The organism is Roseburia sp. AF25-13LB, assembly GCF_003478915.1.
GTDB classification, from domain to species: Bacteria; Bacillota; Clostridia; order Lachnospirales; family Lachnospiraceae; genus Roseburia_C; species Roseburia_C amylophila.
Window position 1 is genome coordinate 1 of record NZ_QUFO01000005.1, and the last position, 57671, is coordinate 57671.

General features: G+C 42.0%; 60 protein-coding genes, 1 tRNA gene and 1 riboswitch. Of the genes, 51 read left to right on the top strand and 10 right to left on the bottom strand.

Going from position 1 to position 57671, the window contains the following annotated elements; genetic code table 11:
• The 11 genes from DWY37_RS08465 to DWY37_RS08515 form a co-directional block, all read left to right on the top strand.
• A partial coding sequence (locus DWY37_RS08465; RefSeq protein ID WP_118592603.1) for a hypothetical protein occupies positions 1-831 on the top strand: 831 nt, incomplete at its 5' end.
• 40 nt (positions 832-871) lie between these two features.
• Positions 872-1552, top strand: coding sequence for a DUF6033 family protein (locus DWY37_RS08470; protein WP_117699204.1), 681 nt, complete (start codon positions 872-874; stop codon positions 1550-1552).
• A gap of 125 nt (positions 1553-1677) precedes the next feature.
• A complete protein-coding gene (locus DWY37_RS08475) occupies positions 1678-2340 on the top strand; it encodes a hypothetical protein (protein WP_118542426.1) in 663 nt (220 codons plus the stop codon).
• Between the two features lie 139 nt (positions 2341-2479).
• Positions 2480-2884 (top strand): hypothetical protein, encoded by a 405-nt coding sequence (locus DWY37_RS16120; protein WP_243092106.1) that lies wholly within the window; start codon positions 2480-2482, stop codon positions 2882-2884.
• Positions 2835-3314, top strand: coding sequence for a hypothetical protein (locus tag DWY37_RS16125; RefSeq protein ID WP_243092105.1), 480 nt, complete (start codon positions 2835-2837; stop codon positions 3312-3314). The genes DWY37_RS16120 and DWY37_RS16125 overlap by 50 nt, the downstream gene beginning before the upstream one ends.
• A gap of 213 nt (positions 3315-3527) precedes the next feature.
• Positions 3528-4244 carry an AAA family ATPase gene (locus tag DWY37_RS08490; protein WP_117686897.1) on the top strand — a complete coding sequence of 239 codons (717 nt, stop codon included), beginning with the start codon at positions 3528-3530 and terminating at the stop codon, positions 4242-4244.
• Positions 4245-4269: 25 nt separating this feature from the next.
• Entirely contained in the window at positions 4270-4698 is a 429-nt protein-coding gene (locus DWY37_RS08495) for an HTH domain-containing protein (RefSeq protein ID WP_117686898.1), read from the top strand.
• 95 nt (positions 4699-4793) lie between these two features.
• Positions 4794-5135, top strand: a complete 342-nt coding sequence (locus DWY37_RS08500; protein ID WP_147335976.1) for a hypothetical protein — start codon at positions 4794-4796, stop codon at positions 5133-5135.
• A gap of 59 nt (positions 5136-5194) precedes the next feature.
• On the top strand, positions 5195-5755 hold the full coding sequence (locus DWY37_RS08505; protein WP_014080624.1) for an RNA polymerase sigma factor: 561 nt from the start codon (positions 5195-5197) through the stop codon (positions 5753-5755).
• Positions 5752-6384, top strand: a complete 633-nt coding sequence (locus tag DWY37_RS08510; RefSeq protein WP_055264414.1) for a hypothetical protein — start codon at positions 5752-5754, stop codon at positions 6382-6384. The genes DWY37_RS08505 and DWY37_RS08510 overlap by 4 nt, the downstream gene beginning before the upstream one ends.
• Before the next feature lie 258 nt (positions 6385-6642).
• Positions 6643-7269 carry a DUF3879 family protein gene (locus tag DWY37_RS08515; protein WP_008115691.1) on the top strand — a complete coding sequence of 209 codons (627 nt, stop codon included), beginning with the start codon at positions 6643-6645 and terminating at the stop codon, positions 7267-7269.
• 370 nt (positions 7270-7639) lie between these two features.
• Here DWY37_RS08515 and DWY37_RS08520 read toward each other — a convergent pair whose 3' ends face one another.
• Positions 7640-7879 (bottom strand): DUF6061 family protein, encoded by a 240-nt coding sequence (locus DWY37_RS08520; RefSeq protein ID WP_008115692.1) that lies wholly within the window; start codon positions 7877-7879, stop codon positions 7640-7642.
• 306 nt (positions 7880-8185) lie between these two features.
• Here DWY37_RS08520 and DWY37_RS08525 point away from each other — a divergent pair, with 306 nt between their 5' ends.
• From DWY37_RS08525 to gatB, 13 genes are all read left to right on the top strand, one after another.
• Complete coding sequence (locus DWY37_RS08525) at positions 8186-8581, top strand: hypothetical protein (protein ID WP_118541513.1); 396 nt, start codon at positions 8186-8188, stop codon at positions 8579-8581.
• A gap of 185 nt (positions 8582-8766) precedes the next feature.
• Positions 8767-10347: a MobQ family relaxase gene (gene mobQ, locus DWY37_RS08530; protein ID WP_117464997.1), complete on the top strand. Its 1581-nt coding sequence runs from the start codon at positions 8767-8769 to the stop codon at positions 10345-10347.
• 65 nt (positions 10348-10412) lie between these two features.
• Positions 10413-11057 carry a CHC2 zinc finger domain-containing protein gene (locus DWY37_RS08535; RefSeq protein WP_118544494.1) on the top strand — a complete coding sequence of 215 codons (645 nt, stop codon included), beginning with the start codon at positions 10413-10415 and terminating at the stop codon, positions 11055-11057.
• Entirely contained in the window at positions 11026-12363 is a 1338-nt protein-coding gene (locus tag DWY37_RS08540; RefSeq protein WP_118541511.1) for a virulence-associated E family protein, read from the top strand. The genes DWY37_RS08535 and DWY37_RS08540 overlap by 32 nt, the downstream gene beginning before the upstream one ends.
• A 230-nt stretch (positions 12364-12593) precedes the next feature.
• Positions 12594-12827: an excisionase gene (locus DWY37_RS08550; RefSeq protein ID WP_004612442.1), complete on the top strand. Its 234-nt coding sequence runs from the start codon at positions 12594-12596 to the stop codon at positions 12825-12827.
• A gap of 110 nt (positions 12828-12937) precedes the next feature.
• Entirely contained in the window at positions 12938-14137 is a 1200-nt protein-coding gene (locus tag DWY37_RS08555) for a site-specific integrase (protein ID WP_118541509.1), read from the top strand.
• Between the two features lie 185 nt (positions 14138-14322).
• Positions 14323-14814 (top strand): low molecular weight protein-tyrosine-phosphatase, encoded by a 492-nt coding sequence (locus DWY37_RS08560; protein ID WP_118541507.1) that lies wholly within the window; start codon positions 14323-14325, stop codon positions 14812-14814.
• Positions 14815-15711 (top strand): DUF3658 domain-containing protein, encoded by an 897-nt coding sequence (locus tag DWY37_RS08565; protein ID WP_117840734.1) that lies wholly within the window; start codon positions 14815-14817, stop codon positions 15709-15711.
• A 3-nt stretch (positions 15712-15714) separates the two neighbouring features.
• Positions 15715-16236: a nitroreductase gene (locus DWY37_RS08570; protein ID WP_117840736.1), complete on the top strand. Its 522-nt coding sequence runs from the start codon at positions 15715-15717 to the stop codon at positions 16234-16236.
• A 405-nt stretch (positions 16237-16641) separates the two neighbouring features.
• The gene (aspS, locus tag DWY37_RS08575) at positions 16642-18387 is read left to right on the top strand and encodes an aspartate--tRNA ligase (protein ID WP_118087233.1); all 1746 of its coding nucleotides are present in this window, start codon (positions 16642-16644) and stop codon (positions 18385-18387) included.
• A gap of 12 nt (positions 18388-18399) precedes the next feature.
• Entirely contained in the window at positions 18400-18696 is a 297-nt protein-coding gene (gene gatC, locus DWY37_RS08580; protein ID WP_118592604.1) for an Asp-tRNA(Asn)/Glu-tRNA(Gln) amidotransferase subunit GatC, read from the top strand.
• A 15-nt stretch (positions 18697-18711) separates the two neighbouring features.
• A complete protein-coding gene (gatA, locus tag DWY37_RS08585; RefSeq protein WP_118541501.1) occupies positions 18712-20175 on the top strand; it encodes an Asp-tRNA(Asn)/Glu-tRNA(Gln) amidotransferase subunit GatA in 1464 nt (487 codons plus the stop codon).
• A 15-nt stretch (positions 20176-20190) separates the two neighbouring features.
• On the top strand, positions 20191-21621 hold the full coding sequence (gene gatB / locus DWY37_RS08590; RefSeq protein WP_118541499.1) for an Asp-tRNA(Asn)/Glu-tRNA(Gln) amidotransferase subunit GatB: 1431 nt from the start codon (positions 20191-20193) through the stop codon (positions 21619-21621).
• A gap of 145 nt (positions 21622-21766) precedes the next feature.
• On the opposite strand, the gene DWY37_RS08595 is transcribed toward gatB, so the two are convergent.
• The gene (locus DWY37_RS08595) at positions 21767-22534 is read right to left on the bottom strand and encodes a prolipoprotein diacylglyceryl transferase (RefSeq protein WP_117699109.1); all 768 of its coding nucleotides are present in this window, start codon (positions 22532-22534) and stop codon (positions 21767-21769) included.
• 32 nt (positions 22535-22566) lie between these two features.
• Complete coding sequence (locus tag DWY37_RS08600) at positions 22567-22812, bottom strand: hypothetical protein (RefSeq protein WP_117699110.1); 246 nt, start codon at positions 22810-22812, stop codon at positions 22567-22569.
• Positions 22813-23054: 242 nt separating this feature from the next.
• Here DWY37_RS08600 and clpX point away from each other — a divergent pair, with 242 nt between their 5' ends.
• The 4 genes from clpX to DWY37_RS08620 all read left to right on the top strand — a co-directional run bounded on the left by clpX (position 23055) and on the right by DWY37_RS08620 (position 27766).
• Positions 23055-24497 (top strand): ATP-dependent Clp protease ATP-binding subunit ClpX, encoded by a 1443-nt coding sequence (clpX, locus tag DWY37_RS08605; protein ID WP_117698946.1) that lies wholly within the window; start codon positions 23055-23057, stop codon positions 24495-24497.
• A gap of 29 nt (positions 24498-24526) precedes the next feature.
• On the top strand, positions 24527-26215 hold the full coding sequence (locus DWY37_RS08610; protein ID WP_118056934.1) for a S8 family peptidase: 1689 nt from the start codon (positions 24527-24529) through the stop codon (positions 26213-26215).
• A 72-nt stretch (positions 26216-26287) separates the two neighbouring features.
• Complete coding sequence (locus DWY37_RS08615; RefSeq protein ID WP_118544493.1) at positions 26288-27247, top strand: L-lactate dehydrogenase; 960 nt, start codon at positions 26288-26290, stop codon at positions 27245-27247.
• Between the two features lie 72 nt (positions 27248-27319).
• A complete protein-coding gene (locus DWY37_RS08620; protein WP_118541497.1) occupies positions 27320-27766 on the top strand; it encodes a signal peptidase II in 447 nt (148 codons plus the stop codon).
• A 159-nt stretch (positions 27767-27925) separates the two neighbouring features.
• Here DWY37_RS08620 and DWY37_RS08625 read toward each other — a convergent pair whose 3' ends face one another.
• Both DWY37_RS08625 and DWY37_RS08630 read right to left on the bottom strand, forming a co-directional pair.
• A complete protein-coding gene (locus tag DWY37_RS08625; RefSeq protein ID WP_022242668.1) occupies positions 27926-28126 on the bottom strand; it encodes a cold-shock protein in 201 nt (66 codons plus the stop codon).
• A 77-nt stretch (positions 28127-28203) separates the two neighbouring features.
• Positions 28204-28710, bottom strand: a complete 507-nt coding sequence (locus DWY37_RS08630; RefSeq protein WP_118056933.1) for a DUF5721 family protein — start codon at positions 28708-28710, stop codon at positions 28204-28206.
• Between the two features lie 101 nt (positions 28711-28811).
• Here DWY37_RS08630 and DWY37_RS08635 point away from each other — a divergent pair, with 101 nt between their 5' ends.
• The 4 genes from DWY37_RS08635 (at position 28812) to DWY37_RS08650 (ending at position 32503) form a co-directional block, all read left to right on the top strand.
• Positions 28812-29957, top strand: a complete 1146-nt coding sequence (locus tag DWY37_RS08635) for a transglutaminase domain-containing protein (RefSeq protein WP_158575683.1) — start codon at positions 28812-28814, stop codon at positions 29955-29957.
• A 175-nt stretch (positions 29958-30132) separates the two neighbouring features.
• A complete protein-coding gene (locus DWY37_RS08640; protein WP_118541493.1) occupies positions 30133-30972 on the top strand; it encodes a DegV family protein in 840 nt (279 codons plus the stop codon).
• 138 nt (positions 30973-31110) lie between these two features.
• Complete coding sequence (locus DWY37_RS08645) at positions 31111-31914, top strand: hypothetical protein (protein WP_158552119.1); 804 nt, start codon at positions 31111-31113, stop codon at positions 31912-31914.
• A complete protein-coding gene (locus DWY37_RS08650) occupies positions 31901-32503 on the top strand; it encodes a dipicolinate synthase subunit B (protein ID WP_118541490.1) in 603 nt (200 codons plus the stop codon). Before DWY37_RS08645 ends, DWY37_RS08650 begins: the two co-directional genes overlap by 14 nt.
• Here the strand turns inward: DWY37_RS08650 and asnB are convergent.
• Positions 32494-34347 carry an asparagine synthase (glutamine-hydrolyzing) gene (gene asnB / locus DWY37_RS08655; RefSeq protein WP_118541488.1) on the bottom strand — a complete coding sequence of 618 codons (1854 nt, stop codon included), beginning with the start codon at positions 34345-34347 and terminating at the stop codon, positions 32494-32496. The genes DWY37_RS08650 and asnB overlap by 10 nt on opposite strands.
• Before the next feature lie 260 nt (positions 34348-34607).
• Here asnB and DWY37_RS08660 point away from each other — a divergent pair, with 260 nt between their 5' ends.
• Together DWY37_RS08660 and DWY37_RS08665 are read left to right on the top strand one after the other, a co-directional pair.
• Complete coding sequence (locus DWY37_RS08660) at positions 34608-35093, top strand: sigma-70 family RNA polymerase sigma factor (RefSeq protein WP_117698937.1); 486 nt, start codon at positions 34608-34610, stop codon at positions 35091-35093.
• On the top strand, positions 35090-35995 hold the full coding sequence (locus tag DWY37_RS08665; RefSeq protein WP_117698936.1) for an RsiV family protein: 906 nt from the start codon (positions 35090-35092) through the stop codon (positions 35993-35995). Before DWY37_RS08660 ends, DWY37_RS08665 begins: the two co-directional genes overlap by 4 nt.
• A gap of 110 nt (positions 35996-36105) precedes the next feature.
• Here the strand turns inward: DWY37_RS08665 and typA are convergent, their stop codons facing one another.
• Positions 36106-37935: a translational GTPase TypA gene (typA, locus tag DWY37_RS08670; protein WP_117698935.1), complete on the bottom strand. Its 1830-nt coding sequence runs from the start codon at positions 37933-37935 to the stop codon at positions 36106-36108.
• 388 nt (positions 37936-38323) lie between these two features.
• Here typA and DWY37_RS08675 point away from each other — a divergent pair, with 388 nt between their 5' ends.
• The 4 genes from DWY37_RS08675 (at position 38324) to dapB (ending at position 41734) form a co-directional block, all read left to right on the top strand.
• Complete coding sequence (locus tag DWY37_RS08675) at positions 38324-38950, top strand: single-stranded DNA-binding protein (RefSeq protein WP_022242678.1); 627 nt, start codon at positions 38324-38326, stop codon at positions 38948-38950.
• 113 nt (positions 38951-39063) lie between these two features.
• Positions 39064-39549, top strand: a complete 486-nt coding sequence (locus DWY37_RS08680) for a cob(I)yrinic acid a,c-diamide adenosyltransferase (RefSeq protein ID WP_117696739.1) — start codon at positions 39064-39066, stop codon at positions 39547-39549.
• A gap of 78 nt (positions 39550-39627) precedes the next feature.
• Positions 39628-39806: riboswitch (Lysine riboswitch) on the top strand.
• Positions 39807-40062: 256 nt separating this feature from the next.
• A complete protein-coding gene (dapA, locus tag DWY37_RS08685; protein WP_117840761.1) occupies positions 40063-40953 on the top strand; it encodes a 4-hydroxy-tetrahydrodipicolinate synthase in 891 nt (296 codons plus the stop codon).
• A 19-nt stretch (positions 40954-40972) separates the two neighbouring features.
• Complete coding sequence (gene dapB, locus DWY37_RS08690; protein ID WP_022242681.1) at positions 40973-41734, top strand: 4-hydroxy-tetrahydrodipicolinate reductase; 762 nt, start codon at positions 40973-40975, stop codon at positions 41732-41734.
• Between the two features lie 96 nt (positions 41735-41830).
• Here the strand turns inward: dapB and asnA are convergent, their stop codons facing one another.
• Complete coding sequence (asnA, locus tag DWY37_RS08695; RefSeq protein WP_022242682.1) at positions 41831-42841, bottom strand: aspartate--ammonia ligase; 1011 nt, start codon at positions 42839-42841, stop codon at positions 41831-41833.
• Positions 42842-42904: 63 nt separating this feature from the next.
• The gene (locus DWY37_RS08700; RefSeq protein ID WP_022242683.1) at positions 42905-43564 is read right to left on the bottom strand and encodes an alpha/beta fold hydrolase; all 660 of its coding nucleotides are present in this window, start codon (positions 43562-43564) and stop codon (positions 42905-42907) included.
• Between the two features lie 100 nt (positions 43565-43664).
• Between DWY37_RS08700 and DWY37_RS08705 the strand changes: the two genes are divergently transcribed.
• From DWY37_RS08705 to DWY37_RS08735, 7 genes are all read left to right on the top strand, one after another.
• The gene (locus tag DWY37_RS08705) at positions 43665-44153 is read left to right on the top strand and encodes a DNA-deoxyinosine glycosylase (RefSeq protein ID WP_117696752.1); all 489 of its coding nucleotides are present in this window, start codon (positions 43665-43667) and stop codon (positions 44151-44153) included.
• Positions 44154-44159: 6 nt separating this feature from the next.
• Complete coding sequence (locus tag DWY37_RS08710) at positions 44160-45914, top strand: BglG family transcription antiterminator (RefSeq protein WP_118541388.1); 1755 nt, start codon at positions 44160-44162, stop codon at positions 45912-45914.
• Between the two features lie 112 nt (positions 45915-46026).
• Positions 46027-47427, top strand: coding sequence for a PTS transporter subunit EIIC (locus DWY37_RS08715; protein ID WP_158575682.1), 1401 nt, complete (start codon positions 46027-46029; stop codon positions 47425-47427).
• Complete coding sequence (locus tag DWY37_RS08720) at positions 47427-48278, top strand: MBL fold metallo-hydrolase (RefSeq protein WP_117696761.1); 852 nt, start codon at positions 47427-47429, stop codon at positions 48276-48278. The genes DWY37_RS08715 and DWY37_RS08720 overlap by 1 nt, the downstream gene beginning before the upstream one ends.
• Positions 48279-48289: 11 nt before the next feature.
• Complete coding sequence (locus DWY37_RS08725) at positions 48290-49747, top strand: glycoside hydrolase family 1 protein (RefSeq protein WP_117696764.1); 1458 nt, start codon at positions 48290-48292, stop codon at positions 49745-49747.
• Between the two features lie 195 nt (positions 49748-49942).
• Positions 49943-50422, top strand: coding sequence for an S-ribosylhomocysteine lyase (locus DWY37_RS08730; RefSeq protein WP_117946762.1), 480 nt, complete (start codon positions 49943-49945; stop codon positions 50420-50422).
• Between the two features lie 90 nt (positions 50423-50512).
• A complete protein-coding gene (locus tag DWY37_RS08735; protein WP_118544492.1) occupies positions 50513-51211 on the top strand; it encodes a 5'-methylthioadenosine/adenosylhomocysteine nucleosidase in 699 nt (232 codons plus the stop codon).
• Positions 51212-51396: 185 nt separating this feature from the next.
• Here the strand turns inward: DWY37_RS08735 and DWY37_RS08740 are convergent, their stop codons facing one another.
• Positions 51397-52092 (bottom strand): lytic transglycosylase domain-containing protein, encoded by a 696-nt coding sequence (locus tag DWY37_RS08740; RefSeq protein WP_118541384.1) that lies wholly within the window; start codon positions 52090-52092, stop codon positions 51397-51399.
• A 161-nt stretch (positions 52093-52253) separates the two neighbouring features.
• Between DWY37_RS08740 and DWY37_RS08745 the strand changes: the two genes are divergently transcribed.
• The 6 genes from DWY37_RS08745 (at position 52254) to DWY37_RS08770 (ending at position 57617) form a co-directional block, all read left to right on the top strand.
• Complete coding sequence (locus tag DWY37_RS08745) at positions 52254-52970, top strand: AzlC family ABC transporter permease (protein ID WP_117840770.1); 717 nt, start codon at positions 52254-52256, stop codon at positions 52968-52970.
• Complete coding sequence (locus DWY37_RS08750) at positions 52960-53295, top strand: branched-chain amino acid transporter permease (RefSeq protein WP_118172780.1); 336 nt, start codon at positions 52960-52962, stop codon at positions 53293-53295. Before DWY37_RS08745 ends, DWY37_RS08750 begins: the two co-directional genes overlap by 11 nt.
• 87 nt (positions 53296-53382) lie before the next feature.
• Positions 53383-54081, top strand: coding sequence for a response regulator transcription factor (locus DWY37_RS08755; protein WP_022242694.1), 699 nt, complete (start codon positions 53383-53385; stop codon positions 54079-54081).
• Positions 54078-56051, top strand: coding sequence for a sensor histidine kinase (locus DWY37_RS08760; protein WP_118541382.1), 1974 nt, complete (start codon positions 54078-54080; stop codon positions 56049-56051). The genes DWY37_RS08755 and DWY37_RS08760 overlap by 4 nt, the downstream gene beginning before the upstream one ends.
• A gap of 138 nt (positions 56052-56189) precedes the next feature.
• Positions 56190-57470 (top strand): diaminopimelate decarboxylase, encoded by a 1281-nt coding sequence (locus DWY37_RS08765; RefSeq protein WP_022242696.1) that lies wholly within the window; start codon positions 56190-56192, stop codon positions 57468-57470.
• Between the two features lie 64 nt (positions 57471-57534).
• Positions 57535-57617 (top strand) — tRNA-Leu (locus DWY37_RS08770).
• The last annotated feature ends 54 nt before the right edge of the window (positions 57618-57671 follow it).

The following is a 57671-nucleotide window of genomic DNA, read 5'->3' on the forward strand; positions in this document are numbered from 1 at the left end:
AAACAGGACAGTTTAAGTATTTCTGATGCTGCACGAGGCTTTTCAAAGCAATCAATAGCTGCACTGATAGATAAAAATGCGAATATTTCTAACAGTGAATTGGCTTATTATTTTGCAAACTATAATAATTCAAGTGCTATTTTGGATGCAATCAATTTTGGGGAGAATGTTTCCTGTGGATATAATTCTGATTTTAAGGAGTACGGGGTTATTTCCTTTGACCTTAATGGGAGCAGACAGGTAGTACCTAATTATGCAGTACCGAAAATGAATACAAGCACCATGTCAGGCATTTGTGCTGCAAATAATTCTTTGGTATTAAGTAATAAAAGTTATTATTCATGGACAACATCAAGTGGCGGTAAATATACATGGACGGTCAACAATGGAAGGATAGGCTGGGCAGCCTCGGAATCGTTGCTTGCAGAGAATACAAATCAAAAAGGAACAAATTATAAGTGGGAAATGTGTAAGGCAGGCAATATCCTGTCTGATCTGGCACAGGGAAAGAGTGTGTGGGGGTATCTCTACAGCAATGAGGAGGTATTGTCCGTCTGTGAGAAAGTCAGGATTTCTCCGGGATTCTTTTCTATAGATGCGGGAGCAGGAAAACACACTTATTTATTGCAGGAATCAGGAAAGACCATAAATGTTGACGCAAAGATAAAACAGTTAAATGATATAAACTGGATAGAAATCGGATATAAAGAAGGAGATACGTTTTCCGTTTATGGTAAAGAGTATGCTATTGACAGCAGTGGGCATATCAATGTTTCGGCGGAAGATGAATTTACATCAACGGAAATTAAATATCCAAGTCGTTCAATATAATAGAAATTATTTTAAGTTTCAATAACAGGGAGGTAGGATTATGGCAATTACAGGTATCAATAACAGCAGTTACACATCGTATTATGCATCAGGTTACAAGAACACGGTTAAAAAGGCAGCTTGTGATATTCAAAAAACAAAGGAAAATTCACAGGTGAGCAAAACAGAAGAGAGTCAGGAAGATTATGTAAAAAAATTGCAGGAAAAAAATCCTCAAATAGATATTGTGGCAGGAAGTTCGGATAAAAATGTAAAAACAGCTAATCGTACAGGAAAAACAGATGTGAGGATTGCTCCTGAGATTTTAAATAGGATGATGAGTAATCCAGAGGTTGCCACAAAATATGAAAATATGTTGTCAAAAATTCCAGCATTAGATAGATGGGCTGACTCAATGATTAAATCAATGACTGGTAGTGAAGTTAAGTATCGTCAGGTATGGATAGATAAGGATGGTAATATGGGCTCCATGGTTATTACAGGACCAAGCGAAGAACAAAAAAAGGCTGATGAAGATAGAAAAATCGAGAAAAAGAAAGAAAATGAACAAAAACTTGCAGAACGGAGAGCTGAAAGAAAAGAGCAGATGAAGAAAATTCAGGAAGATAGACGCACAATATTTGCAATTGGTACGGATATGAAAAGCATTACAGAGAATGTTGTAGCACAGGCAGTAGGTACAGCTCCATCTATCGGAGGAAGTTGTGATGTTAAGGCATAAAAGGATTCGGTAAAAGGGAAATATCAAATTGGTGCATAGGATGGCATCACCAGAGAGTAGAGTGGCAGAAAGTCAGTAGATATAAAGTTATAGATAGATTTATTTATGAACCGTGAGGTGGATTTATGGGAATCTCTTTTTCAAATATAGGAACAGTTGGAAGGGAACAGTTAATTACTTCTGGTAGTAATGGAGAACCAAACTGGTCTTATATTCCATCGAAAGGAAAAAGTACAAAAACGCAGACTGAATTTGTAAGTGAGATTAGGAAACTGGCACAAAAGGCTGCCAATGCTACTGATAAGACAGAACAAGACGCTATTTCAAGGCAGGTATTGCAGTTAAGGGCAGAATATTTGTCAGAGGTTGCACCGGATAGAAAGCAGTTATACCAACAGGCAAAAAGTGCAATGAAAAATCAAAATACCAATCCAAAATGTAAAGGGATTGGAGAATTAACCTTACTGGATTTTTTGGAACAGGCAGAGGGAAAAAATCAGAATCTTGCAGACAAGCAGATTGCACTGGCAGGAGGCGGAACATTAAATTTCACTATTTTAACATCAGGTGGTTATGGGGTTCAAATTCAGAGTCAGGGTGTGAATGTATTGTTGAATACCGGTGCCGGCTGGGGGTATGAAATGACTCCGGCAGAACTTACAAAAAAAGATGAATTCTATTCCATTTACTGGAAAGAATATAACGCCGTAAAGAATGGTATGAATTCTGAATTAAAAGAACTACCGGATTATCTGGAGAAAAGATCAGTTTTTGAAGCGAAAGCCTAATAAATGGAGGTGATTTTGATGTGATGTTTCAATAGGTGTACTTATATATTTATAAATCACTTGGACCATATAAGGAAAGTGATTGCAAATTCCGAATGACAGAGGAATAGCAACGAAAAAATGCAATGGAGGAAATGCAATGGGTATAACAGGCGTAGGAAGTTCTTATAATTTTGTTTATAACACAAAGACAGGTAAATTATCTACAAAAGATGGCAGCAAAAATGAATTTGTTGATTTTTGCAATGGAGATGTAAAGGGAGAAGATACAGAGACACTGAATCATTTTGATGAACATACAAGATATCAGTTTACAAGAATGCTGTATGCATATGGAACCGGGATGACCGGACAGAATCCTTTTGCCAATGATGAGGAAGTCGAGATTACAGCGGATATAGACAGTGCAACCCATACTTCCTTTTATGTGAATGGGCAGAAAGCGTTTACAGCCATTACGGGTATGTCATATCTCCCATCCGAGATTCAAACCTTTGGAACCGTACAGCAGCCATTTAAAAACCAGAGGGTACAAACCATATGATCCCAGTACAAACAGCATCACGATTGGGGTTGGAAGCAGATTTAATCTTGGAAATGGATACAGCATGACGGTACAGGAAGATTTTGTCTGGGGCGAGGGCTATGGAAACGGAAGCAAGGCAGATGATGAAAGATGCAATATGATGATAGGTGGTCTGAACTCCCTGATACATTTTGCGGATCAGCAGTATTTTTCAAGTATGACAGATACATACACCGATTATATTTTAGATTTTCTTGCGTCACAGGGAGTGGATACAAGCAGAGAATTTGTGATAAACGGGACACATTGCGAACTGGTAAATGGGAAAATAAGTGAAGTTGGTAACGATTATGTGGTGCCTAGTTCCATTCAGCAGAAAGCAGTGAAAAGATATGAAGAAAGAATGGCACAGCTTTTAAAGGATGGAAATTGGTATCGAATGGCATAGGTAAAAATTATAAGGAATGGTCTGCCAAAAACACTGGATGACCTGTTAAATAATCCGGGCGGGAATCTGATCTATCAGGATTACGCAAGTGATATCCGGGAAATTTTAGCATATAAACAGACGCAGCACAAAGATATTATGTCTGAGTTAAACGTACAGTTTTTCATGGCAGACGGTACAATTCAGATAAAAAAATAAAGCAAAGGTAATGAAATGAATAATCAATTTATACAAGGAGTAACATTCGATTGGGATAGAATTGATAACGATAGTTATTTAAAGAGAATTGAGGCTTTTTGGGGTGTTAAAAAACTTGATTTTAACAAACCGGTTACTTTTTTTGTCGGAGAAAATGGCAGTGGTAAATCCACTTTATTGGAGGCACTTGCCGTAGCACATGGTTTTAATCCTGAGGGTGGAACAAAGAATTATGTTTTTTCTACGCATGATACACATTCAGAATTATGTGATGCGATAAGAATTTCAAAAGGCTATCGGAAGGAAAAATGGGGATATTTTCTTAGAGCCGAAAGTTTTTATAATGTTGCAACGCAGGAAGAAGAATATGCAGATTTTGCGCATCCTTCTGCTAAATATCATGAAAAGTCACATGGAGAGAGTTTTCTCGCGTTAGCGCAGAACAATTTGCAGCCAAATGGTCTGTATCTTTTTGATGAACCGGAAGCTGCATTATCACCTCAGAGACAGCTTACATTGTTAATACAAATATATAGATGTGCAAAAGAGGGAGCACAATTTTTTATAGTTACACATTCGCCTATTCTGTTAGGTATACCAGATGCAGATATCTATTGTTTTGATAATGGAAGCATACATTTATGTGAATATGAAGAAACAGAGAGTTATCAAGTGACAGAAATGTTTATTAACAATAGGCAGATGTTGCTGGATAAATTGTTGACAGAGTAAAGAAACAATGTGTTAGGGCACAAATATGATTAAAACAAAAAATATTTCAGAAATGTTGACTTCTTTAATTGAGGAGTATCGTTTTAATAAAAATACTCTTTCAAAATATTTAGAAATAACTGAAGAAACAGTAGATGGAGTAGTAATGGGCAATGTGGAATGTTTGCCAGATGATCCTGCATTGCGTCTTAAAATACTTAGTAAAGCAGGATTTCTGTATTTTGGAGCGATTGAAGATAAGGATAGGCAATTAAGCGGTTTTTTGGAAGTGCTTGTTTCCTATCATGGCATATCCAAGCTAACGATAGCAAAAATGGCTGGTGTTGAGGAACAGGATATTGACAGGCTTTTAGCCAATCCACCAGAAAAAGTTGAAATCGAAGTAAAATATAAAATTGCTGTGACTGTTATGGAGCTACGGTTTTGGTTAAAAGATTGTGAGTTGCCAATATAATCATGTGGTGTTTGGGAAACTGGTGGAATAACAGGAAATGTAATTAGAATGAAGAAAGATTGAAGGCGAATGGATACATGCGTGGATTTGTATGCATGATGCAGACAATGAAATTGTTAATTTGCAAGCAACAGTTAATTACTTCTGGTAATAATGGAGAACCAAACTGGTCTTATATTCCGTCGAAAGGAAAAAGTACGAAAACGCAGTTTGAATTTGTGAGTGAGATTAAGAAACTGGTACAAAAGTCTGCCAATGCTACTGATAAAACAGAACAAGATTCGATTTCAAGGCAGAGATGTTTGTGGACACATCAGGCTTGTCATATGATATTGTTATCTATGACAATAACATATCCTGTAGGAGTTGCATGTTCTGCGATTATGTATTTTATAATAAAGCAAAATGGTAATTTTTTGAAAAAAGTTTCGGATTAGATGTAGTGTTTGCCGCTGAAACCGTAGTATATGAGTGAAGCCGGAAAGGAGGCGGTGTGATGATAGACGATGAAAAAATCATAGAAATGTTTTTTGAGCGTTCGGAACAGGGCATACGGGAACTGGACATAAAATACGGAAAAGCCTGTCACAATCTTTCCTACCATATAGTAGGGAGCAGACAGGACGCGGAGGAATGTGTAAACGACGCTTATTTAGGTGCATGGAACGCCATTCCCCCAGCACGACCTAACCCATTGTTGTCGTATCTTTTGAAAATCGTTCGGAATATTTCGCTCAAAATCTATTGGAGAAAGGAAGCAGCCAAACGAAGCAGTCATTACACGATTGCTTTGGAGGAAATTGAAGCCTGTATTGCAGACCAGAAAAACATTGAAGAAGAAATCGAGGTCAGAGAGTTAGCCTGTATCATTGAGTCTTTTTTAGACACGCTGACTATCGAAAACCGCGTTATCTTTATGCGCCGCTATTGGTTTTCCGACAGCTACAAGGACATAGCCGAGTTTGTAGGGCTTTCAGAAAAAAATATTTCTGTCCGGCTGACCCGTATCCGCGAGAAAATGAAGCAATACTTGATTGAAAGAGAGGTATTCGTATGAACGCAAAGAAATTTTCTGACGCTATGAGCGAGCTTGATACAAAATATGTTGATGAAGCACTCAACTACAAAACGAAAATGAAAAAGCCTATATGGATAAAGTGGGGAATTATGGCAGCCTGTCTTTGCCTTATAATTTGCGTAGTTACAATTCCGCGTTTACTTAATGGCTCTAATCCCCCTATTTCTGGAGATTTGGCTCCTATGGTTTATGTAAATAACAAGTTGTATCAATATACGGATAGTCAACTCGATTTTACAGATAAAGAAAGCCAGTTCACTTATTTAGGGGAAATCGAAAGCAAAGTTAGCTCATCGCAAGAGCCAAAAGAGAATTTCCAAGCCAATGACGATATTGTAGGTGCTAAAGTATATCAATATGAAAATAATATTGTGGTTTTAATTGATGGTAAATATTTCTTATATAGTCATATGGAAGATGCTGAAAATGAAACGGTTGAATTTGAAGGACAGTTATTTAACAAATCGGACTTATCCGAAGAAACCCTTGAATGGCTTGAGTGGTATAATTCGATACCGCCAGAAAAACAACTTGCTGTCAATTCAATTCCAGCCGAGCTATATACTGATGACGGTGTTGGAACGGTTGACGCAGACCAAGAAAAATAATTTTGATTGACACCCACAAGGGACAGCCGAGATTGAGGATGGAAAGAAGAAAATCCGCCAGTTTGAGAACTTGGAAAAGAGGTTGCGTCAAAAGTTATCCAAAGAGGAACGAAGAACACGCAACAACCACCTGTATAATCAAGAGGGCACTTAACAGTGAAACTTATTTCTTGGAGATTTATGACGATATATACTATATAGCATTGAGTTAATTCTAAACGGATTTTGAATTTATTTACAAGGAGGTTTTATATGTCAATGAATATCAGCGGATTAGGCAATACCTATAATGGTATCAACACAAATAGTAAACAATATAAGGCTTTGAAAGAAAAAGGCTGGTTATCTGGTATTATGCAAAATGAAGCCATGATGTCAGCAGAAGAAAGATTGATATATGAAACATTCGGTGGAAGAGATACCATTATTAAGAATCTGATGAAGCAATTTGATTCGGATGGCGATTTACTGAATGCAAATGGAGTGGCGGGAATGGATGTTACCGGAAAAGGTACATCATGGCAGCAGCTCACGAGTGTATCCGAGGAATATCGTCAAAAGATGTTTGATAATGTGAAGAGGGAATTTATTAAGGAAAACGGTATTTCAAATGGTGATACAACTAAGCGTTCAGATATTTTTAAGGATTATCAGTTAAGCGTAAGTAAAGACAAACGTTTAAGTGGTACATGGACTTTAGAGCAATACGAAGGACAGTATAGAGCTGCTATGTATGCAGCAGTGAAATCGGCTAATCCAAATTGGAAGCCGGGACAAAAGTTTGATACAAGCATTCTTGATAACGTTACAAGAGAATCAGTGGAATCTACGCTTGTCAAAAATGGTAATAGGTTAGTTCGCAATTCTATTGATGTATCAGTATAGAATACAACATCTTTGGTGCTAGAGATACGGTCAAATAAGCTGCTCCATCATGGGAAAAGTATAAAATTAGGAGCTTTAGATAATATCACAAGGGAAAAGTTTTCAAAAACTTCTGGTAACTCTTTGAAATACATATCATATCAATAGATACGATAATATAAATTATGTTTGTATTTGTTGATAACAGGTTTATATCGGAAAAATTGTAAATTTATTTTCTATGTGAATTTTCATTTTTGTAGGGCTGGCATTAGACCAGCCCTTGATTTCATTATAATAGATAAAAAGATATTGAATATATATGCACGGTAAAAAGACGATTCTCAATAAATGAGATTGGGAAAAAGTAACCTTAGTGCTGTTGAAAAAATCACCATAGTTCTAATGAATCTTCTGCATCTACCCATATCTGCATTGTTTCATCAAGATATAATTTTGCATATTCAAGCGGTTTATCAATGGCAAGTGCGTTCAATGCACAGTCTGATCCGGGTGTGGTTTTTAAATCCTTTTCGGCTTCCCAACAGTCAATGCGGAGCATATAACCAGCAGAAGTATAAATATCAATGCTGTTTCTGTGTGGATTGTATTCTGCAAATATTGTTCTCATCGTATAGAATCTCCTTATCATTCAATCAGTCATTTGTTACAAAAATCAGAAGCATTTCAATCAGTTCACCATGTCACTTTTATTTTGTGTTATACTGTTTTATAGATTTTTCTTGCCCTTGTATTTGCCCTTATCAGAGTTCGTAAACGCTGACGGGACGATATAACACAAGGGAAACAATAAGGGAAAGCTCACCTGCGATAAATCCAGTGTTTTCAAGGGTTTGCAGAGAATTTAATAACAAAATATAACAGTTATTAAATTCCCTAAAACAGGTGAAATCTCAATCGGAATTTGGAGGAACTTATGATGAAAAAAATGATAATGGCATTATGCATATTCATTTGTGCGTTTACTTTAGTTGCGTGTTCTGGACAACAAACAAACGAACCACTTACTTTAGGTGTCAATGCGATAATAACAGAAATTGATAAAGAAAATAAAATCATAACCACAAAAGATAGCGGAGAAGAAGGTGTTTTAGGGGATGATTGCCTTATTGATTGTTCCCAAATTCCTATGATTTATTGTAATTATGATACACAAGATGTTGTAGATATAACACTTGATGATTTACAGGTTGGGGACGAAATCATTTTGGCTATTCGGAGCTCGGAAATAGAAAATCTTCAAAAGGAAGATGACAATAAAGCAAAAATAGCAGTTGAACAATTACAATTAGGTACACAGAGAATTAAATAATTCCCAGTTTGTTATTCCACACACATCGGGTCAACTTGCCCCGAACTTTTACAACTAAATACCCGCCGCCCACACAGCGGCACACCAAGCAGGAAATCTGAAAAAGGTTGCCTGCTTTTTTTCTGCCCAAAATGAGGTGGCAAAACGCCACCCCATCCACCGATTACCGAAAGGAGTGATACGAAATGCCCTGTCCGCACAACGAAATCTCGATTGTACAGCGCAGCCAGCGGCAGTCTGCGGTTGCCGCCGCTGCTTACCAGAGTGGCGAAAAACTGTTCTGTGAATATGACCAGCAAGTGAAGCACTACCCGGAAAAACGTGGTATCGTCCACAATGAAATCCTGCTTCCGGCAAATGCCCCACGGTCGTATGCAGACCGCAATACCTTATGGAACGCCGCCGAAGCGGTGGAGAAGCAATGGAACTCCCAGCTTGCAAGGAGGTGGGTGCTTACTATCCCAAGAGAGATACCACCCGACCAGTACGCCGTCCTTGTCCGGGAGTTCTGTGAGCAGCAGTTTGTTTCCAAAGGAATGATCGTTGACTTTGCCATCCATGACCCCCATCCGCCGGGACACAATCCCCACGCCCATGTCATGCTGACTATGCGGGCAATGGATGAGCGTGGGAAATGGCTTCCCAAGAGTCGCAAAGTTTATGACCTTGACGTGAAAGGGGAACGGATAAAACTTCCGTCCGGCAGATGGAAAAGCCATAAGGAAGATACGGTTGACTGGAATGACAGGAAGTATTGTGAAATATGGCGGCATGAATGGGAGATTATTCAGAACCGTTATCTGGAAGCCAACAACTGCCCGGAGCGTGTGGACTTGCGTTCCTATGCCAGACAGGGGCTTGATACAGTTCCAACTGTCCATGAGGGGGCTGCTGTCCGGCAGATGGAAAAGCGAGGTATCCAGACGAATATCGGCAACCTGAACCGGGAAATTAGAGCCGCCAACCGCCTGATGAAGTCCATCCGGCAGCTTATCCAAAACCTCAAAGGCTGGATTACCGAGCTGGGAGAAAAACGGAAGGAGCTGCTTGCACAAAAGGCGGCGGAGGAAGCGACACTTCTTCCCAATCTGCTGATGAAGTATATGGAGATACGAAAGGAAGAACGGAAGGACTGGACAAGGGATGGACAGAACCGGGGAACTTCGCAGGACTTAAAGGCAGTCAGCGAAGCCCTGTCCTATCTCCGGCAAAAGGGGCTTTCTACTGTGGAGGACTTAGAAGCATTTCTGGAATCTTCCGGGAAATCAGCCGCAGAGTACCGCAGTCAGATGAAGCCAAAGGAAGCCCGCAGTAAAGTGATTGACGGGCTTCTTTCTGCCCGGACAGACTGCAAGGAATGTAAGCCCGTCTATGAGAAGTACCAGAAGATATTTTTCAAGAAAACAAAGGAGAAATTCAAACAGGAACACCCGGAGGTTGTTCGATATGCGAAAGCTGCCGCCTACCTTGCCAAGCACCCGAACGATAAGGACAGTACCCAAAAGGAGCTGCAAGAGGAGCAGGAAACGCTTCTGGAAGAAATTGCAGCCCTGAAAACACCGTTGACCGAGGTACAGGCTGATTTGAAGAAGCTGCGGGACATCCGTTACTGGGTACGGAAAGCCACCCCCGGCACAGAGGAAAGCAAAGAGCCGCCCAAGAAGCAGCCCATCAAAGAAGTCTTGCAGGATAAGGCAGACGAGAAAAAAGCACAAAGAACAGCCCAGGCACAGACGAAACACAGACAACAGGATATGGAACTTTAACAGGCACTTGCCATTTTCAATCAGAGAATGTCAGGTGCTTTTCTTTTTTTCAAGGAGGGATAGATTTGAATGTATTTGAAGCTGTGAAGCAGTCCGTCACAACAAGACAGGCTGCGGAGCATTATGGAATCCATGCAGGTCGGAACGGGATGGCTTGCTGCCCGTTCCATAACGATAAAACCCCAAGCATGAAGCTGGATCGTCGTTACCACTGCTTCGGCTGCGGTGCGGATGGGGATGTGATTGATTTTGCCGCCGCCCTGTATGGGCTGGGAAAGAAGGAAGCCGCCGTACAGCTGGCACAGGACTTCGGGCTTTCCTATGAGGACTGGAAACCACCGGGAAAGGCAAAAAAGCCCAAGCCCCGGCAGAAATCCCCGGAGGAACAGTTTCAGGAAGCAAAAAACCGCTGCTTCCGTATTCTTACCGATTATCTTCACTTGCTTATGGCATGGAGAACGGACTACGCCCCGCACTCCCCGGAGGAAGCCTTTCATCCCCGGTTTGTGGAAGCCTTACAGAAGCAAGACCAAGTGGAATATCTGCTGGATGTGCTGCTGTTCGGGGAGACAGAGGAAAAAGCGGCTTTGATTACGGACTACGGAAAGGATGTGATACAGCTTGAACAGCGAATGGCAGAGCTTGCAGCCGCAGACGCAGCAAGAACTAAAAAACACCATGAACGCCATGCAGCCGCCCCAGAGCATTGAGGAAATCAAGGCGGGGATGGAAACTACCGAGAAAGGCGGTGTCCGTCAGAGCATACGAAACTGCCTGACTGTATTCCAGCGTGACCCGCTGCTTTCAGGGGCTATCGCATACAACATCCTGACTGACCGCAAGGACATCATAAAGCCCATCGGCTTTCACAGGGAAAGCACCGCCCTGAACGATACGGACATGAAGTATCTGCTTCTCTATCTGGAAGAAACCTACGGGCTTACCAATGAGAAAAAGATTGATAACGCCATCGGGATTGTGGCGAATGAAAACAAGTACCACCCCATCCGGGATTATTTAAGTTCCCTTGTGTGGGACGGGACAGAGCGAATCCGCTTCTGCCTGCGGCACTTTCTGGGGGCTGACACAGACGATTACACCTATGAAGCATTAAAGCTGTTCCTGCTGGGTGCAATCTCACGAGCCTTTCAGCCGGGGTGCAAGTTTGAAATCATGCTCTGTCTGGTTGGAGGTCAGGGGGCTGGCAAGTCCACCTTCTTCCGTCTGCTGGCAGTCCGGGATGAGTGGTTCTCCGATGATTTGCGGAAGCTGGACGATGACAATGTGTACCGCAAGCTGCAAGGTCACTGGATTATTGAAATGTCAGAAATGATGGCAACCGCCAATGCCAAGAGCATTGAGGAAATCAAGTCATTTTTAAGCCGGCAGAAAGAGGTCTACAAGATACCTTATGAAACCCACCCGGCAGACCGCCCCCGTCAGTGCGTGTTTGGCGGCACTTCCAATGCCCTTGACTTCCTGCCCCTTGACCGTTCCGGCAACCGTCGCTTTATTCCCGTCATGGTGTACCCGGAGCAAGCCGAGGTTCACATTTTGGAGGACGAAGCTGCTTCCAGAGCCTATATCGAGCAGATGTGGGCGGAAGCGATGGAGATTTACCGAAGCGGTAGGTTCAAGCTGGCTTTCAGCCCCACCATGCAGCGGTATCTCAAAAAACACCAGCGGGATTTTATGCCGGAGGACACCAAAGCCGGAATGATACAGGCGTATCTTGATAAGTACACCGGGAACATGGTTTGCTCCAAGCAGCTCTACAAGGAAGCCTTGAACCATGCCTTTGACGAGCCGAAGCAATGGGAAATCCGGGAAATCAACGAGATTATGAACCAGTGCATTACTGGCTGGCGGTACTTCCCGAATCCAAGAATGTTTTCCGAATATGGCAGACAAAAGGGCTGGGAGCGTGAAAACCCGGCAACGGACTCCGGCAACCCGTCTGAAAAAACGATGGACGGTTTTGTGGAGGTCACAGAACAGATGGAGCTTCCATTCTGAAAATGACAGCCCGTTGCATCCCCCGTTGCCGAGCCGGTTGCCGGGGGAAACCCCGAAACTATCAGCTTTTCTCCCTTATAACAACCAAAACAACAGAAAAATAAAAGAAAAGTATAAATAGTAAGTAGTGCCAGATTGAGATTGTTTGCAAGGTCTTTTGAAGCCCGTTGCCGGACTTCGTTGCCGACCCCCTCTGTCTGGCTATTTTCATGTATGGAGGATAACTGCCTATGGCGAATAATAAGATGAATATTGAAGGGAAAAATTACTCGGATGTTCCGGTGTGGCGTAGATATACGCTTACCATTGAGGAAGCAGCCAGATATTATCATATCGGCGAAGGAAAATTGAGAACGCTTATTGACACACATCCCAATGAGGATTTTTATGTGATGAACGGCAATCGTGCCCTCATTAAGCGTGAGAAATTTGAGAGGTATCTGGATCAGGCTACTGCTGTGTAAACAGAGCTGACAGATTTACCGATTTCACATGATATAACTATGCGGAGAGCTGGATTTGTGCTATGATAAGAGCGCAAGTCTGGCTCTCTTTTTTGAAAGGAGAGTTCACGATGAGTGAGAAAAGACGAGATAACCGTAATCGGATTTTGCGAGAGGGCGAGTACCAGCGTAAAGATGGGAGGTATCGGTTCCGCTATATTGATGAGGACGGAAAAGAGAAAAATGTATACAGTTGGCGTTTGGACAAGAATGACCCAATGCCAAAAGGGAAGAAGCGGGAGCCTTCCCTGCGTGAGAAAGAAAAACAGATTGAAGCGGATTTGTTTGACCGTATCGTAACAAACGGCGGCAACTATACTGTTTTGGAACTGGTAGAAAAATATGTTTCATTGAAAACAGGAGTTCGTCACAATACGATTGCCGGATATAAAACGGTCATCAATATGCTGAAAAAAGAGAGTTTTGGGAATCTGCGAATTGATAAGGTGCGTTTGTCAGATGCAAAGGCATGGTTGATTAAGCTCCAGCAGATTGATGGACGGGGATACAGTTCCATTCATTCTATCCGGGGAGTTCTAAGACCGGCATTTCAGATGGCAGTCGATGATGACCTGCTTCGTAAAAATCCATTTGAATTTGAGCTTGCATCTGTCATTGTCAATGATTCTGTTACCAGAGAAGCGATTACCCGAAAGCAGCAGAGAGATTTGCTGAAGTTTATTCAGGAAGATAAGCATTTCAGCAGATACTATGATGCAATCTATATTCTTTTTCACACAGGGCTTCGTATCTCAGAGTTCTGTGGGCTGACAGTTTCAGAAATTGAGTATGGAGAAATGCGTATCAAGGTAGACCATCAGCTACAGCGTACTGCACAGATGCAGTATGTGATCGAAGAACCGAAAACAGACAAAGGTATTCGATATGTACCGATGACAGAAGCTGTTGCAGCGTGTTTTCGCAGAATCATTGCCAACCGAAAGACGCCAAAGGTTGAGCCGATGGTGGAAGGATATGCCGGATTTTTGTTTCTGGATAAAAACGATATGCCGATGGTTGCCCTTCATTGGGAGAAGTATCTGGAGCATATCATTCAGAAATACAATAAAATTTACCGTATCCAGATGCCGAAAGTTACCCCTCATGTATGCAGGCACACCTTTTGCTCTAATATGGCAAAATCCGGGATGAATCCAAAAACCTTGCAGTATATCATGGGTCACGCAGACATCAGTGTAACCTTGAACACTTACACCCATGTAAATTTTGATGATGCAAAGGAAGAAGTATATCGGATAGCGAATAGTTAAAAAAGCCCGTTGGTAAGGACGCTTGCTTTACCAACGGATTTACCAAGATTGCAGGGAAAAACATAAGAAAATACGAGAAGATTTGAGAAGATACCTTAAAAAGAAAGGAAAATTCAAAAGTCGGAAAACCCTGAAATATCAAGTGTTTGAGAAGAAATACAAGACTTAAATGGAGATATAAAAAGATGATAAAAATACTTTTTATCTGCCACGGCAACATCTGCCGTTCCCCCATGGCAGAATTCATCCTAAAGGACCTCGTCGCCAGACGAGGCCTCACCGACCGATTCGAGATAGCCTCGGCTGCCACCAGCACCGAAGAAATCTGGAATGGCATCGGGAATCCGATTTACCCGCCGGCGCAGACGGAGCTTAAGAAGCATGGAATCGGAAATACGCCGGAGACCGATTTTCGGGACAAGCGGGCGAGACAGTTGACAAAATCCGATTATGAGATTTATGATTACCTCATAGGGATGGACGAAAGCAACATCCGTGGAATCGAGCGGATAACCGGGCATCGTGGCGGTAAAATATCCATGCTGCTTTCCTTTGCCGGAGAGCAGGCAACAATATCTGACCCATGGTACAGCGGCAGGTTCGATAAAACCTATGCGGATGTAACACGCGGATGCGAAGCATTCTTAGAATATCTCATAGAGCAGGGAGAAGTGTAGATGATAGAAATCTTATTTGGCGAAAGTGAAGGCGTAGCCATGAAGCTTGCGAAGAACTATCAGCAGCCGGATTATGAGGATGGACCAACCGCATGGCTTGGGGAAAAGCCGGACAAAGCCACCTTTGAAGACATGTTTGCAGGAGAAGCAGTTGGCGGAACTTCTGCGGAGGTCATTATACTGCCATTTATGTTGGACATTGGCAGCCTGAGGGAACCGCTGGATGGTACATATCGGAAGAAGATAATCTTAGAGCAGTATGGTGTCTATTGGAATGAGGATGAGAAAGAGGGGCGGGAAGAATTAGAGCAGGCAGTGGAAACCTATGTAAAAGAGCTGCAGCGGATGGAGCAGTTTGCAAAGCAGGGAGAATCTTTCCGTATCTGGTACAGCAACAAGCCTTATTCCCTGTGCGGACTCTGCCATGCAGTCAGTGTGCTGCGGAAATATGAATGTGCGATATCCGTGGTACGTCTGCCGGATTTTGTAAGAGAAGAGGAAAATACGACGGTACGTTATTCTTCCTGGGGAGAAGTAGATGCCGGACAGTTTTATCGATTCCTCCCATTGGAAAGGGAACTTTCAGAGCATGAGCAGAAAGTATTTGCATCCAGATGGGACGAACTTAAAGAAGAGGATGCACCTCTTCGGGTTCTGATAAATGGCTGTCTGGTGGGCGTAAAAGAGGATTTTTATGATTTCCTGATTCGAAGAGAACTGCCGGAGGGCGAAATCATACAGGCAAGACTCATTGGAAATCTGTTGTTAAAATATCCCCTTGGAATCAGTGACAGTTGGTATATGAACCGCATCAATCATATGATTGAGACCGGAGAGATAGAAGTAGTAAAAGAGGCGGATGAAATTTTCCGCCGGAGCATCAGAAAGGAGCAGTAAGGAATGAACGAGATCATAAAAGCAATGGAGACAAGAAGAAGTATCAGAGGTTATAAGGAAGATATGGTGCCGGAAGAGCTGATTGCAGAAGTAGTGGAAGCCGGAACTTATGCGGCTACCGGAATGGGCAGGCAGTCACCGATTATACTTGCAGTTACCAATAAGGAAGTAAGGGACAGACTTTCCAAGGTAAATGCTGAGATTATGGGAACAACCGGCGATCCGTTTTATGGAGCACCGGTTGTACTGGTGGTGTTAGCAGATAAGAGCCGTCCCACCTATCTTTATGATGGAAGCCTCGTTATGGGCAATCTGATGCTGGCAGCACATTCCTTAGGCCTTGGAAGCTGCTGGATTCACCGTGCAAAAGAAACTTTTGAGCGGGAAGAGGGAAAAGCAATTTTAAAGGAACTTGGCATTGAAGGAGATTACGAAGGCATTGGAAACTGTGTCATCGGCTATGCAAAAGAACCGGCAAAAGACGCCGCTCCGAGAAAAATAGATTATGTTCATTATATAAAATAAAATTGGATAATATAAAGGACATAGTGAAAAAATAGCATCAGATTTGTAAAAAATACTTGCAAAACAAAAAAAGCAGTGCTATCATAGTCAACAACTAGGAGATATAGTTGCAAAAGCTGGGAAAGAGACTCTTACTTTTAGAGGCCGACAGGAATACAGCGTCACCGACTGAGAGCGCTGTTTGGAAGAGAAAGCAAAGGGAACACTCTGGAGCCGATTGGCTGAATTACAGTAGGTCAGTACGTAGTGCACGTTACGCACGAAGAGAGGGAAGATGAAGCATTCATTTTCCAATGCGGGTGGTACCGCGGATAAGAAGATTATTCGCCCCGGAATACGAGTCAGTATTCCGGGGTTATTTTTATACTCCGGGCTGACAATCATATCAGAAAAGGAGTAGATAAGATGAGCAACATTTACAGAGACGTAACCTTAAATCAGGTAAGCGAAAACGACATTGGAAAGACACTTCGGGTAGCAGGCTGGGTAGAGAATATCCGGGACCATGGCGGCGTATCCTTTATTGATTTAAGAGATATGTATGCAGTAATGCAGATTGTAATCCGGGATGGAAAACTGTTAGAGGGAATCCGTAAGGAGCAGGCAGTTTCCATAGAAGGTCTGATTGAAAAAAGAGATGAAGAGACCTACAATCCAAAGATTCCGACCGGAACCATTGAATTAGAGGCAAAGAGCGTAGATATTTTAGGAGAGGTTTATACACAGCTTCCATTTGAAGTAATGACCAGTAAGGAAGTCCGCGAGGATGTCCGGTTGAAATACCGTTATCTGGATTTGAGAAACCAGAAAGTAAAAGACAATATTATTTTCCGTTCCAAGGTAATTTCATTCTTAAGAGAGAAAATGACAGAAATGGGATTCTTAGAGATTCAGACTCCGATTCTTTGTGCATCTTCTCCGGAAGGCGCAAGAGATTACATCGTGCCATCCAGAAAATACAAAGGAAAATTTTATGCATTGCCACAGGCACCACAGCAGTACAAACAGCTTCTGATGGTATCCGGATTTGATAAATATTTTCAGGTTGCACCATGTTTCCGTGATGAGGATGCAAGAGCAGACCGTTCACCGGGAGAGTTCTATCAGCTTGACTTTGAAATGAGTTTTGCAACCCAGGAAGATGTATTTAAGATTGGTGAAGAAGTACTTTCTGCCACCTTTGAGAAATTTGCACCGGAAGGTAGCAAAGTAACGAAAGCACCGTATCCAATCATCAGTTATAAGCAGGCAATGTTAGAGTTCGGAAGTGACAAACCGGACCTTCGGAACCCACTTCGTATCATCGATGTGACAGAGTTCTTCCAGAGATGTACCTTTAAGCCATTTATCGGAAAGACCGTAAGAGCCATCCGCGTACATGCAGAAATGTCCAAAGGTTTCCATGAGAAACTTTTGAAATTTGCAACCGGAATCGGTATGGGCGGCTTAGGATATCTGGAAGTATTAGAAGATGGAAGCTACAAGGGACCGATTGATAAATTTATCCCGGATGACATGAAAGAAGAATTCAGAAAGCTGGCAGGTCTTGAAGTAGGAGATACCATTTTCTTCATGGCAGATAAAGAAGAGCGTGCCGCATATTATGCAGGCATGATTCGAAATGAATTAGGCGAGAAGCTGGATTTAATTGAGAAAGATGCATACCGTTTCTGTTATGTCAATGATTTCCCAATGTTCGAACGTGACCCGGAGACCAAGAAAATCGGATTTACCCATAACCCATTCTCCATGCCTCAGGGCGGCTTAGAGGCACTCAATACCATGAATCCGCTGGACATCTTAGCATACCAGTACGATATCGTCTGTAACGGTGTGGAACTTTCCTCCGGTGCAGTCCGTAACCATGATATGCAGATTATGGAGAAAGCCTTTGAAATCGCAGGTTATGATAAAGAAGTACTGAAAAATAAATTTGGTGCATTATACAACGCCTTCCAGTTTGGAGCACCGCCACACGCAGGAATGGCACCTGGCATTGACCGTATGATTATGTTACTGCGTAACGAGGATAACATCCGTGAAGTCATTGCTTATCCAATGAATGGAAATGCACAGGATCTGATGTGTGGAGCACCAAACGAAGTAACAGAGCAGCAGTTAAGAGAAGTTCATATCAAAGTACGTGATTAAGGAGGAAAAACAATGGCAAATATGATTTCAGATGAAACCATGGAATACGTTGGAATCCTTGCAAAGCTTGAACTTTCCGAAGAGGAAAAGGAAGCAGCAAAAAAAGACATGGAAAGCATGTTAGATTATATTGATAAATTAAATGAACTGGATACATCCGGTGTAGAACCGATGTCCCATGTATTTCCGGTACATAATGTATTCCGGGAAGATGTAGTAACCAATGGTGACGGCGGCGAGGATACCCTTGCCAACGCGCCGGAGCGCAGAGACCGGGCATTTGTTGTACCAAAGACCGTAGATCAGTAAAGGAGGCGGCAGAAGATGAATTTGTTATCACTGACAGCAGTAGAGCTTGGAAAGAAAATCAAAGCCCATGAAGTATCAGTAGAAGAAGCTACAAGAGCCGCCTTAGAAGCCATTGCAGCAAAAGAGGATGCGGTACACAGTTTTGTTACCGTAGATGAAGAAGGCGCTATGAAGCGGGCGGCAGAAGTGCAGAAGCTTATTGACGATGGAACATTAACAGGACCTCTGGCAGGAGTGCCAGTAGCAATTAAAGATAATATGTGTACCAAAGGAATGCTGACTACCTGCAGTTCTAAAATTTTATATAACTTTATTCCGACTTATACCGCAGAAGCAGTATTAAATCTGGAAAAAGCCGGAGCAGTAATTCTTGGAAAGACCAACATGGATGAGTTTGCCATGGGAAGTACTACAGAGACTTCCGCTTTTGGCGAGACGAAGAATCCATGGAATACAGAACATGTACCGGGAGGTTCTTCCGGTGGAAGCTGTGCTGCAGTTGCAGCAGAAGAATGCTTTTATGCATTGGGTTCTGATACCGGTGGATCCATCCGTCAGCCGAGTGCATTTTGTGGTGTCACAGGAATTAAGCCAACCTATGGAACCGTATCCCGATATGGACTGATTGCCTATGGTTCTTCTTTGGATCAGATAGGACCGGTTGCCAAAGATGTGACAGACTGCGCAACCATTTTAGAGGCAATTACTTCCTATGATAAAAAGGATTCTACTTCCATTCAGAGAGAAGAGACCGATTTTACCAGTGCATTAGTCGATGATGTGAAAGGAATGAAAATCGGTATTCCAAGAGATTATTTTGGAGAAGGACTGGATGCAGAAGTAAAGGATGCTATTTTAGCAGCTGCTAAGAAATTAGAAGAAAAAGGTGCTATCGTAGAAGAGTTCGATTTGAGCCTGGTAGAATATGCAATCCCTGCTTACTATGTAATTGCAGATGCAGAAGCAAGCTCTAACCTTGCCCGTTTTGATGGCGTAAAATATGGCTATCGTACGAAAGAGTACGAAGGACTTCACAACATGTATAAGAAATCCCGTTCCGAAGGCTTCGGAGCAGAAGTAAAACGTCGTATCATGTTAGGTTCCTTTGTCTTAAGTTCCGGTTATTATGATGCATATTATCTAAAAGCACTGCGTACGAAAGCATTGATTAAGCAGGCATTTGATAAAGCATTTGCAAAATATGATGTTATCTTAGGACCGGCAGCACCGACCACCGCTCCGAAGTTGGGAGAGTCCTTAAGCGACCCGTTAAAAATGTATTTAGGCGACATTTATACTGTATCGGTGAACTTGGCAGGACTTCCGGGAATCAGCCTGCCATGCGGCATCGACAGCAAGGGGCTTCCGATTGGCATGCAGTTGATTGGAGACTGCTTCAAGGAGAAGAATATCATCCGTGCCGCATATGCCTTTGAACAGACAAGACCATATCAGCACAGCCCGTTAGCAGCAGAATAGGAGGAAAAGAAGATTATGAGTAAACAGTATGAAACCGTCATCGGACTGGAAGTCCATGTGGAACTGGCAACCAGGACCAAAATCTTCTGTGGCTGTTCTACTGCATTCGGAAGTGCACCAAATACACACACCTGTCCGGTATGTACCGGTATGCCGGGCTCTCTTCCGGTATTAAATAAACAGGTGGTAGAATATGCCATGGCAGTAGGTGTTGCCATGAATTGTGAAATCAACCAGTATTGTAAATTTGACCGTAAGAATTATTTTTATCCGGATAACCCTCAGAATTATCAGATTTCCCAGCTTTATCTTCCAATCTACCATGATGGCGGCATTGAGATTGAGACTTCCGAAGGAAAGAAAACCATTGGAATCCATGAGATTCATATGGAAGAGGATGCGGGAAAATTAGTCCATGATGACTGGGAAGATGTTTCCCTGGTGGACTATAACCGTTCCGGTGTGCCATTGATTGAGATTGTATCTGAGCCGGATATGCGTTCTGCAGAGGAAGTCATTGCTTATCTTGATAAATTGAGAATGATTGTGCAGTATCTTGGTGCATCCGACTGTAAGATGCAGGAAGGCTCCATGCGTGCAGATGTCAACTTATCTGTCCGTGAAGTAGGAGCAAAAGAATTTGGTACCCGTACCGAGATGAAAAATATCGGTTCCTTTAAAGCAATTGCAAGAGCCATAGAAGCAGAGACTGCAAGACAGATTGATCTGATTGAATCCGGTGAAAAAGTGATTCAGGAGACCAGACGATGGAATGATGACCAGGGATATTCCTATGCAATGCGTTCCAAAGAGGATGCTCAGGATTACCGTTATTTCCCGGAACCGGATCTGGTACCGATCGTAATCAGTGATGAGTGGCTGCAGCGTGTAAAGAACAGCCAGCCGGAATTAAGAGAAGCAAAACGTCAGCGTTATCAGGATGAATTCGGCCTGCCGGAATATGATGCCAACATTTTAACATCTGCAAAGAAAATGGCAGATGTTTTTGAGGCAACAACTGCAATCTGCAATAAACCAAAGAAAGTATCCAACTGGCTGATGGGCGAAACCATGCGTATTTTAAAAGAGCAGAATAAAGACCCGGAGGATATTGCATTTTCACCGGAGAATCTTGCAAAATTAATTGAGCTTACCGATGCCGGAACCATTAATGGCAATGTGGCAAAAGAAGTTTTTGAAGAGATTTTTGCTAAGGATATTAATCCGGATAAATATGTGGAAGAGAATGGACTTAAGACCGTAAATGACGAAGGTGCATTACGGGATACTATTGCAAAAGTCATTGAAGAAAATCCTCAGTCGGTAGAAGATTACCGCAATGGGAAAGAAAAGGCAATCGGTTTCTTAGTAGGTCAGACCATGAAAGCCATGAAGGGCAAAGCAAATCCTGGAATGGTAAATAAGATATTGAAAGAACTGTTATAAAGAAGTGTTATAAATAACAGGGAATGCATGCAAGCTTTTCCTTATATGTATAAAAAATCCTGCAGTATGAAGGTATCAGAAATACCTGTCATGTTGCAGGATTTTTATGTTTTTACTGTAGTCTGTCAATAAAGAGAAGCCAAACTTATGCCTTTTTTCTGGAAACAGAAGTTCTGATAAGATAGCATATGGTTCCAACTACAAATCCAATGCTGATCCACTGGGAGGTGGATAAGGCAAAGAGATGACCGCGGACGGCATCATAGCGGACATATTCTAACAGAAACCGCAGAATACCATAGACAATAAAATATATGGCAATCGTGTGCGGATAAGATTTCTTTAAATCCAGTATTGCAAGTACGACAGCAAGAATCAGAAGACAGATTGCTTCCACCAGCTGAACTGGAAACAGCGTAGTATCAGATGGCGCAATGGAATGCTCCGGGAACTGTACTGCAAAAGGTCCATCATATGGAATTCCATAACAGCAGCCGGCAAGAAAACATCCGATACGTCCGAAACCGTGAATCCATGGAATCAGATAAATCAGGTGAATGATAAAAGGCTTCCAGTCAATATGATGTATTTTTCCGGCCAGCAGAAAAAGAAGCAGTCCTCCAATCAGTCCGCCATAAAATACAAAGCCACTCTGCATAATGTAATTAAAATACTGGGGTTCTAACATACGGGACCAGTCAATGTCCCGGTAAGAAATGAATAGATACAAAAGCTTGGCGCCTAAGAAGGCGCCAAGTAATGTGTAAGCTTCTAATATAAGCATATCATCGAAGTTAAGCTTATATTTTCTGAGCGGATACAGGGCAAAAAGATTTGCCGTAATCACTCCAAGTGTGATCATAAATCCATAAGATGGGATATGAAATCCCAGAATATTCAGATAAAGTGCCATCTTTTTCCATGTATCCTTTCAAAAAACAAATATTAGAATGCGCTTGCAACAGATGCAACACATGCAACACATGCGATGTAAAGCAGTAAGCCTAATACTAATCCGATGATAGAGCATACAAGACCACCTGTAGCACATTTAGCCTGATTCTTATGTCCAACAGCGCCTAAGATAGTACCGATAAGACCTAAGATTGCTCCGATCCAGCCATAAACACCTACTGTAACTACGTCAACAACGATGGAAATAATTCCTAAAACTAATGCTGCGACACCCATTTTCATGTCCTCCTTGGTTTATAAAAATCTAATAAATTACATTGAAAGTTTAGCATTTAATAGGGAGACTGTCAAATATTGGTTGCAAATTTTGAAAAATAGTAAAAAATATCAGGTTCTGTCATATATGAAGATTTTATAAAATTATGGCTGCGAAGGTTGAGATTAAAACCGGCTTGAATTATAATAAAAGCAATGTTTTAGAATCTTAAAACAGATTTGAGAGAATAGGAGAATCAGATATGACAGAGAATGAAGACAAGAGAGAACTTGAAAATATAGATACTGTAGAAGAGACAAAGAAAGAGACCACAGATGAGAAGAAGGATGAATACGAAGAAATCTGTTACATCTGCCGCAGACCGGAAAGTGTTGCCGGTAAGATGATAAAGATTCCGAATAATATCTGCATTTGTAAAGACTGTATGCAGAGAACCTTCGACAGCATGAATAACTCTGGATTTCCAATGGGTGATTTTATACCAAATGGTCAGATGCCCAATATCAGCATGATTAATCTTTCAGATTTGCAGGGCTTTATGCCGCAGAGCCAGAAGATTAAGAAAAAGAAAACCAAAGAGGAGAAAGCAGAAGCTCCGAAATTAGATATAAAGAAGATTCCGGCACCACATAAGATTAAAGCAAGCCTGGATGAATATGTGGTTGGACAGGAATATGCCAAGAAGGTAATGTCTGTGGCAGTTTACAATCACTATAAACGTGTGGCAACCGATACGATGGATGATATTGAAATCGAGAAATCCAATATGTTAATGATTGGACCGACCGGAAGTGGTAAGACTTATCTGGTGAAGACACTGGCAAGACTTCTGGATGTGCCGCTGGCAATTACAGATGCGACTTCCTTAACTGAGGCAGGTTATATCGGAGACGATATCGAAAGCGTTGTCAGTAAATTGCTTGCAGCTGCAGATAATGATGTAGAGCGGGCAGAGCATGGCATTATTTTCATTGATGAGATTGATAAAATTGCCAAGAAGAAGAACACCAACCAGCGTGATGTCAGCGGAGAATCCGTGCAGCAGGGAATGTTAAAACTTCTTGAAGGAGCAGAAGTGGAAGTGCCGGTGGGAGCCAGCAGCAAGAATGCCATGGTTCCGATGGTTACCGTTAACACTAAGAATATTCTTTTTATCTGTGGTGGAGCTTTCCCGGATATTGAAGAGATTATCAAAGAACGTCTTAATAAGCAGGCATCTATTGGTTTCCAGGCAGATTTGAAGGATAAATATGATAATGATGAGAATCTGTTACAGAAAGTAACGGTAGAAGATGTAAAGAAGTTTGGAATGATACCGGAGTTTATCGGAAGACTTCCGATTCTCTTTACCTTGGAATCGCTTACCGTTGATATGCTGGTTCGTATTTTAAAGGAGCCGAAAAATGCTATCATCAGGCAGTATCAGAAGCTTCTGGCATTAGATGAAGTGAATCTGGTATTTGAAGAGGATGCGCTGCGGGCAATTGCAGAGAAAGCAAAAGAGAAGAAGGTCGGAGCCAGAGCACTTCGTTCCATTATTGAAGAATTTATGTTAGATATTATGTATGAGATTCCAAAGGACGAAAACATCGGCCAGGTAACGATTACAAGAGATTATATTGAGAAAAAGGGCGGCCCGCTTATCACTATGCGTGGAGTGGCAGCATTACCGGTAAACGAATAAAATAAAAGAAAATAAGTGCCGGAGCTTATATGGAAGATTGTAAAGACGCACCATACTCGGAAGAATATTACGACCTTCTGGTTTCCTATCTGAGCCTTGAAAATGAATATCTTCCGGGAGGCTGTATCCAGAATATTGATAAAGATTTTAATGTAGTCTATTTGCAGAGTGCAGGCTTGCCGAAGCTGGATATTGACCAGTATACCTATTCGGCAATTCCAAAATGTTTTACCATATTAGACGAAGAGGCATTGCAGGCAGGCGGAATCATAAGGGTACAGAGTCAGCCAAATCTTGCTTTGAGAGGGCAGGGTGTTCTGATTGGATTTGTGGATACCGGAATTGATTATCAGAATGAAGTATTCCGTAATTCTGATGGCAGCAGCCGTATATTAAGAATCTGGGATCAGAGCATTCGAAGTGAAGATACACCAGAGGGATTCCTCTATGGAACGGAATATACAAAAGAACAGATCGATATGGCATTGTTAACAGATGCACCTCTTCGGGTAGTACCTCACCGGGATGAAGAAGGACATGGTACCTTTATGGCAGGTCTTGCGGCAGGAAGCGAAAAACTTTCGGAGAAATTTGCCGGAGTAGCACCCTATGCACAGATTGCCATGGTAAAGCTGAAGCCGGCAAAGAAATATTTAAGGCGTTTTTATTATATTCCGGAAGGTGCAAAGGCTTATCAGGAAAATGATATTATGGCGGGGGTGGCATATCTGACCAGACTGGCGGAACGATATCGCCGCCCTCTGGTGATTTATCTTGGGCTTGGAAGCAATTCCGGGGATCACAGTGGAAACAGTGTGATTTCGTATTATCTTAATTATGTTTCCTTCAAGCGGAATACGGCAGTTGTGGTAGCAGCAGGGAATGAAGCTACTGCCAGACATCATTATTACGGAGAAGTTGCATTCGGGCAGCAGAGTGATGTGGTAGAAGTAGATGTGGAAGATGCAGTGGCGGGTTTCCATATTGAAATGTGGGCAAAGGCTCCGGAGCTTTATTCGGTGCGGATTATATCGCCAACGGGAGAGCGGACGGCAGGTGTCCGGGTGCAGCAGGATGGCAGAGAGGTATACCGTTTTGTATTTGAAAATACACAGGTTATCATTGATTACCACATTGTTGGCACTGCCACAGGAGATCAGCTTATTTATATCCGGTTTGACCGGCCCACCAGAGGCATCTGGACGATTGAGGTAAATGGCGATTACAGTATAGAAGGAAGATATCACATGTGGCTTCCGATTACCGGACTGATTGCCGGTGATATTTCTTTTATTCGTTCTAATCCGGATACGACAATTACCATGCCGGGAAATGCAGCTGCACCGATGACAGTAGGTGGATACAATGCAGGAAATGACAGTATTTATCTGAATTCCAGCAGAGGATACACTGCATCGGGACTGGTAAAGCCGGATTTTGCAGCACCGGGTGTCAATGTGATTGGACCGGCACCGGGCAACCGGTTTGAGGCAAGAAGTGGTACCAGCATTGCAGCGGCAATTACTGCAGGAGCTGCAGCACTGTATCTGGAATGGGCAGTAGAGCGTGGTTATAATACTGATATTACAAATGCAGAAATTAAAAATGATTTTATCCGCGGTGCGGTGCGGTTAGAAAGCAGAGTTTATCCGAACCGGGAATGGGGATATGGAACCTTAAATCTCTATCAGACCTTCGAACAGTTGCGCCGGACATAGGAGGTTCTTGTTTGCATAGAATAACTGCTTCTGTGGGATTCTATATAGAAAACACGAAGCAGGAGGGTAAAGATGAAGCAGGAACATGCAATTGATTTACGAAAGGCAGCCATTATCGGATGTGGGTTTGTCGGCTCTGCCACTGCATTTACACTGATGCAGAGCAAGCTCTTTTCCGAACTGGTTCTAATTGATGTGGATAAAGCAAGAGCGGAAGGAGAGGCCATGGATATCAGCCATGGAATGCCATTTGCCGCACCGATGAAAATATATGCCGGCAGTTATGATGACATTGTGGATGCCGACATTATTATCATTACGGCGGGAGCAAACCAGAAACCGGGAGAAACAAGGCTTGAGCTGGTAAAGAAAAATGTAGCCATTTACAAAAATATTATCCCGGAAATTGCTAACAGAAGGTGTCGTGGCATATTACTCATCGTATCGAATCCGGTGGATATACTGACGCTGGCAGCATTGAAATTATCCGGTTTTCCGGAAAACCGGGTAATCGGTTCCGGAACTGTATTGGATACTGCCCGGTTAAAAAATATGCTGGGAAAACAGCTTGGCATCGACAATCGTGGTGTGCATGCATTTATTGTAGGAGAACACGGAGACAGCGAGGTGGCGGTATTCAGTTCTGCCAACGTATCCGGTATTCCGTTGGAACAGATTTATAAGCTGCGTGGCTATGAGGAATATGAAAGTCATACGAAGCGTATATATGAAGAAGTAAAGAACAGTGCTTATGAAATCATAGAGCGTAAGCAGGCAACCTATTATGGGATTGCAATGGCGATTAAGCGGATTTGTGAATGTATTGTCCGGGATGAACATTCGGTGCTTCCGGTGTCCAGTCTGATGCATGGGCAATATGGCATTTCCGATATCGTGCTGAGCATGCCGGCAGTGGTGGATGCCGGTGGCGTGGAGCAGATTCTTCCGGTGTCATTAGACGAAGAAGAGCGGGCAAGGCTTCATGCGTCAGCAAAAGCACTGCGGGATGTGATTGCTGACATAGGATTATAGAGCAGGCGGAATAGAAAGAGAGAAAGAAAAGGACAGAAGAAATCAGGCAGGACAAAAGAAGGAGGAGTTTCCATGAAATATTTATTACTGGTGGCATCCATTTTCGGGCTGGACGAAGGAATCAAGCAGCGGATTGATAAGAAGGAGCCGTTGGGAAAAGAAAGAAGAGTTCCAAAGCTTCCGGTTGTAATTGAAAAATATTATAACAATGGAGCCGCATTGAATCTTTTAGCGAAGAAACCGAAAATTATGCTGGGGTTACACAGTGCATGCATGGCAGGACTGATGACCATATATGGATTTGTATTAAGAAAAGGAAATACAGGACTGAAAACCGGTATGAGTATGATGGTTGGCGGCGGATTAAGCAATCTCTGGGACAGAATTCATAAGAAGCATGTGGTGGATTATATCCGCTTTGATACACCGTGGAAACGCTTTTCAAGAATTGTATTTAATATTTCCGATTTCTTTATTTTTATCGGAGCAGCAGTTTCTATGTTGTTTGCATACAGGTAAGAAAACGGGATTGCAGCCAACGGTAGTAATACCGAAGGGAGCAATCCCATTTTTCTTAATCAAATTCGTTCGTTATATCTTAATCAACATAAAAAATCATTATTAAAAATCAAATTCTATATCTGAGAAAGGTACATTGAAAAACCTTGATTATTGCAACTATTTAATTACTGTTACGTTAGTTGCCTGAGGACCCTTGGCGCCTTCTGTTACGTCAAATTCTACTGCTGCGCCTTCTTCTAAGGATTTGTAACCATCCATGTTAAGTCCTGAGTAGTGTACGAATACATCATTACCTTCTGCATCAGAGATGAATCCGTAACCTTTCTGGTTATTAAACCATTTAACTGTACCGTTCATTATAGTACCTCCACAAAAATTATCTAGCCATATGGCTATGCTTAGAATAGCATAATTTATTTTAAAAGTAAAGAAAATTAGTTGATATCGGTATAGGGGATATCATGCCCGGCAAAAAATTTGCGTATCAGCATATCCCATTCCTGGTCGAAGGTGTGGTCTAAGGTAAAACTGCGGTAAGATACGCCATTGGTACAGGAAAGAATACCATCCTGAAATTTGATGTTTAAGAAAACTCCGTTCAAATCCTGGGTGGTCAGACCACTTTTGCTTACTTCCAGAGTATTTTTAAGATTCTTTGGAGAAAGCTGAAAGATAAAGCGGAAATAGGAGGGGGTATGTTTTCCTTTGATCAGGGCGAAGCAGTTTTCACGCAGCATGCCAAAAGGCAGGCAGCTTAAACCGGTTAGTTCCAGTTCATTCAGTTCTTCCGGACTGTAGAAATCCGGTACAAGATGTCCGTCGATTTCATAGGAACCTTTTCCACGGATGGCAGCTTCTGATAATAAGAAGTGGTCAAATAAATCCGTGCGAAGTAATTTATTCATAAAATCCTTTACCTGTAAAAGTTGTATTGCAATCATAGTATCCTCCTCATTTTTAAAGTGTAACACAAACCGGATAGAAAAAACAGAGAAAGTATTGTAGAATGTCTATGAAAAGAAGCAGATCGAAAGGAAATGATATGAGAAAACAAAGATTATTAACCGGTATTACAGGAATACTTATGGCATTTCTGCTTGCCGGCTGTAATACGTCATCCGTTGAAGAATGGGTAGATGAAGTAGTAGAAGATATCAATGGACAGATACCGGATAATACCTTGCTTCCGGTAGAGTCGGTTTCAGAGGAAAAATATGTATATGGCCAGCTTACGGAAGAAGAACAGCTTGTTTATGATGAGATGCTGGATGCTATTTTAAATCATCGGGAGGAGGTGGCAGTTGCTACATTAGATAAAGACGTACTGGCAAAAATGTATGAAGCAATTATGGCAGACTATGGCGGACTCTTCTGGGTGGATGGCTATTCCTATACGGAATATTCTAGGGCCGGTGTATTGACCGGGCTTAAGTTTGCACCGAAGTATACAATGGATGAAGCTGCAAGACAGGAGACACAGGCGGCAATTGATGAAAAGGTCGATGTGCTGCTTGGCGGCATTTCATCCGAGGACAGTGATTACCAGAAAGCACGGTTTATATTTGATACGCTGGTGCGTACGGTAAATTATGACCTTAATGCAGAGAATAATCAGAATATCATCAGTGTATTTCTAGAGGGAAGAACGGTGTGCCAGGGCTATGCCTGTGCCACAAAATATCTGATGGATTTATTAGATATTCCATGTACGATAGTGACAGGAACTGCCAATGGAGAACCACATGCATGGAATCTCATCGAACTGGATGGAGCCTATTATTATATGGATACTACCTGGGGTAATCCAACTTCCAACAGTCCGGATGACTTCGGAGATGTAGCTGAAGTGGTAGATTATTGCTTTTTTACTGCAACTACAGAAGAGTTATTTCAGACCCACAGCCCCAATGTGAATTTTTCATTGCCGGAATGCAATTGCCTGGATGACAGTTATTTTGTGCAGGAAAATTGTTATTTTAAGGACTGGTATCCGGAAGACATCGGAGCATTATTTACAGAGCTTGACAGCCACCCTGTACAGATGAAGTTTGAGGATGAGGCAGTTTATGGGCAGGCACAGCAGTTTTTCATTGAAGAAGGGCATATCGGGGATTATTATACCGTGGATAGTTCCTTATTTTATATGAAAAATGAGACAATGCGGGTACTTACTTTCCTGAAAAAATAAAATATTTGTGAAATATTATAAAAATTTAAATATCCTCTTTTCAAAACGTAATATTTATGATAATATGACATAGTAATGAAAACTACTTGTTATTACAAAGAAAAACATAACATATAATTTTAAACATTGCGTACATACTATAAGAGAGATGACTACGCAATCAGGAGGATAGAAAATGAGCTACAAAATCATAGTAGACAGCTGTGGAGAGTTATTCGATGATATGAAAGCAGATGGAAGATTCCAGTCTGTTCCGTTAGAGCTTGAGGTAGATGGATACCATGTGGTGGATGATGAATCCTTTGATCAACTGGAGTTTATTCGCAGGGTAAAGGAAAGCAGGCATAGCCCGAAGTCATCCTGCCCATCTCCACAGAGATATGTGGAAGCATATTTAGGAGAAGCAGAGCATGTATATGTAGTAACACTTTCCGGTAAATTAAGCGGTTCTTATAACAGTGCAGAGTTGGCAAAGAAGCTTTATTTAGAAGAACATAGGGCAAAACAGATTCATGTATTTGATTCCTGTTCCGCATCCATTGGAGAGACTCTGATTGCAGAAAAGATACAGGAATCAGAGGAAGCCGGAAAGAGCTTTGAAGAAGTGGTTGCTGAGACAGAAAAATATATTAAAGACCAGCAGACCTTCTTTGTATTAGAGACTTTAGAGACTCTGCGTAAAAACGGCAGACTCAGTAACCTGAAAGCCTGGGTTGCCGGGGCATTAAATATCAAGCCGGTAATGGGGGCCACGCCCGAGGGTACAATCTGTCAGCTGGGACAGGCAAGGGGAATGGCAAAGGCATTGGACTATATGGTTAATGAAATTGTAAAGAGAACGAAAGAGTGTGAAAAGAAGATTTTATCCATCGCGCATTGCAATTGTCCGGAACGTGCAAAACAGGTAAAAGAAAAATTGGAAAAGCTGGCAAAATTTAAAGATATCAGAATTGTAAATACTGCAGGAGTCAGCACCATGTATGCCAATAATGGCGGTGTTATTGTAGCAGTTTAAAAAATAGCAGATAAAAAGAAAACAGATAAAGGAAAACAGAATCGGTGCAAACCGGTTCTGTTTTCTTTTGCTGTCGGTAACAAAATGGAGCATCCGCATATAGTAATAACAGACGATTGCAAGGCAAGGAGGGATGAAATGCAAATCGCAATCATTGGAGCAGATGAAAGAACACCGGCATTGAAACGTTGTCTGACGGAATCAGGAATTGGAATCATAGAAATAACGGAGCAGAATATTCGGCGACTGATGCAGAGTCAGATTATTGTATTACCGTTGCGGGCACTGGAGGAGGATGGCAGAATCAGAGGAAGCAGGGTAAAAATAGGAATGGTATTATCCTATGCAGCGGAGAGAAGTGTTATTTATGGAGGTTGTTTCCCGGAGGTTCTGACACGAAGACCATCAGGGCGGCGGATACGGCTGGTTGATTATATGGAAGATGAAGTCTTTAGAAATGAGAATGCCGGACTGACAGCAGAAGGCTGCCTTGTAGAAGCAATGACAAAGAGCAGGTGCTGCGTGAAAGGAAGAAACTGTCTGGTGGCAGGTTTTGGTTATTGTGGAAGAGCCATGGCAAAGCTGCTTTTATCTTTGGAAGCGGAAGTAACTGTTTATGATATAAAGGAAGATTGCCAGCGGGTGGCAATGGAAATGGGGTGTAGCTTGTGGCAGGAGAATGCAGAGGAGCAGAACTTTGAGTGGATTTTTCATATGGCAGATAAACCATGCCCAATAGACACAGTCTTAAAATGGTGCGATGAGAAAACATATCTATGGGATATTACAACTGGTGGCGGACTTCCGGCAGAGGAGTTAGAAGAAAAAGGTATTCATGTGGAACATCTTACTGCCGTTCCTGGAAGAATACTGACAGAAAGTGCAGGAATCATTCTTGCACGGATGATAGAAAGAGGAGCAGCAGATTATGGAAGAGTATAAGCTTACATTAGGACTTGGAATTACCGGCTCTTTCTGTACTTTTGGGAAGATACTCCGGACGACAGAAGCACTGGTGCAAAAAGGAATAAAAGTTATTCCGGTATACTCCAGACATGCAGGAACTTTGGATACCAGATTTATGACAGCGGAAGTATTTCAAAACAGAATGCAGGAGATTACAGGAGAAAGGGGAATTCAAAGTATCGTGCAGGCAGAAACCATCGGTCCGTCAGGACTTTTTGATGTGATGGCAATTGCACCATGTACCGGAAATACCATGGCAAAGCTGCAGCAGGGCATTGTAGATACCACAGTGCTTATGGCAGCCAAAGCGCATCTTAGAAATGAAAAACCGTTGGTGCTGGCAATTTCTACCAATGATGCTTTGTCCATGAATCTTAGAAATATCGGACTGCTGATGAATATGAAGCATATCTATTTTGTGCCTTTCCGGCAGGATGATTATCAGAAGAAACCCCATTCTCTGGTGGCGGATTTTAACCGGTTAGAGGAGACTATTGCTGCAGCAATGAAAGAAAAACAGCTGCAGCCGGTGGTGCTGTCTCCGATGCCGGTAGATTATAAATGAAGGTCAATCTTATATTCACTGAGCCAGTAATGAATCTGCAGGAGATAAGCAATCATCTGAGGACCTGCCATAAGCTGGCCATACCATGGTTTGCCATAGTCTCCTTCCTGATTTAAGAATTGCATAGTCTTTTCTTTATCAATCAGTGCAAGAAGGGGACTTTCCCCGGTGGTCAGCAGCACACTCAGACGCTGACGCAGGAGCTGTTCATAGTAAGGATGGTAGGTCTTAGGATAAGGACTTTTCTTGCGGAAAGTAATGGTGTCCGGAAGATAGTTTTTTGCACACTGCCGCAAAAGGTTTTTCACAAGACCATCTTTTGCCTTCATTTCCCATGGCACATTAAAGACATAGGAAACCAGGTTTTTATCTGCAAAAGGAACGCGGGCTTCCAGACCGGAGAACATACTGGTGCGGTCCATGCGGTTTAGCAGAGTCTGCATAAAGTAGCGGATGTTAAGATAGGAAATACGCCGGCGGCTGCATTCCGTATCATTGTCCGATGGCAGAATATCGACCTCTGCAATGGCATTTTCATAAGAACTTTGCACATAGGAATCTAAGGACAGTGCATCTGCAATTTCGTCTTTTAAGAAGGACTTGCGGAAAGACAAATCCGGTGTCCATGGAAACGTGTTGCAGGAAAGAAAATTCTTCCGGTGAAACCACGGATAGCCGCCGAAAACTTCATCGGCACATTCTCCGGTCAGGACTACCTTATGCTGCTTACTGACTTCCCGGCAGAAGAAGAGCAGGGATGAGTCAACGTCAGCCATACATGGAAGGTCATGGGCTTTCATGGAAGCAAAAAGTAAGTCAGCCTGGGAGCGGTTGTCACAGGTCAGATATTGATGCTCACTCTTAACATAGTCTTTCATAATATCCACAAAGGGACGGTCTTCGGAGGGCTGAAAATCATTTGCCTTAAAGTAACGGGAATTATCTGTAAAGTCAAAGGAATAGGTAGAAAGAGTCTGCCCTTCTTTTCTTAATTCTTCCGCACAGACCGAAGAGACAAGACTGGAATCCAACCCGCCGGAAAGAAAGGTGCAGATAGGAACATCGGAAACCATCTGCCGGCGGATGGACTGTAACAGCAGCTCTTTTGTGTGGACAACGGTTTCTTCATAGCTGTCTGTATGTGGATGGCTTTCTAATCGGAAGTAACAGTAATCTTTCAGTCCGGAAGCACTGAAAGTGAGGTAATGTCCCGGCAGACATTCAGCCATATGCTCATAAACTGCGTTGCCGGGGTTCCTGGCAGGACCAAGACCAAAGATTTCGGAGAGTCCTGTTTTATTTACCGAAGGGATGCAGCCGGGATAACAGAAAATTCCCTTCGGCTCGGAAGAAAAGATAAGTGTGTCATGAAAAAGCCGGTAAAAGAGCGGCTTTACACCAAAGGCATCCCGGAAGAGATAGAGAAGCTGATGAGCCTCATCATAAATGGCAAAAGCGAAAATACCATTCATTTTCCGGACAAAGGACGGTCCTTCAAAAAGAAATCCATTTAAAATGACTTCTGTATCGGAATGAGTACGAAAGGTCATGCCATGGGAAACCAGTTCCTCACGGAGTTCTTTCGTATTATAAAGTTCTCCATTATAGACGATGGTGAAGTCTGCGTCACAATAATGTCTGGTCATAGGCTGAAGTCCACCATGAGGATCAATAATGGCAAGCCGGGTGTGGGAAAACCCTGTATGAGAGGTTAAATAAATACCATGGGAGTCCGGCCCGCGGTGATAAAGTGCGTCACTCATATCAGATAGAATGTTACGATAATAAGGCTCCCTTTCTAAAAAATCAGTATGTAAATTACAAAAACCGGAAATACCGCACATAGCAATTCTCAATTCATTTTTTGTAGTAATCTATGCATTTCCCTGAATAAAAAGTACAAAAAAGAAGAGAGATTTATGAAAGAGAGGAAGCATTTTCTAGGTGCAAAGCACAGGTAAGGAGTTGCCGGCAGTAAGTTGTGCGGGTTATAATAAAAAAGATGAAACTATTTTTCCGGCTGGAACGTCTAATTTACAGAAAGCAAAGGTTGAAAGGCTTTCTTTGCATATGCAGGTTTTCGGAAAGAGAAGAGGAAACAGGAATGAAGAAGAGAGGAATCGCAAAAGCGGTGGAGCAGGAAATCCTTGCATCCTATGAACAGCTTTACCGGCTGGCAATTACCTATGTAAAGAACGAACAGGACGCAATGGATGTAGTGCAGGAAAGTGCATATAAGGCAATGAAAAATGCCGGTCAGGTGAAGGAAGAAACCTATATTAAGACCTGGCTCTGGCGGATTGTTATAAATACGTCACTGGATATGTGCAAGAAACAGAAGCGTATCGTAAGTGGAGTATTTATCCCGGAAGAAGCAAAAGAAGATGTATACAAAGACTGGGATATGCTGGCAGCGTTGGAAGAATTAGAAGAACGGGAAAGAACCATTGTGATATTAAAATATTTTGAAGAATGGAAAATAGATGATATTGCAGATCTTCTGAAAGAAAATCCAAACACCGTAAAATCAATCCTGTATCGCAGCTTAAAGAAATTAAAGATAAAGATGTCCAGGGAGGAAATAGCATGAACCATGAGAAAATAGACAGGATGAAGCAGGAATATGAGCAGATAGAAGTCCCGGAAGCATTGAAAACGCAGGTGGAAGCCGGAATCAGAAAAGGAAAGAGGGATACCACGAAAGGCAGTATCCGCTTTTTAAAAGGAGCAGCAACGGTAGCGGCAGCTATGGTTGCACTGGTGATTTCGGTAAATGTAAGCCCGACAATAGCCCATGCCATGGAAGAGGTTCCATTACTTGGCACAATTGTAAAGGTAGTGAACTTTTCTACATATTCTGATGTACAGGATGATAAGAATATGGAAGCAAATGTAGACATTCCCCAGGTGGCAGTGACAAATCAGGATGGGGAAGTATTATCGGATGAGACGGACGAGCTGAATCAGGAAGTGAAAAAGTATGCCGGTGGTATTATTAAGTCTTATCAGTCTGATGTAGCTTCCATTGAAGATGGTGAGAATGGTAATGAGGCAGTGAATTCGTCTTATCAGGTAGTGACAGATAACGACCGGCTGTTTGCTTTAAGAATTGATACTTCCATTGTAATGGCAGGATCGAACCAGTATACGAAAATCTATAATATAGATAAGAAAACCGGAAATACCATTACATTAAATGATTTATTTCAGAAGGATTCCGATTATCTGGACCGGATTTCAGAGGAAATAGAAAAGCAGATGAAGGAAAATATGGAAAAAGACAGTAACCTGCAATACTTCTTAGACAAGGATGTAGATGGCTACAGCTTTGATGGAATTAAGAATGATGTAAATTTCTATGTCAACAAAGAAGGAGAGCTGACCATTGTTTTTGATAAATATGAAGTAGCACCGGGTTATATGGGAATTGTAGAATTTACGATTCCGACCAGTGTGGTTTCTGATATTATAAAGGACGGATATCTGCAATAATATGACAAAGATGGTGCGTACTAGGCATTTATAGTAATCGAAAACTCCCCCGGATATTGGAAGAAATTTCAATATCCGGGGGAGTTCTTATGCTATATCATGAGATACTTTTATTTTTTGAAGTTAGCTCTCTTTCTTAAGGTCGGGTCAAGAATACGTTTACGGATACGTAAGGATTCCGGAGTAACCTCTAAGAGCTCGTCAACATCGATAAAGTCTAATGCCTGCTCTAAGGAAAGTATCTTTGGTGGAACAAGGGTCAGCGCTTCGTCTGCGGAAGAAGAACGTGTATTGGTTAAGTGTTTCTTCTTACATACGTTTAATTCAATGTCTTCCGGTTTAGAGGAAGAACCGATAACCATACCGGAGTAAACCTTTACACCGGCTCCGATGAAGAGAGTACCACGCTCCTGAGCGGAGAACAGACCGTAAGTTACGGATTCGCCGGATTCGAAAGCAATCAGGGAACCAAGTTTACGATAAGCAATATCTCCCTTGTATGGAGCATAGCCATTGAAAATGGTATTGATGATACCATTTCCTTTGGTGTCGGTTAAGAAGTCTCCACGGTAACCGATAAGACCACGGGATGGAATGTTAAATTCCATACGGGTATAGCCGCCGCTGATTGGACGCATATCAACCATTTCACCTTTACGCTGGCTTAATTTATCAATAACAGTACCGGTGAATTCATCCGGAACGTCAACATAAGCTAATTCCATAGGCTCTAATTTCTTGCCGTTTTCATCAGTGTGGTAAAGAACTTCAGCCTTGCTGACTGCAAATTCATAACCTTCACGACGCATATTTTCGATTAATACGGAAAGATGTAACTCACCACGTCCGGAAACCTTGAAGCAGTCTGCACTGTCGGTTTCTTCTACACGAAGGCTGACATCGGTATTTAACTCACGGAACAGTCTGTCTCTTAAGTGACGGGAAGTAATGAATTTACCTTCCTGTCCTGCAAGCGGGCTGTCGTTGACCATGAAATTCATGGAAAGAGTAGGCTCGGAAATCTTCTGGAAAGGAATGGCAACCGGGTTGTCTGTTGCACAGATGGTATCACCGATATGGATGTCTGCAATACCGGAAATAGCAACGATAGAACCGATTTTCGCTTCCTTTACTTCTACTTTATTCAGACCATCAAATTCGTATAATTTGCTGATTTTGACTTTTTTCTGTTTGTCAGGCTCGTGGTGGTTTACTACGATAGCATCCTGATTTACCTTTAAGACACCGTTGTCTACTTTACCAACACCGATTCGTCCAACGTATTCATTATAATCAATGGTACTGATAAGAACCTGGGTGTTTGCATCCGGGTCACCGGTAGGAGCCGGGATGTAGTCGATAATGGTTTCGAATAAAGGAGTCATATCCTTGCGCTCATCGTTTAAATCTCTCATGGCGTAACCATCTCTTGCAGAAGCGAAGATGAAGGGGCAGTCTAACTGTTCTTCAGAAGCGTCTAAATCCATGAAAAGCTCTAATACTTCATCAATAACTTCTTCTGGTCTTGCTTCCGGACGGTCAATTTTATTGATACATACGATAACCGGCAGATTCAGTTCCAGTGCTTTCATAAGAACGAATTTGGTCTGTGGCATAGCACCTTCAAATGCATCTACTACAAGAATAACACCGTTTACCATTTTCAGAACTCGCTCAACCTCACCACCGAAGTCGGCGTGGCCAGGAGTATCAATGATATTAATTTTTACATCTTTGTAGAATACAGCGGTATTCTTAGAAAGAATGGTAATACCACGTTCACGCTCAATATCGTTGGAATCCATGACACGTTCCTGGACTTCCTGATTGGCACGGAATACACCACTCTGTTTCAACAGCTCGTCGACCAGAGTAGTTTTACCGTGGTCAACGTGGGCGATGATAGCTATGTTTCTAATATCGTCTCTTGTTGTTTTCATATAAAATCCTTCCTTCTATCAGTGCATAAAATTCAGTTTCTTCTTATATATAATGCCTGTCTGTAAATGACCGGCGTTCTTATTCTACCACATATTGAAAAATACGCAAGTATTTCTTTCTTTACAGGAAATTGCTTTCCTGTAAAGTAAAAACGCTCCGCGAGGATGCGCACTGCGGCGTATAAGGTAGATGTCGCAAGCGACCGCCGCAGGCGCGAGAATGTGCCAAGGCACATTCTTTGTTTAAGGACACAGCGCATATGCAGGGAAAAGCGGCTTTATGCATAATATATCCAAAAGGTTATCGACAGATTTTGATGAGTTTCATCCCGTTGGAATGGTACTGTAAAACCGTTCGAAAACACACTAAATAAAGGAGAAAAAATTCATGGCAGATAAGATTTTAGAAAACAACCAGGTATCCATTGTAGGGGAGATTATTTCCGATTTCCAATACAGTCATGAAGTGTATGGGGAAGGCTTTTATATGGTAGAGGTAGCGGTCAGCAGATTAAGTAATTTTTCCGACTACATTCCATTGATGATTTCAGAGCGTCTGATTGACACTTCGCAGAGTTACATAGGACAGAAGGTATATGTGACCGGACAGTTCCGTTCCTATAACAGACATGAGGAACTTAAGAACCGGCTGGTTCTCTCCGTATTCGTCCGGGAGATTGAGTTTATTGAAGAAGAGACAGAGGAGATGAAGAGCAACCAGATTCTTCTTGATGGCTATATCTGTAAAGACCCGATTTACCGTAAGACTCCTCTTGGAAGAGAGATTGCAGACTTGCTGGTGGCGGTAAACCGTTCCTATGGGAAATCGGACTATATCCCATGCATCTGCTGGGGAAGAAATGCAAGATTTGCCGCAAGATTTGAGGTGGGTGTACATGTGCAGATCTGGGGCAGAATCCAGAGCAGGGAGTATGTCAAACGCTTAAATGAGGATGAGGTAGAGAAGCGTACCGCCTATGAAGTATCCGTGAGCAAAATTGAATATATGGAATAAAAAATAATTGAGAAAACATGAAACATACAGACATTGCTTTTTATTGGAAATTGTGGTATCGTAAGTAAATCTGGGATTAAGAGTCCCTGTAAGAATTGGCATGGAGGTTTGTCATGGAAAAGGGTTTCGTACAGATTTATTATGGTGCAGGTCGTGGAAAGACCAATGCTGCACTGGGCAATGCGTTGCGGGCAGCCGGAGAGAATAAGAGTGTAATTATTATCCAGTTTTTAAAAGGAAAAACAGATGATCAGATTGCTTATATGAAGCAGTTAGAGCCGGAAATCAAGGTATTCCGTTTTGAAAAATCAGAAGAGAATTATGATGAACTGCCGGAAGAAAGACAGGCAGAAGAGAAACTCAATATGAAAAACGGACTGAATTTTGCCAAGAAAGTGCTGGTTACCGGTGAATGCAATGTACTGATTCTGGATGAAGTTCTGGGCCTTATTGATGCAGGAGTAATATCTTCGGAAGAATTAGAAGCTGTTTTAAAAGCAAAGATGGATGAAACAGAGATTATTATGACCGGAAGGGTATTAGAAGAATCCATTCGCAGCTATGCTGACGAGATTTATAAGATTACTGCGGAAAAATAAGGAAGAAAATGTAAAATGTCCGCACAGGACGTTGACAGATAGTATCAGCGGTGCTATATTGAGGTAAGAAATTTAATATATGAAGGTAGAGGTTGCGTGAGACAAGAGTACTTGGTCGGATATGGCAGACATAGAAGAAGACATAAGGAAAGGGGAACACGCCGAAAGGTTATTTTTCCTGCAAAGAATAATCTTGGGCATGGATTGAAGAAGTTCATGACTGTCATCTTGTAATAAGATGGGGCGCTATCGGTATGATCCATAATAATTTAAGTGGAATATCAACCGGCTCCCTGTGAGCCGGTTTTTTTACTTTACAGGAAATTGCTTTCCTGTAAAGTAAAAAACGCTCCGCGAGGATGCGTACTGCGGCGTATAAGGTAGATGCCGCAAGCGACCGCCGCAGGCGCGGGAATGTGCCAAGGCACATTCTTTTTATGCTGGTAATAAAAGCAAAACAAACGATATCTTCATACAATAAATAAGATACTTATAAAGTGGAGGAAAAAGAACATGTCTATTTACAAAGGTTCCGGAGTTGCAATTGTAACCCCGATGAAAGCAAATGAAGAAGTTAACTATGACAAATTAGCAGAATTAATTGAAGAACAGATTTCTGAAGGTACAGACTGTATCGTAATTGCAGGAACAACAGGAGAGAGTTCTACCTTATCCATGGAAGAACATCACAAAGTAATCTGTGCAGCAGTAGAATTTGCAAAACACAGAGTTCCAGTAGTAGCAGGAACCGGTTCTAACTCAACGGAGACAGCAATCCAGTTGACCCAAGAAGCAGAAGAAGCAGGAGCAGACGGAGCACTTATCGTAACTCCATATTATAATAAGGCAACACAGAAAGGTTTAATCGGACATTATTCTAAGATTGCACAGGAAACAAGACTTCCGATTATTATGTATAATGTACCGGGAAGAACCGGATGTAACCTTCTGCCGGAGACAGTTGCAGAATTATTCCGCACCCAGGAAAATATTGTTGGATTAAAAGAAGCAACCGGTAACCTTGCACAGGCATCTAAGACCATGTACTTAACCGATGGAAAGCTTGATTTATATTCCGGAGAAGACGGACTGGTTGTACCACTTATGTCCATTGGCGGAATCGGAGTAATTTCCGTATGGGCAAACCTTGCTCCGGCAAAAGTGCATAATATGTGTGAAAGCTTCTTCAAAGGCGACCTTGCAACAGCAAATCAGTTACAGAGAGAAGCCCTTCCATTGATTGATGCATTATTCTGTGAAGTAAACCCGATTCCGGTAAAAGAAGCATTAAATCTTATGGGCAAGAACGTCGGACCGCTTCGTTCCCCGCTTTGCGAGATGGAGCCAGCCAATAAGGAGAGACTGATTCAGGCAATGCGTACATATGGATTAAAATTAGTATAAGAAACTGGAGATGATAGAGATGACAAAAGTAATCATGCATGGCTGTAATGGAAAAATGGGTCAGGTAATAACCGGCCTGATTGCGCAGGACGAAGATGTGAAAATTGTAGCCGGAATTGATACCTATGATGAAAAGAAAAATGATTATCCGGTATATAAGACCATCCGGGAATGCCAGATTGCAGCAGATGTTGTGATTGATTTTTCAAATGCGAAGGCAGTAGATGAACTGTTAAATTACTGTGGCGAGAAGAAGCTTCCGCTGGTACTTTGCACCACCGGTTTATCCGAAGACCAGCTGGCGAAAGTTACTGAGACCAGCAAAGAGACTGCAATTTTAAAATCTGCCAATATGTCACTTGGAATCAATACCTTAATGGATTTATTGCAGACTGCTATAAAGAAGCTTGCACCTGCCGGCTTTGATGTGGAAATCGTAGAGAAACATCATAACCAGAAGCTGGATGCGCCGAGTGGAACTGCTCTTGCATTAGCAGATGCCATGAACGAAGCTATGGACAATACCTATTCCTATAAATTAGACAGGAGCAGTGAGCGGAAGAAGAGAGATGCAAAAGAAATCGGTATTCAGGCAGTCCGTGGAGGAAGCATTGTTGGTGAACATGAAGTAATCTTTGCAGGAACTGATGAAGTGATTGAATTTAAGCATACGGCATATTCTAAGGCAATCTTTGGGAAAGGAGCTGTAGAAGCAGCAAAGTTCTTAAAGGGAAAACCTGCCGGAATGTATGATATGCATGATGTAATCCGTGCAGAGTAGAGTTGGGCACGCATATAATTACAAAATAAGAAATCCCCGGTATCATATCCGAAAAAGATATGATACCGGGGATTTAATATTTACGCATAGTTCGTTTTACAATAACTGGATACCTGCATCTGCTGCAGCCTTGCACATGTCTTCCGGCCAGAGAGAAGACTGGACTTCTCCGATATGGGCCTTACGAAGGAAGAACATACAGATACGGGACTGTCCGATTCCTCCACCGATGGTATATGGAAGTTTGCCATCAATGATTGCTTTCTGGAAAGGAAGCTTAGCACGTTCCGGGCAGCCTGCTTTATCAAGCTGTGAGAGCAGTGCAGCCTTGTCTACACGGATTCCCATGGAAGATAATTCCAGTGCAATATCAAGGACAGGATAGTATACTAAGATGTCGGCATTTAAAGACCAGTCATCGTAGTCCGGGGCACGTCCGTCATGACGCTCGCCGGATTCTAAGACATCACCAATCTGTAAGATGCAGACAGCACCCTTTGCCTTGGTTATGTAATATTCACGCTCCTTTGGAGTATTTTCAGGGAACATATCCTCTAATTCCTGAGTGGTAATGAAGAAGATATCATGCGGAAGAATCTCTTCAATATAATCGTACTGGATAGCCATATATTTTTCTGTTTTACGAAGACATTTGTATACAGTACGGACAGTATCTTTTAAAGTTTCCATGCTGCGGTCTTTCTTTGCAATGACTTTTTCCCAGTCCCACTGGTCTACGAAGATAGAGTGGATATTATCTGCGATTTCATCGCGGCGGATAGCATTCATATCGGTGTAAAGACCTTCGCCCTCTTTGAAATCATAATGCTTTAAGGCATAACGTTTCCATTTAGCAAGAGAGTGAACAACTTCTGCTTTACGCTCATTCTGTTCTTTGATGGTGAACGTAACCGGACGCTCCACACCATTTAAGTTATCATTTAATCCGGAATCAGGGTCAACGAAAAGTGGTGCTGAAACACGGGAAAGGTTTAAACGCAGGGAAAGCAGATTCTGGAAGAAATCTTTCACTGTTTTAATCGCAATCTGTGTATCATGCAGGTTAAGTTGAGACTGATAATTTTTTGGTATAATCAGATGTTCCATAATAGCTCCTTTTTCATTTTAGTCTGCAATTATTATAGCACAGCAATTCGAGTTTGCAATGGATTATTTGTTTAAAAAAGAGTACAGAAGCGGATATAATTTATCACTGTGTTCAATATAACTTCCATGACCTTCTCCCGGAACAATAACCAGAGTGGCATGCTCAATATTTTCTGCAATCTTTTTTGTAACCTTTTTCTTGATTAAATCTTTTTCGCCGGCTAAGACAAGGGTTGGAATCTTGATTTTATGTAAGTCCACCGGCTGGATATCTGGCTCATTGAGCATCATTGTGGAAAAAGGATTCGGATTCTTTTTGCATTCCCTGCGGATGCGGCGGTAGTCTCTTCCTTTGATGTCCTTTGGCGTCAGGTTTGCACCGCTGATCATAAGCTTGGAGAGCTTATCCGGGTATTTCGAAGCTAAGAGAAGTCCGACGATACCGCCGTCACTGAAGCCATAAAAGAGAGGGGCCTTTAATTCTAAGGCATCAATAAAAGCTGCCATGTCGTCTGCCATATCCATGTAATGAAGTTCTTTTGGAGAAGCAGAAAGACCGTGACCTCTGGAATCGATGGCATAAACGGTATAATGTTCGGCAAGCTCCGGAATCAGTACATCAAAAATTTCGTGGGTTTCGCCATTTCCATGCACTAGCAGGAAAGGCTGCCCTTCGCCATATTTTTCATAATAGAGAATCTGACCATTTAATTGAATATACATAATGATTATCGTCCTTTAAAATTGATTATTTTGTCATTCTATTTTATAGTAAAGGTAATTCAACTTTTTTAGTGTAGCATTTTATAAAGGAGAAAACAAGATGGAGACAGAACATGTTATGCATACTTTTGCCCCGGTATACGATAAAAAATCCAGAGTATTAATCTTAGGCACGTTCCCGTCGGTCAAGTCGAGAGAGAACCGGTTTTACTACGGCCATCCGAGAAACCGCTTCTGGAAAGTAACGGCGGCAGTATGCGGCTGTGAGGTCCCAGAGACGATAGAAGAAAAGAAGGCATTTCTTCTTGAAAATCATATTGCTATCTGGGATGTTATTGCATCCTGCGACATAGCAGGATCTTCAGACAGCAGCATAACAAATGTTGTGGCGAATGATATTGAACGGCTGTTAACGGAGGCTCCCATCGAGGCTGTTTTCCTAAATGGCGCAAAAGCCTACGAATTATTTATGAAATACTGTTCCTGTAAGGATAAGGCAGAAATCTGCAAGCTGCCGTCCACCAGTCCTGCCAATGCTGCATGGAGTCTGGAGCGGCTGATAGAAGAATGGAAGAAAATCAGGAGATAGGATGAAATGTATACAGACAGACAGTTAAAGATTATAGCGGTCTTAAAAAGTGCAGATGGCTGGATGAGTGGTTCCCTTCTGCGGGAAAATATCGGGGTGAGCAGCAGGACACTGCAGATGGATATTAAGGCAATCAATGAGAAACAGTCAGGAGAGCCTCTGATACAGTCTAATAACCGGCTGGGGTATCTTTTGAAAAATAAGATTGCATTAGAGCAGGAACAGAAAAGTTGCGGACAGGAGAACTATGTGCATTCCAAGCAGATTATTACTTTGCTGCTGTTTGAAAAGGAGTATACCAGTATTGGAACGATTTCTGAGCGATTATTCCTTTCCCGGTCATCTGTAACTTCTGACCTGCCGCAGGTAAAGCGGATTATAAGCCGCACGCCGGGGGCAGATCTTTTGGTATCCGGACAATATGGACTTAAGATTCAGGCATCGGAGAATGTAAAGAGAATCATGTGCATGAAGACCATGCAGAGCAGACAGGATTATCATATGTTGTTTTCGGAAGAAGAGATGGAGCAGTTTGCAGAAAATCAGAAAAAGTTACAGGCTGTTCTGGCAGAAGTATTTACCAGAAACCAGTTTATCGTATCGGGAGAAGCCTATCATGATTTTGCACGTTATCTTGCGGTCTGCATGATGCGAAGCCAGATGGGATTTCCAGTAACAGAAGGAGAGGACAGCATCAACCGTCCGGGCAGACTGGCAATGGAGCTGGTGGAAGAGATAGAGAAAGTCTGCGGATATCATTTTCCGGAAATGGAAATGCAGAATGTAGAGGCACGGTTAAAGGAATTGAATATGGTCTGTAAGGAGACGGACATTCAACTGGATATGCTGCAGAAATTAGAAGTATTTATCCAGCGGGTGCAGGAGGAAACCGGACTTAAATTGCAGGTGGAGCGGGATCTTTTAGAGGTTTTATCAGACCATGTGTCAAGAATGGAACTCCGGATTCAGAACGGTCGTAATAATATCGGAAATCATACCAAAGAAATGGCGAAGCGGTATCCGCTGGAAATGCATCTTTTAAGAACCTGTTTAAGTCCTGTTTTAAATACAGAGATTCCGGATGCGGAAATGGGCTATCTGGTGCTTTATTTTGCATCAGCCATTGAACGTAACAGAAGAAAGCCGGATATTTTATTTATCAGTGACCAGAGTGCCAGCAGCATTTATAATGTACAGAATAAATTAAAAAGCTTCTTAGGGGAGCGAATCAGTGAAATAACAGTTATCCCGGAATATTTATTTGAACAGAGAAAAGAACGGTATTGCCGGAATTACCAGCTTCGGATTACATCGGAAAAGGAGCTGGTATTAAAGGATGCTTCCTTTACTTATCTCGACCTTTTTGCAGACAATGAGCAGATTATGCGGCTGGGGAGAAATGTTGATAAGCTTGAAAATAACTACTGGAAGGAAACGGAAGAAAAGCTCCGGAAAAAATATGGCACAAAGGACAGTCTGTATCTGATAGAAGAAGTGGCAGACTTTGAAGATTTAAAGAAAAGAATCGGCTATGGATATCCGGAACAGAAGGTGTCGGAGGAGACCATCGGAAGCAGCCGTCTTTCTATGATTGACCATGAGCAGGATGGAAGAAATAAGATTTATCGTATTTATCTTAAAAAGCCATTTTCTTATGGCGGTAAGCAGATTACAGAAGTTATTGCAGCACATTATGGCGGAGAAGGGGATATGATAGAATTCTTTGACTATGTAAAAGAGCTGTTAGGTGGACAGAGCTAGGCAGAGGATTTCGCTATTAGTGGCGCAAAAGTATAAATTTCCTGAAACATAAAAGCACGGTATAATAAGCTTAACAAAATAAATGAGGGTCATTTATGAAAGGAGAATCTTTATGGAAAAAAATTATGAGAAGCTGGGAGATGAAATTATTACCCGGCTGGGAGGAAAACAAAATATTACCAAGCTGTTTCACTGTGCTACAAGACTTCGTTTTCAGCTTGCAGATATGTCTAAGGCAGACCTGGAAGGAATCAAGAAGCTGCCGGATGTCATGGGCGTAGTAGAAAGTGTTGGCGGTGTTCAGGTTATCATTGGAAATGATGTAGCATCCGCTTATGCTGCAATTGTAGCAAAGCATAAGATTGAAAACAGCAGTGATGGCAAGAAGGTTGAAAAAGCAGATGCAGCACCGGAGAAAAATGGAATTGTATCAAAAATTCTCAATGTGCTTTCTGCCATTTTAGGACCGGCAATTCCACTGATTATGTGTAGTGGATTGATTTCAGCATTACTGATTATTTTAACCAAGTGCGGACTGAGTACAGAAGGCACAACCTATACCATCATCAGCATGGTTGGAAATGCAGCATTATATTTCCTGCCGGTATTACTGGCATATACTTCTGCCAAGAAATTCGGCTGTGATATTATGACCAGTGTTTTCCTTGGTGCAATTATGATTAGTCCGACATTGATTGGATTAACGGAGCAGGGAAGCTTTGTATCACTTTTCGGACTGCCGGTGAAAACAGTAAATTACAGCTCTACCGTAATTCCGATTATTTTAACTATCTGGATCTTCAGCTATGTAGAGAAGCTGGTAGTTAAAATTGTTCCAGCAGCAGTTAAATTTGTATTTAAACCGTTACTGTCTGTTATTATCATGATTCCAGTTATGTTATGTATTACCGGACCAATCGGAAGCTATTGTGGAGACCTTTTATGCAAAGCACTGACCGCAATCAATAATGTAGCACCTTGGTCTTCTGTATTAATTGTTGGCTGTCTTGCACCACTTTTAGTATTAACCGGAATGCATCTTGCATTGATTCCGCTTGTAATGTCCATGTTTGCAACAGCAGGATATGATAATATGTTATTCGTTGCATTTATCGGAATGAACTTCTCACAGTTCGGTGTAGCATTAGCTTGTATGTTAAAAACTAAAAATAAAAACCTTCGTACACTGGCATCTTCCTGTGCAATTACAGCATTCCTGGCAGGAGTTACAGAGCCTACCCTTTATGGAATCTGTGTACGAATGAAGAAACCTTTGATTGCTACCTGGATTGCATGTATCGTAAACGCAATCTTCTGTGCAATCTTCAGCGTAAGAGTATACAGCTTCGGTGCTCCATCCTTCTTTACAATGCCGATTTTCTTAAATCCGGATGGAACGATGAGTAACTTCTATTTTGCAATTGCTGCAGCAGCAATTACCATTGTAGTAAGCTTTGTATCAACCTGGGTGTTAGGATTTGATGACAGCATTTATGGAGAGGAAGCAGCTTAATGGAAAAAAGTCTGAATGTAGTGGAAAAAATATCGGATCAGCTTTATGTGATTACGGAGACAGAGAGTGTGCATTGTTATCTTGTTATAGGAAGTGATAAGGCAATGCTCTTTGACATTGGTTATGGCTATGAAAATATCATGCCACTGGTTCGTACAATTACAGATTTGCCGGTTATGCTGGTGTTAAGCCACGGTGACCCGGATCATGGTCTTGGAAGCAAATGGTTTGATGAAGTGTGGATACATCCGCTGGACTGGGGAAAGCTTCTTTGGAATGACACTACAGAGATGCGTAAAAAAGCAATGGATTACAGGGTAAATAAAATGCCCTGGACAAAAGAACTGATACCGGAAGAGTTCCCAGAGTGGAGAATCAGCAGTAAGACGAAACCTCATTTTCTCTGTCATGGAGACAAGATTTCGCTGGGAGATATTGAATTTACGGTATTACATACGCCGGGACATAGCTATGGACATATTATGCTTCTGGAAGAGGAGAAAAAATGGCTCTTTTCCGGAGACCAGATATCTGCACACAACATCTGGCATTTTCAGGGAAATGATGTGCAGGCTCCCTTCCGGAGTACACTTCACAGCTTGAAGGAGCTGGCATTAAAAGTAACAGAGGATTATAAAATTTATCCGGCACATGACATTATTCCGATTCAGAAAAATTATCTGACAGATTTGATAGACTGTTTCGAATGGGAACTGCAGGAGAATTATAAAAAGGATGCACCATTCCATTCCTTTGCAGGAGACGGCTATCAGCATTTTTATCAGACTGTAAATCTTATATATTCTGATGAGCGGCTGGGTGAATTCCTCGGAAGGAAAATAGAGCGATAGGGGGAGTGTAAGTGGAATTTAAAGAAAATTTCTTATGGGGCGTGGCCACTGCTGCGAACCAGTGCGAAGGAGGATATTTAGAAGGAGGAAAAGGACTTACCATACAGGACAATATAAAAGGTGGCGGAATCGGAAGACCACGGATGTTTCGCAGTACCATGGAAGAAGGAGCATTCTATCCGAGCCATGATGCGGTAGACCATTATCATCATTATGAGGAAGATATCCGCCTTTTGGCGGAGATGGGCTGCAAATGTTATCGCATGAGTATCAGTTGGGCAAGAATTTTTCCAACCGGATGCGAAGAGGAGCCAAATCAGGAAGGACTTTCCTTTTATAAGAATATTTTTACTCTGTGCAAATCCTTTGGCATAGAGCCGGTGGTGACATTAAGCCACTTTGAAATGCCGTGGTATCTGGCAAAAGAAAGGGGCGGTTTTGCAAACCGGGAAGTAATTGATGATTTTGTTCGTTATGCCTGTTGTGTAATGAATTATTTTAAAGAAGAGGTACATTACTGGCTTTTATTTAACGAGATTAACTTTGGCGTAATGCCAATGGGTGCTTATAAGTCGCTGGGGCTGATTGATGGGAAATATCTCGGCGGGGAAGCATTCATTTCTCTTAAATCCATGACCGTAGACGAAAAAGTAAGATTCCAGGCATTACATCACCAGTTTGTTGCCGGAGCGAAAACGGTGATAGAAGCAAGGAAAATCAGTCCGGAAATAAAAGTGGGCTGTATGATTGGACACATTACGCAGTATCCGCTGACCTGCCGGCCGGAAGATATGTTAGAGTGCCAGCACAAAGACCGGCTATTAAATAAATTTGCCGGAGATGTAGCCGTGTTCGGCAGTTATCCGTCCTATATGAACCGTTATTTTAAAGAACATCAAATTACGATTCAGAAGGAGCCGGAGGATGATGGAATTTTAAAAGCCGGCTGCGTGGACTTCTATACCTTCAGCTATTATATGACAAACTGTGCCACGATAGATGATGCAGCAGAGCAGACCGATGGAAATCTTTTAGAGGGAGCCAAGAATCCGTATCTGACCGCTAGTGAATGGGGCTGGCAGATAGACCCGAAGGGACTGCGCTATACATTAAATGAGCTGTGGGACCGCTATCATCTTCCAATGATGGTGGTGGAAAATGGATTTGGTGCACCGGATGAAGTCGATGCAGATGGAAGCATTCACGATGATTACCGTATTTCCTATCTCAATGACCATATCGCAGCAATGGGCGAGGCAATCGAGGACGGTGTAGACCTGTTCGGCTATACCATCTGGTCAGCCATGGATCTTGTCAGTGCCGGAACCGGCGAAATGAAGAAGCGTTACGGACTCATTTATGTGGACAGACATGATGATGGCAGCGGAGATTTTAAGCGAATCCCAAAAGACAGCTATTACTGGTATGCAAAGTGCATTCAGGAAAACGGAAAAAATATTACCGCATAAAGGATGGCGGAGATAAAGAGTAAGATGCGTACAGCAGGTATCGGGTATGCATCTTACTTTTTTACTTTACAGGAAATTGCTTTCCTGTAAAGTAAAAAACGCTCCGCGGGGATGCACACTGCAGCTGTAATATTTGACACAAAAGAAAATGCATGATAAATTTACTCTGAAAAAAGAGAAAGAAGGAAGAAACACATGGAGAAAATAGCAAGCTTTACAATCGACCATATAAAACTGCAGCCGGGTGTCTATGTATCAAGAAAGGATGCAGTAGGAGACAGTACAGTAACAACCTTTGATTTAAGAATGACATCACCAAATGATGAACCGGTTATGAATACCGCAGAGGTGCATACCATAGAGCATCTTGGCGCAACCTTTTTAAGAAATGACGCAGAGTATGCCAGCAAGACCGTATACTTTGGACCAATGGGCTGCCGGACAGGCTTTTATTTATTGCTGGCGGGAGACTATACATCCAAAGATATCGTGCCACTGATGATTCGCATGTTTGAATTCATCCGTGACTTTAAAGGTGAGGTACCGGGCGCAAGTCCAAAAGACTGCGGCAACTATCTTGATATGAACCTTGGTATGGCAAACTATCTGGCAGACCGCTATTTAAATAATGTGCTCTATCATATTGATGATGCACACCTGAATTATCCGGCGTAGAGGATGTTTGGAAAATTTGTTTTAAAGCAGATATGAAAAATGTATTGCGTAATGCATAAGTAGGAAATCAGCAGAAAGAGGAAAGAAAGCATGAGTAAAATCGGAATTATCGGAGCTATGGAATTAGAAGTAGCAACATTAAAGAAAAATATGGATACAGACCAGATTACAAAAAAAGCCGGCATGGAATTTCATGAGGGTAATTTAAAAGGAATGCCGGTAGTAGTGGTACAGTGCGGTGTAGGAAAAGTAAATGCAGCAATGTGTGTGCAGATCCTTGCAGATTTATATGATGTAACACATATTATCAATACCGGTGTAGCAGGCTCTTTGAATCCTGCATTGGATATCGGAGATATTTTAGTATCTAAGGATGCTATTCAGCATGACATGGATGTGACACCATTAGGCTATGCAAAAGGACAGATTCCGGGATTAGAGCAGCTTGCTTTTGTGGCAGATGAAAAGTTGTGTAAGACTGCTGTAGAGGTATGTAAAAAAGTAAATCCGGATATTCATGTAACAGAAGGCCGCGTAGTAAGTGGAGACCAGTTTATTTCCAGCAAAGAGATAAAGGATGCATTGATTGCAGAATTTCATCCGGACTGCACGGAAATGGAGGGAGCTTCCATCGCGCAGGCAGCAACTTTAAATAACATCCCATATGTAGTCATTCGTGCAATTTCAGATAAAGCAGATGGCTCTGCACAGGAGGATTATCCAACTTTTGAAAAGAAAGCAGCAGAGCATTGTGCAAAGTTAGTACAGGAAATGATGAAGGAGCTGTAGGAATCTTTGAATTGGGTAAAAAAACGCAGAAATGCCAGCCTTTTACCATGACGAGAGTCAGCGAAGCCAAAATTCCCGGCTCCTCCAGGAATCCGCAAAAAAATACAACCCGGATATTTGTAATGCCCCTAAAACTATGCTTTTTAGGAAGCAACAAATATCCGGGTTGCATTTTTGCAGTCATCTTACATAAATTTCATAAACATATTCAAAAACCGTAAATAGTCATCATAATTAAAGAAGCGGTCAAGAATATCCTGCAGGGCATTCTGCTCAAGGGAATCCCACTGGTCAACAAAAAGGGAATTATCTACAGTGCCTGCATTGTAGGCAGCATTGCTGTTTGCACTTGCAGCAACGGATGTTCCGTCCGGAAGAGTGACACCCTCCTGCATATAGCCGGTGATTTTGGCTACATAATTCTGGGTTTCTTTAAATGGAGGAATTCCACCGTATTTTGCTACGTTGCCGCTGCCTGCATTGTAGGCGGCAAGAGCAAGGGAGGTATCTCCGTTGTATTTATTTAAAAGCTCGCTGATATATTTGGCACCTGCCATAATATTCTGTTCCGGGTCATAAGGGTCGGTACAGCCAAAATAAGAAGCAGTGGAAGGCATTAGCTGCATGATGCCCATGGCTCCTGATTTGGAAGTGGCATTTGCCTGAAAATTGGATTCCTGCTTTGCCATGGCGGTCAGAAGAGAAACAGAGACACCATAGGTATCGGAGGCTTTTTGAAAGATAGATGCAAGGGAATTGTTGCCTGCATTATTTAAATAGGATTCAAAATTATTTACACCGTTTACAGAGGTTGTGGAAGCAGCGGTACTTCCAAGCGCAGCGGTAATCGGATCAATCTGCATGAATAGAACTCCTTTCATAATCTGAAATTCTTCTTTCTCATTAAGATGCGAATTCCAGGCTGTGTATTAAAATTACAATTTATTCTAGTATAGCATAAAAAACTTGTTTTTTGAAGTCTCATATTGTAGAGTTATTGTGTTTGATGTAGAAAGGGCGAATTAGAAAGAAGGATTACTGAATGAAACAAAATGGCTATGTCAAAGCAGTGAAAGCAGCATTTCCGTATACGATACCGGTATTGACAGGTTATCTTTTTATAGGAATTGCATTTGGTGTGATGTATCAGGAAAAAGGCTACAATTTTCTTTGGGCAATCCTGATGAGTATCTTGGTGTACGCCGGAAGCGGACAGTATCTGGCTGTTAATTTCTTTGCACCGGGAGTCAGCTTCCTGCAGATTATATTCTTAGAATTTATGGTAAATATCCGGCATGTCTTTTATGGACTGTCTTTAATAGAAAAATTCCGTGATATGGGAAAAAAGAAATTATATATGATTTTTTCCCTGACAGATGAGACCTATTCCTTATTCTTTATTACAAAAGTGCCGGAGGGCGTGGATGAGCACAAATTCCTGTTTTCCATTGCGTTGTTAGACCAGCTTTACTGGATTATTGGTTCTGCCATCGGAGCCATTGCCGGAACGCTGATTCCGTTTGACACAACGGGTATTGATTTTGCTATGACAGCATTGTTTGTCGTAATTTTTGTGGAGCAGTGGCTGACCAGCAGGAATCATTTGCCGGCGCTGACCGGAATTGCAGCATCTCTTATCTGCCTGCTTATCTTTGGCAGTGATAATTTCATTCTGCCATCCATGATTTGTATTATGATAATTCTGTTATCCGGTCGTAAGGTGATGGAAGAAAAGGAGGTAGTGGAAAATGCCGATTAGTGTGGAACGGTCATTATTAATTATTGTGGTTTGCGGATTGGTTGTATTTACAACAAGGGCAATTCCGTTTGTATTATTCAGCGGGAAAAAAGAAATTCCGGAAATCGTAAAATATCTTGGAAAAGTGCTGCCGCCTGCAGTTGTGGGAATGCTTGTTATTTACTGCTTAAAGGCAGTAAATGTAGTGAAGTTTCCCTTTGGTCTGCCGGAATTTATTGCAATTTTCGTAGTAGTTGTTTTACATGTGTGGAAAAGAAATAATTTACTGAGCATCGGTGTGGGAACCGTGCTTTATATGGTGTTGATACAGACAGTATTTGCGTGATGTTAAAGAAATCTTAAAGACTTGGTGCCTTGGTTCTTAAAGGTTCATTCGATACAATAATGGTGTACTTGGAAAGGGGAAAAGAAAATGTATAACATATTGATATGTGATGATGAACCGGATATCGTGTCCGCGTTAAAAATCTATCTTGCATCGGATGGCTATGGAATTTACGAGGCTTATAACGGTCGGGAAGCAATTGAAATGATGCAGAAAACAGAGATACATCTTGTGCTCATGGATATTATGATGCCGGAAATGGACGGCATCCAGACCATGGTGAAGATTCGTGAGAACAGCAATGTCCCTGTGATTTTCCTGACTGCAAAAAGTGAAGACAACGATAAGGTTTTAGGACTTATGGTGGGAGCAGATGATTATATTACCAAGCCATTTAATCCGGTGGAGGTCCAGGCAAGAGTAAAATCCCAGCTGCGCCGTTATATGCAGCTGGGAGGTGGAAACATGACAAAGAAGAATCTTGCCATCGGTGGCATTGAATTAGATGACAGTGCCAAGGTTGTGACGCTGGACGGAGATGCGGTGAGTCTTACCCCTACAGAGTATGATATTTTGAAACTGTTTATGGAACAGCCCGGAGTTGTATTTTCTCCAAAGGATATCTATCGCAAAGTATGGAAAGATGCGCCGTTTGGCTCAGAAAGTACAGTGGCAGTGCATATTCGCCATCTTCGGGAAAAATTAGAGTATGACCCTGCAAATCCACGATATTTAAAAGTGGTGTGGGGACAGGGCTATAAGATGGAAAGAGGAAACACACCATGAAAAAGAAAAAAAGAGGCATCAGAAGAGCAAGCGCAGTCATTGCATTTATTTTACTGACTTCAATTGCATTTTTATCTGCAGTATTTACGCTGGAAATGATAGACAGCCAGATCTATCGAAACAGCCAGGAGGAAACAGCGGCAGACTTTCAGGAGCAGATTGGTTCCTATCTGGCAGCAGAAATTTTTTCAGACTTTGTAAATTATGATACAGAGGATGCGCGGTCTTGTGCATACAGCCTGGCTGATGAGACGAACTTTAATTTTTATGTATTTAAAAAGAGTGTAGATACTTCCGTGGAACGAATCTGTACCATAGAAAACGGAAATCTGGGAAGCGTCATTCCGGAATACATGGCAATCGTGGGAAATTATGACAGTTATTGCTATCCGGGAATTTCCATAGATGTTTTAAACAGTCCGGAGCAGATATTTACGGAAGTAGAAGAACAGGATGCAAATCTTTCAAGAGGTGATATTTATGCAGTGGCATTCTTCCCGCTGGGGGATTTGACTTATCATGATGATTTGTATTTTAAAATGAAATATATTGATTTTGCTTATAAGACCCGCTATGCAATCTTTGCGGTACTTGCAGGAAGTACAATTGGAGCAGTTATTTTACTGGTTACGCTGGTACGGACTGCCGGAAAGAAGGATGAAGAGGGCAGAATACAGAGAAGTTTTATCGATAAGATTCCGCTGGAACTCTATGGACTGATGCTTTATATTGTTGCAGCCTGTGTGGCAGGATTTTTTGGAAACATATGGGGATTTTACGGAACGAACATAGGCTCCTTTGCTGCCATTGTGATACTGGCAGTATTGACAGCAACCCTGCTTTTAGTATTTCTCATGAGCTGCTCAGTAAGGCATAAGACAAAGACGCTGTGGAGCAACACGCTGTTATGCCGGTTTGTAAAATGGCTGAAACAGGCATTGTCTTATATTAAAAAGCATATGCCGTTTATTTATAAAGGTGTAGTGATTGCACTGGGCATTACTTTCATAGAATTTATCGGTGTTCTGATGCTGGAAGACAGTTACAACTGGGAGTGGATTTTTCTGGTATTTCTGGTAGAAAAGGCAGCACTTTTCCTGATATTCTGCATCATACTGGCAAATCTCAATCAGTTGAAGCAGGGTGGTGAGAAGATTGCAGAGGGTGACTATGATTATCAGATGGACACCAGCCATATGCGTGGAGAATTTAAAAATTATGCAGAGCATCTGAATCAGATTGGAAGCGGAATGCAGACAGCACTGGATGAGCGGATGAAGAGCGAGCATTTTAAAACAGAGCTGATTACCAATGTATCCCATGACATTAAAACACCGCTTACTTCTATTATTAATTATGTGGATTTGCTGACCAAAGAGGATGTGGAAAATCCGAAGGTGCAGGAATACTTAGAAGTGCTGACACGACAGTCTGCCCGCCTGAAGAAATTGATTGAAGATCTGATTGAGGCATCCAAAGCTTTATCCGGAGTGCTGAAGGTGAACTGGGAGAAATGTGTACCGGAGGTATTGCTGACACAGGCAGCAGGCGAATATGAAGAACGGCTGGAACAAAAGAATCTGGAACTGGTGATTCATCATCCGCAGGAAGAGCTTGTTGTTCTGGCAGATGGAAGACATCTGTGGAGAGTTTTTGATAATCTGCTGAGCAATATTTATAAATATGCACAGCCGGGAACCAGAGTATATCTTGACCTGGAGCAGGATGAGAAAAATGTTTCCATCATATTCCGTAATGTTTCTAAGAATCCTTTGCATATGAGCGGAGAGGAATTACAGGAACGCTTTGTCCGGGGAGACAGCTCAAGAAATACGGAAGGAAGCGGACTTGGATTATCTATCGCACGGAGCCTGACAGAACTTATGAATGGAACGTTCGGGCTGCTTATCGATGGGGATTTCTTTAAAGTGACGCTGACATTTCCACATCATGTGGGAAATGAATCATAATTGAGAAAAAGTCTTAAGATACAATATAAAAATGATAATGACGGGTTGACAAGTCACAATGGGAATTTTAGAATACTACTTAGCTGAGGCAAGAGGTCTGCGGCGGGAAGCCTGCAGGCGAGAAGGAGACTAACTATTATGAAGAAAGAACCATTTGTGACAAAAGAACAGATTGAAGAAATTGTAAAAACATATCCGACACCGTTTCACCTTTATGATGAAAAAGGCATCCGTGAAAATGCAAAGGCAGTAAAAGAGGCGTTTGCATGGAATCCGGGATTTCGTGAGTATTTTGCAGTCAAGGCAACCCCGAACCCATTTATCTTAAATATTTTAAAAGAGTATGACTGCGGCTGCGACTGTGCATCCCAGACAGAGCTGATGTTAGCTGATTCCCAGGGATTTGACGGAAAGCATATTATGTTTTCTTCCAATGATACCCCTGCATATGAATATAAATTTGCAGACAAGATTGGCGCAATCATCAACCTGGATGACTTTACCCATATCGACTTCTTAGAGAAGACAATCGGTAAGATTCCAGAGACCATCAGCTGCAGATATAATCCGGGCGGAGTGTTCAAAATGAGCAACGGTATCATGGATAACCCGGGAGATGCAAAATACGGATTTACAACAGAGCAGTTATTTGAAGGCTTTAAGATTTTAAAAGAAAAAGGTGCAAAGAATTTTGGTATTCATGCATTCTTAGCAAGCAATACCGTAACCAACGAATATTATCCGATGCTTGCAAAACAGCTTTTTGAAGTAGCTGTTAAATTAAAAGAAGAAGTAGGCTGCCATATCAGCTTTATCAACCTTTCCGGTGGAGTTGGTGTGAACTATACACCAGACCAGGAACCAAACGACATCCGTGTTATCGGCGAAGGCGTACACAAGGTTTATGATGAAATTTTAGTTCCGGCAGGTATGGGTGATGTAGCTATCTATACTGAGATGGGCCGTTTTATGTTAGCACCTTATGGATGCCTTGTGACGCAGGCAATTCATGAGAAACATACACACAAGGAATACATTGGTGTGGATGCCTGTGCGGTAAACCTGATGCGTCCTGCAATGTATGGTGCATATCATCACATTACCGTGCTGGGCAAGGATAACAGCGTATGCGACCACAAATATGATGTAACCGGTTCTCTTTGTGAGAACAATGATAAATTTGCCGTGGACCGTATGCTGCCGAAGATTGACATGGGCGATTATCTGGTAATTCATGATACCGGAGCACATGGTTATTCCATGGGTTATAACTACAATGGTAAATTAAAATCCGCTGAGTTACTTCTGAAGGAAGATGGTTCCGTACAGCTTATCCGTCGTGCAGAGACACCGAAGGATTATTTTGCAACATTTGACTGCTTTGATATTTTGAAAAATATGAAAGACCCGGAAAAATAAACTTGCAATCTATTAGAAAATATGATAAACTTTCATTTGTTCGGTTCGACTGAACCGAATAAATGCCGGCGTGTCGGAATGGCAGACGAGGCAGACTCAAAATCTGTTGTGGGCAACCACGTGCGGGTTCAAGTCCCGCTGCCGGCATTAAAATTTTGGAAAAGAATCGACTACTGGTCGGTTCTTTTTTTACGCGAGTAG

What these genes read in the sequence shown, in the direction of transcription:
- DWY37_RS08565 (WP_117840734.1), top strand. Translation starts at nt 14,815, where the DNA reads ATGATAGAAATCTTATTTGGCGAAAGTGAAGGCGTAGCCATGAAGCTT.
- aspS (WP_118087233.1), top strand. Translation starts at nt 16,642, where the DNA reads ATGAGCAACATTTACAGAGACGTAACCTTAAATCAGGTAAGCGAAAAC.
- DWY37_RS08595 (WP_117699109.1), bottom strand. Translation starts at nt 22,534, where the DNA reads ATGGCACTTTATCTGAATATTCTGGGATTTCATATCCCATCTTATGGA.
- DWY37_RS16120 (WP_243092106.1), top strand. Translation starts at nt 2,480, where the DNA reads ATGGGTATAACAGGCGTAGGAAGTTCTTATAATTTTGTTTATAACACA.
- DWY37_RS08475 (WP_118542426.1), top strand. Translation starts at nt 1,678, where the DNA reads ATGGGAATCTCTTTTTCAAATATAGGAACAGTTGGAAGGGAACAGTTA.
- DWY37_RS08735 (WP_118544492.1), top strand. Translation starts at nt 50,513, where the DNA reads ATGAGTAAAATCGGAATTATCGGAGCTATGGAATTAGAAGTAGCAACA.
- mobQ (WP_117464997.1), top strand. Translation starts at nt 8,767, where the DNA reads ATGCCCTGTCCGCACAACGAAATCTCGATTGTACAGCGCAGCCAGCGG.
- dapA (WP_117840761.1), top strand. Translation starts at nt 40,063, where the DNA reads ATGTCTATTTACAAAGGTTCCGGAGTTGCAATTGTAACCCCGATGAAA.
- DWY37_RS08625 (WP_022242668.1), bottom strand. Translation starts at nt 28,126, where the DNA reads ATGAACGGTACAGTTAAATGGTTTAATAACCAGAAAGGTTACGGATTC.
- DWY37_RS08620 (WP_118541497.1), top strand. Translation starts at nt 27,320, where the DNA reads ATGAAATATTTATTACTGGTGGCATCCATTTTCGGGCTGGACGAAGGA.
- DWY37_RS08650 (WP_118541490.1), top strand. Translation starts at nt 31,901, where the DNA reads ATGGAAGAGTATAAGCTTACATTAGGACTTGGAATTACCGGCTCTTTC.
- gatA (WP_118541501.1), top strand. Translation starts at nt 18,712, where the DNA reads ATGAATTTGTTATCACTGACAGCAGTAGAGCTTGGAAAGAAAATCAAA.
- DWY37_RS08610 (WP_118056934.1), top strand. Translation starts at nt 24,527, where the DNA reads ATGGAAGATTGTAAAGACGCACCATACTCGGAAGAATATTACGACCTT.
- DWY37_RS08540 (WP_118541511.1), top strand. Translation starts at nt 11,026, where the DNA reads ATGAACGCCATGCAGCCGCCCCAGAGCATTGAGGAAATCAAGGCGGGG.
- DWY37_RS08755 (WP_022242694.1), top strand. Translation starts at nt 53,383, where the DNA reads ATGTATAACATATTGATATGTGATGATGAACCGGATATCGTGTCCGCG.
- asnA (WP_022242682.1), bottom strand. Translation starts at nt 42,841, where the DNA reads ATGGAACATCTGATTATACCAAAAAATTATCAGTCTCAACTTAACCTG.
- DWY37_RS08495 (WP_117686898.1), top strand. Translation starts at nt 4,270, where the DNA reads ATGATTAAAACAAAAAATATTTCAGAAATGTTGACTTCTTTAATTGAG.
- DWY37_RS08700 (WP_022242683.1), bottom strand. Translation starts at nt 43,564, where the DNA reads ATGTATATTCAATTAAATGGTCAGATTCTCTATTATGAAAAATATGGC.
- DWY37_RS08720 (WP_117696761.1), top strand. Translation starts at nt 47,427, where the DNA reads ATGGAAAAAAGTCTGAATGTAGTGGAAAAAATATCGGATCAGCTTTAT.
- DWY37_RS08705 (WP_117696752.1), top strand. Translation starts at nt 43,665, where the DNA reads ATGGAGACAGAACATGTTATGCATACTTTTGCCCCGGTATACGATAAA.
- DWY37_RS08600 (WP_117699110.1), bottom strand. Translation starts at nt 22,812, where the DNA reads ATGGGTGTCGCAGCATTAGTTTTAGGAATTATTTCCATCGTTGTTGAC.
- DWY37_RS08510 (WP_055264414.1), top strand. Translation starts at nt 5,752, where the DNA reads ATGAACGCAAAGAAATTTTCTGACGCTATGAGCGAGCTTGATACAAAA.
- DWY37_RS08710 (WP_118541388.1), top strand. Translation starts at nt 44,160, where the DNA reads ATGTATACAGACAGACAGTTAAAGATTATAGCGGTCTTAAAAAGTGCA.
- DWY37_RS08750 (WP_118172780.1), top strand. Translation starts at nt 52,960, where the DNA reads ATGCCGATTAGTGTGGAACGGTCATTATTAATTATTGTGGTTTGCGGA.
- DWY37_RS08560 (WP_118541507.1), top strand. Translation starts at nt 14,323, where the DNA reads ATGATAAAAATACTTTTTATCTGCCACGGCAACATCTGCCGTTCCCCC.
- DWY37_RS08715 (WP_158575682.1), top strand. Translation starts at nt 46,027, where the DNA reads ATGGAAAAAAATTATGAGAAGCTGGGAGATGAAATTATTACCCGGCTG.
- dapB (WP_022242681.1), top strand. Translation starts at nt 40,973, where the DNA reads ATGACAAAAGTAATCATGCATGGCTGTAATGGAAAAATGGGTCAGGTA.
- DWY37_RS08470 (WP_117699204.1), top strand. Translation starts at nt 872, where the DNA reads ATGGCAATTACAGGTATCAATAACAGCAGTTACACATCGTATTATGCA.
- DWY37_RS08730 (WP_117946762.1), top strand. Translation starts at nt 49,943, where the DNA reads ATGGAGAAAATAGCAAGCTTTACAATCGACCATATAAAACTGCAGCCG.
- DWY37_RS08630 (WP_118056933.1), bottom strand. Translation starts at nt 28,710, where the DNA reads ATGATTGCAATACAACTTTTACAGGTAAAGGATTTTATGAATAAATTA.
- DWY37_RS08680 (WP_117696739.1), top strand. Translation starts at nt 39,064, where the DNA reads ATGGAAAAGGGTTTCGTACAGATTTATTATGGTGCAGGTCGTGGAAAG.
- DWY37_RS08615 (WP_118544493.1), top strand. Translation starts at nt 26,288, where the DNA reads ATGAAGCAGGAACATGCAATTGATTTACGAAAGGCAGCCATTATCGGA.
- DWY37_RS08675 (WP_022242678.1), top strand. Translation starts at nt 38,324, where the DNA reads ATGGCAGATAAGATTTTAGAAAACAACCAGGTATCCATTGTAGGGGAG.
- typA (WP_117698935.1), bottom strand. Translation starts at nt 37,935, where the DNA reads ATGAAAACAACAAGAGACGATATTAGAAACATAGCTATCATCGCCCAC.
- DWY37_RS08745 (WP_117840770.1), top strand. Translation starts at nt 52,254, where the DNA reads ATGAAACAAAATGGCTATGTCAAAGCAGTGAAAGCAGCATTTCCGTAT.
- DWY37_RS08550 (WP_004612442.1), top strand. Translation starts at nt 12,594, where the DNA reads ATGGCGAATAATAAGATGAATATTGAAGGGAAAAATTACTCGGATGTT.
- DWY37_RS08635 (WP_158575683.1), top strand. Translation starts at nt 28,812, where the DNA reads ATGAGAAAACAAAGATTATTAACCGGTATTACAGGAATACTTATGGCA.
- gatC (WP_118592604.1), top strand. Translation starts at nt 18,400, where the DNA reads ATGGCAAATATGATTTCAGATGAAACCATGGAATACGTTGGAATCCTT.
- DWY37_RS08520 (WP_008115692.1), bottom strand. Translation starts at nt 7,879, where the DNA reads ATGAGAACAATATTTGCAGAATACAATCCACACAGAAACAGCATTGAT.
- DWY37_RS08490 (WP_117686897.1), top strand. Translation starts at nt 3,528, where the DNA reads ATGAATAATCAATTTATACAAGGAGTAACATTCGATTGGGATAGAATT.
- DWY37_RS08660 (WP_117698937.1), top strand. Translation starts at nt 34,608, where the DNA reads ATGAAGAAGAGAGGAATCGCAAAAGCGGTGGAGCAGGAAATCCTTGCA.
- DWY37_RS08665 (WP_117698936.1), top strand. Translation starts at nt 35,090, where the DNA reads ATGAACCATGAGAAAATAGACAGGATGAAGCAGGAATATGAGCAGATA.
- gatB (WP_118541499.1), top strand. Translation starts at nt 20,191, where the DNA reads ATGAGTAAACAGTATGAAACCGTCATCGGACTGGAAGTCCATGTGGAA.
- DWY37_RS08760 (WP_118541382.1), top strand. Translation starts at nt 54,078, where the DNA reads ATGAAAAAGAAAAAAAGAGGCATCAGAAGAGCAAGCGCAGTCATTGCA.
- DWY37_RS08640 (WP_118541493.1), top strand. Translation starts at nt 30,133, where the DNA reads ATGAGCTACAAAATCATAGTAGACAGCTGTGGAGAGTTATTCGATGAT.
- DWY37_RS08740 (WP_118541384.1), bottom strand. Translation starts at nt 52,092, where the DNA reads ATGAAAGGAGTTCTATTCATGCAGATTGATCCGATTACCGCTGCGCTT.
- DWY37_RS08500 (WP_147335976.1), top strand. Translation starts at nt 4,794, where the DNA reads ATGATGCAGACAATGAAATTGTTAATTTGCAAGCAACAGTTAATTACT.
- DWY37_RS08505 (WP_014080624.1), top strand. Translation starts at nt 5,195, where the DNA reads ATGATAGACGATGAAAAAATCATAGAAATGTTTTTTGAGCGTTCGGAA.
- DWY37_RS08765 (WP_022242696.1), top strand. Translation starts at nt 56,190, where the DNA reads ATGAAGAAAGAACCATTTGTGACAAAAGAACAGATTGAAGAAATTGTA.
- asnB (WP_118541488.1), bottom strand. Translation starts at nt 34,347, where the DNA reads ATGTGCGGTATTTCCGGTTTTTGTAATTTACATACTGATTTTTTAGAA.
- DWY37_RS08525 (WP_118541513.1), top strand. Translation starts at nt 8,186, where the DNA reads ATGATGAAAAAAATGATAATGGCATTATGCATATTCATTTGTGCGTTT.
- DWY37_RS08645 (WP_158552119.1), top strand. Translation starts at nt 31,111, where the DNA reads ATGCAAATCGCAATCATTGGAGCAGATGAAAGAACACCGGCATTGAAA.
- DWY37_RS08515 (WP_008115691.1), top strand. Translation starts at nt 6,643, where the DNA reads ATGAATATCAGCGGATTAGGCAATACCTATAATGGTATCAACACAAAT.
- clpX (WP_117698946.1), top strand. Translation starts at nt 23,055, where the DNA reads ATGACAGAGAATGAAGACAAGAGAGAACTTGAAAATATAGATACTGTA.
- DWY37_RS08555 (WP_118541509.1), top strand. Translation starts at nt 12,938, where the DNA reads ATGAGTGAGAAAAGACGAGATAACCGTAATCGGATTTTGCGAGAGGGC.
- DWY37_RS08570 (WP_117840736.1), top strand. Translation starts at nt 15,715, where the DNA reads ATGAACGAGATCATAAAAGCAATGGAGACAAGAAGAAGTATCAGAGGT.